At 57.5% G+C, this 53,985-nt stretch carries 62 protein-coding genes (2 of these 62 running past the window's edge); 33 read left to right on the top strand and 29 right to left on the bottom strand.

The genetic code is table 11. The annotated features are described in order from the left end of the window. Window positions 1-348: the start of a succinate dehydrogenase iron-sulfur subunit gene (locus AC2FFB_RS06345; RefSeq protein WP_496693580.1), read on the bottom strand. 432 nt of this gene lie to the left of the window's left edge; only the first 348 of its 780 coding nucleotides appear in the window; its start codon is at window positions 346-348; its stop codon lies beyond the left edge, outside the window. Between the two features lie 254 nt (window positions 349-602). Here AC2FFB_RS06345 and AC2FFB_RS06340 point away from each other — a divergent pair, with 254 nt between their 5' ends. Together AC2FFB_RS06340 and AC2FFB_RS06335 are read left to right on the top strand one after the other, a co-directional pair. Beyond that, entirely contained in the window at window positions 603-1,574 is a 972-nt protein-coding gene (locus AC2FFB_RS06340; protein WP_496693579.1) for a glycosyltransferase family 4 protein, read from the top strand. Beyond that, the gene (locus AC2FFB_RS06335; RefSeq protein WP_496693578.1) at window positions 1,567-2,433 is read left to right on the top strand and encodes an FkbM family methyltransferase; all 867 of its coding nucleotides are present in this window, start codon (window positions 1,567-1,569) and stop codon (window positions 2,431-2,433) included. Before AC2FFB_RS06340 ends, AC2FFB_RS06335 begins: the two co-directional genes overlap by 8 nt. Window positions 2,434-2,511: 78 nt before the next feature. Here the strand turns inward: AC2FFB_RS06335 and sdhA are convergent, their stop codons facing one another. The 8 genes from sdhA to AC2FFB_RS06295 form a co-directional block, all read right to left on the bottom strand. Then, window positions 2,512-4,320, bottom strand: a complete 1,809-nt coding sequence (gene sdhA, locus AC2FFB_RS06330) for a succinate dehydrogenase flavoprotein subunit (RefSeq protein ID WP_142635500.1) — start codon at window positions 4,318-4,320, stop codon at window positions 2,512-2,514. Between the two features lie 25 nt (window positions 4,321-4,345). Continuing rightward, window positions 4,346-4,717 (bottom strand): succinate dehydrogenase, hydrophobic membrane anchor protein, encoded by a 372-nt coding sequence (locus AC2FFB_RS06325; protein ID WP_142635498.1) that lies wholly within the window; start codon window positions 4,715-4,717, stop codon window positions 4,346-4,348. A gap of 11 nt (window positions 4,718-4,728) precedes the next feature. Then, window positions 4,729-5,112, bottom strand: a complete 384-nt coding sequence (gene sdhC / locus AC2FFB_RS06320; RefSeq protein WP_142635496.1) for a succinate dehydrogenase, cytochrome b556 subunit — start codon at window positions 5,110-5,112, stop codon at window positions 4,729-4,731. 199 nt (window positions 5,113-5,311) lie between these two features. After that, entirely contained in the window at window positions 5,312-5,974 is a 663-nt protein-coding gene (locus AC2FFB_RS06315; RefSeq protein ID WP_142635494.1) for a DUF1194 domain-containing protein, read from the bottom strand. A gap of 50 nt (window positions 5,975-6,024) precedes the next feature. After that, entirely contained in the window at window positions 6,025-7,053 is a 1,029-nt protein-coding gene (locus AC2FFB_RS06310) for a MaoC family dehydratase (RefSeq protein WP_142635492.1), read from the bottom strand. Then, entirely contained in the window at window positions 7,053-7,259 is a 207-nt protein-coding gene (locus AC2FFB_RS06305) for a DUF1737 domain-containing protein (protein ID WP_281972543.1), read from the bottom strand. The genes AC2FFB_RS06310 and AC2FFB_RS06305 overlap by 1 nt, the downstream gene beginning before the upstream one ends. A gap of 12 nt (window positions 7,260-7,271) precedes the next feature. After that, the gene (locus AC2FFB_RS06300; protein WP_496874671.1) at window positions 7,272-7,826 is read right to left on the bottom strand and encodes an NnrU family protein; all 555 of its coding nucleotides are present in this window, start codon (window positions 7,824-7,826) and stop codon (window positions 7,272-7,274) included. 6 nt (window positions 7,827-7,832) lie between these two features. Beyond that, window positions 7,833-8,690 (bottom strand): HpcH/HpaI aldolase/citrate lyase family protein, encoded by an 858-nt coding sequence (locus AC2FFB_RS06295; protein WP_496688979.1) that lies wholly within the window; start codon window positions 8,688-8,690, stop codon window positions 7,833-7,835. Between the two features lie 171 nt (window positions 8,691-8,861). Here AC2FFB_RS06295 and AC2FFB_RS06290 point away from each other — a divergent pair, with 171 nt between their 5' ends. After that, entirely contained in the window at window positions 8,862-9,161 is a 300-nt protein-coding gene (locus AC2FFB_RS06290) for a hypothetical protein (RefSeq protein WP_271948426.1), read from the top strand. Here the strand turns inward: AC2FFB_RS06290 and AC2FFB_RS06285 are convergent. Continuing rightward, window positions 9,158-9,913: a sulfite exporter TauE/SafE family protein gene (locus AC2FFB_RS06285; protein ID WP_271948427.1), complete on the bottom strand. Its 756-nt coding sequence runs from the start codon at window positions 9,911-9,913 to the stop codon at window positions 9,158-9,160. The two genes, AC2FFB_RS06290 and AC2FFB_RS06285, sit on opposite strands and share 4 nt — an antisense overlap. A 161-nt stretch (window positions 9,914-10,074) precedes the next feature. On the opposite strand from AC2FFB_RS06285, the gene mdh reads away from it, so the two are divergent. The 13 genes from mdh (at window position 10,075) to lpdA (ending at window position 23,201) form a co-directional block, all read left to right on the top strand. Then, window positions 10,075-11,037, top strand: coding sequence for a malate dehydrogenase (mdh, locus tag AC2FFB_RS06280; RefSeq protein WP_142635480.1), 963 nt, complete (start codon window positions 10,075-10,077; stop codon window positions 11,035-11,037). Between the two features lie 69 nt (window positions 11,038-11,106). After that, window positions 11,107-11,955 carry a putative nucleotide-diphospho-sugar transferase gene (locus AC2FFB_RS06275; RefSeq protein WP_496874670.1) on the top strand — a complete coding sequence of 283 codons (849 nt, stop codon included), beginning with the start codon at window positions 11,107-11,109 and terminating at the stop codon, window positions 11,953-11,955. Window positions 11,956-12,171: 216 nt separating this feature from the next. Beyond that, entirely contained in the window at window positions 12,172-13,365 is a 1,194-nt protein-coding gene (gene sucC, locus AC2FFB_RS06270; protein WP_496712150.1) for an ADP-forming succinate--CoA ligase subunit beta, read from the top strand. Between the two features lie 82 nt (window positions 13,366-13,447). Continuing rightward, window positions 13,448-13,849, top strand: a complete 402-nt coding sequence (locus AC2FFB_RS06265; protein WP_058281906.1) for a hypothetical protein — start codon at window positions 13,448-13,450, stop codon at window positions 13,847-13,849. A gap of 13 nt (window positions 13,850-13,862) precedes the next feature. Next, the gene (gene sucD, locus AC2FFB_RS06260; protein WP_108860757.1) at window positions 13,863-14,744 is read left to right on the top strand and encodes a succinate--CoA ligase subunit alpha; all 882 of its coding nucleotides are present in this window, start codon (window positions 13,863-13,865) and stop codon (window positions 14,742-14,744) included. A 204-nt stretch (window positions 14,745-14,948) separates the two neighbouring features. Then, entirely contained in the window at window positions 14,949-15,197 is a 249-nt protein-coding gene (locus tag AC2FFB_RS06255; RefSeq protein WP_142635470.1) for a hypothetical protein, read from the top strand. Window positions 15,198-15,224: 27 nt separating this feature from the next. Next, a complete protein-coding gene (locus AC2FFB_RS06250) occupies window positions 15,225-15,767 on the top strand; it encodes a DUF805 domain-containing protein (RefSeq protein WP_425596244.1) in 543 nt (180 codons plus the stop codon). A gap of 57 nt (window positions 15,768-15,824) precedes the next feature. Beyond that, on the top strand, window positions 15,825-16,523 hold the full coding sequence (locus tag AC2FFB_RS06245; RefSeq protein ID WP_496874669.1) for a sulfotransferase family 2 domain-containing protein: 699 nt from the start codon (window positions 15,825-15,827) through the stop codon (window positions 16,521-16,523). A gap of 37 nt (window positions 16,524-16,560) precedes the next feature. Beyond that, complete coding sequence (locus AC2FFB_RS06240; protein ID WP_271948442.1) at window positions 16,561-19,518, top strand: 2-oxoglutarate dehydrogenase E1 component; 2,958 nt, start codon at window positions 16,561-16,563, stop codon at window positions 19,516-19,518. Window positions 19,519-19,520: 2 nt separating this feature from the next. Then, complete coding sequence (gene odhB / locus AC2FFB_RS06235; protein ID WP_496874668.1) at window positions 19,521-21,023, top strand: 2-oxoglutarate dehydrogenase complex dihydrolipoyllysine-residue succinyltransferase; 1,503 nt, start codon at window positions 19,521-19,523, stop codon at window positions 21,021-21,023. Then, entirely contained in the window at window positions 21,020-21,295 is a 276-nt protein-coding gene (locus tag AC2FFB_RS06230) for a hypothetical protein (RefSeq protein WP_281972553.1), read from the top strand. The genes odhB and AC2FFB_RS06230 overlap by 4 nt, the downstream gene beginning before the upstream one ends. A gap of 43 nt (window positions 21,296-21,338) precedes the next feature. Further along, the gene (locus AC2FFB_RS06225) at window positions 21,339-21,728 is read left to right on the top strand and encodes an MAPEG family protein (protein ID WP_142635462.1); all 390 of its coding nucleotides are present in this window, start codon (window positions 21,339-21,341) and stop codon (window positions 21,726-21,728) included. Between the two features lie 84 nt (window positions 21,729-21,812). Further along, window positions 21,813-23,201, top strand: a complete 1,389-nt coding sequence (gene lpdA, locus AC2FFB_RS06220) for a dihydrolipoyl dehydrogenase (RefSeq protein ID WP_496691804.1) — start codon at window positions 21,813-21,815, stop codon at window positions 23,199-23,201. A 17-nt stretch (window positions 23,202-23,218) separates the two neighbouring features. Here lpdA and AC2FFB_RS06215 read toward each other — a convergent pair whose 3' ends face one another. Continuing rightward, window positions 23,219-23,797 (bottom strand): TetR/AcrR family transcriptional regulator, encoded by a 579-nt coding sequence (locus tag AC2FFB_RS06215; protein ID WP_142635458.1) that lies wholly within the window; start codon window positions 23,795-23,797, stop codon window positions 23,219-23,221. A gap of 99 nt (window positions 23,798-23,896) precedes the next feature. Between AC2FFB_RS06215 and AC2FFB_RS06210 the strand changes: the two genes are divergently transcribed. Beyond that, on the top strand, window positions 23,897-24,490 hold the full coding sequence (locus AC2FFB_RS06210) for an NAD(P)H-dependent oxidoreductase (RefSeq protein ID WP_142635456.1): 594 nt from the start codon (window positions 23,897-23,899) through the stop codon (window positions 24,488-24,490). Window positions 24,491-24,592: 102 nt separating this feature from the next. On the opposite strand, the gene AC2FFB_RS06205 is transcribed toward AC2FFB_RS06210, so the two are convergent. From AC2FFB_RS06205 to AC2FFB_RS06185, 5 genes are all read right to left on the bottom strand, one after another. After that, on the bottom strand, window positions 24,593-25,645 hold the full coding sequence (locus AC2FFB_RS06205; protein WP_496874667.1) for a sterol desaturase family protein: 1,053 nt from the start codon (window positions 25,643-25,645) through the stop codon (window positions 24,593-24,595). A gap of 91 nt (window positions 25,646-25,736) precedes the next feature. Further along, window positions 25,737-26,342 (bottom strand): pyridoxamine 5'-phosphate oxidase family protein, encoded by a 606-nt coding sequence (locus tag AC2FFB_RS06200; protein ID WP_496874666.1) that lies wholly within the window; start codon window positions 26,340-26,342, stop codon window positions 25,737-25,739. Then, window positions 26,329-27,069, bottom strand: coding sequence for a lysophospholipid acyltransferase family protein (locus AC2FFB_RS06195; protein WP_496874665.1), 741 nt, complete (start codon window positions 27,067-27,069; stop codon window positions 26,329-26,331). The genes AC2FFB_RS06200 and AC2FFB_RS06195 overlap by 14 nt, the downstream gene beginning before the upstream one ends. Continuing rightward, window positions 27,069-27,971, bottom strand: a complete 903-nt coding sequence (locus AC2FFB_RS06190) for a cell division protein FtsX (protein ID WP_281995228.1) — start codon at window positions 27,969-27,971, stop codon at window positions 27,069-27,071. The genes AC2FFB_RS06195 and AC2FFB_RS06190 overlap by 1 nt, the downstream gene beginning before the upstream one ends. Then, window positions 27,968-28,645: a cell division ATP-binding protein FtsE gene (locus tag AC2FFB_RS06185; protein ID WP_142635446.1), complete on the bottom strand. Its 678-nt coding sequence runs from the start codon at window positions 28,643-28,645 to the stop codon at window positions 27,968-27,970. Before AC2FFB_RS06185 ends, AC2FFB_RS06190 begins: the two co-directional genes overlap by 4 nt. Before the next feature lie 182 nt (window positions 28,646-28,827). Between AC2FFB_RS06185 and AC2FFB_RS06180 the strand changes: the two genes are divergently transcribed. Beyond that, window positions 28,828-29,562 carry a zinc-ribbon domain-containing protein gene (locus AC2FFB_RS06180; RefSeq protein ID WP_142635444.1) on the top strand — a complete coding sequence of 245 codons (735 nt, stop codon included), beginning with the start codon at window positions 28,828-28,830 and terminating at the stop codon, window positions 29,560-29,562. Here AC2FFB_RS06180 and AC2FFB_RS06175 read toward each other — a convergent pair whose 3' ends face one another. The 5 genes from AC2FFB_RS06175 to argH form a co-directional block, all read right to left on the bottom strand. Next, the gene (locus AC2FFB_RS06175; RefSeq protein WP_496874664.1) at window positions 29,563-32,100 is read right to left on the bottom strand and encodes a TIGR02302 family protein; all 2,538 of its coding nucleotides are present in this window, start codon (window positions 32,098-32,100) and stop codon (window positions 29,563-29,565) included. Between the two features lie 37 nt (window positions 32,101-32,137). Then, window positions 32,138-33,403 (bottom strand): diaminopimelate decarboxylase, encoded by a 1,266-nt coding sequence (gene lysA / locus AC2FFB_RS06170; protein ID WP_496871570.1) that lies wholly within the window; start codon window positions 33,401-33,403, stop codon window positions 32,138-32,140. Window positions 33,404-33,468: 65 nt separating this feature from the next. Further along, window positions 33,469-33,624 carry a hypothetical protein gene (locus AC2FFB_RS06165; RefSeq protein ID WP_185956656.1) on the bottom strand — a complete coding sequence of 52 codons (156 nt, stop codon included), beginning with the start codon at window positions 33,622-33,624 and terminating at the stop codon, window positions 33,469-33,471. A gap of 82 nt (window positions 33,625-33,706) precedes the next feature. Continuing rightward, window positions 33,707-33,889, bottom strand: coding sequence for an argininosuccinate lyase (locus AC2FFB_RS06160; protein WP_496691811.1), 183 nt, complete (start codon window positions 33,887-33,889; stop codon window positions 33,707-33,709). After that, a complete protein-coding gene (gene argH / locus AC2FFB_RS06155) occupies window positions 33,889-35,277 on the bottom strand; it encodes an argininosuccinate lyase (protein WP_496709210.1) in 1,389 nt (462 codons plus the stop codon). The genes AC2FFB_RS06160 and argH overlap by 1 nt, the downstream gene beginning before the upstream one ends. 21 nt (window positions 35,278-35,298) lie before the next feature. On the opposite strand from argH, the gene AC2FFB_RS06150 reads away from it, so the two are divergent. The 11 genes from AC2FFB_RS06150 to yddG all read left to right on the top strand — a co-directional run bounded on the left by AC2FFB_RS06150 (window position 35,299) and on the right by yddG (window position 43,662). Continuing rightward, complete coding sequence (locus AC2FFB_RS06150) at window positions 35,299-35,865, top strand: TlpA disulfide reductase family protein (protein ID WP_271948463.1); 567 nt, start codon at window positions 35,299-35,301, stop codon at window positions 35,863-35,865. Window positions 35,866-35,931: 66 nt separating this feature from the next. Then, on the top strand, window positions 35,932-36,297 hold the full coding sequence (locus AC2FFB_RS06145) for a hypothetical protein (protein ID WP_496874663.1): 366 nt from the start codon (window positions 35,932-35,934) through the stop codon (window positions 36,295-36,297). A gap of 117 nt (window positions 36,298-36,414) precedes the next feature. Further along, window positions 36,415-36,801 (top strand): hypothetical protein, encoded by a 387-nt coding sequence (locus AC2FFB_RS06140; RefSeq protein WP_281995234.1) that lies wholly within the window; start codon window positions 36,415-36,417, stop codon window positions 36,799-36,801. Further along, window positions 36,798-37,769 (top strand): sterol desaturase family protein, encoded by a 972-nt coding sequence (locus AC2FFB_RS06135; RefSeq protein ID WP_142635430.1) that lies wholly within the window; start codon window positions 36,798-36,800, stop codon window positions 37,767-37,769. Before AC2FFB_RS06140 ends, AC2FFB_RS06135 begins: the two co-directional genes overlap by 4 nt. An 88-nt stretch (window positions 37,770-37,857) precedes the next feature. Then, window positions 37,858-38,046, top strand: coding sequence for a hypothetical protein (locus AC2FFB_RS06130; RefSeq protein WP_281995235.1), 189 nt, complete (start codon window positions 37,858-37,860; stop codon window positions 38,044-38,046). 85 nt (window positions 38,047-38,131) lie between these two features. Beyond that, window positions 38,132-38,965 carry an EAL domain-containing protein gene (locus tag AC2FFB_RS06125; protein WP_281995236.1) on the top strand — a complete coding sequence of 278 codons (834 nt, stop codon included), beginning with the start codon at window positions 38,132-38,134 and terminating at the stop codon, window positions 38,963-38,965. A gap of 179 nt (window positions 38,966-39,144) precedes the next feature. Further along, a complete protein-coding gene (locus AC2FFB_RS06120; RefSeq protein WP_142635424.1) occupies window positions 39,145-40,320 on the top strand; it encodes an acetyl-CoA C-acetyltransferase in 1,176 nt (391 codons plus the stop codon). 7 nt (window positions 40,321-40,327) lie between these two features. After that, the gene (locus tag AC2FFB_RS06115) at window positions 40,328-40,714 is read left to right on the top strand and encodes a hypothetical protein (protein WP_496689016.1); all 387 of its coding nucleotides are present in this window, start codon (window positions 40,328-40,330) and stop codon (window positions 40,712-40,714) included. 113 nt (window positions 40,715-40,827) lie between these two features. Then, window positions 40,828-41,550, top strand: a complete 723-nt coding sequence (gene phbB, locus AC2FFB_RS06110; protein ID WP_271948478.1) for an acetoacetyl-CoA reductase — start codon at window positions 40,828-40,830, stop codon at window positions 41,548-41,550. Between the two features lie 301 nt (window positions 41,551-41,851). Continuing rightward, window positions 41,852-42,799 carry a transcriptional regulator GcvA gene (locus tag AC2FFB_RS06105; RefSeq protein ID WP_142635418.1) on the top strand — a complete coding sequence of 316 codons (948 nt, stop codon included), beginning with the start codon at window positions 41,852-41,854 and terminating at the stop codon, window positions 42,797-42,799. Beyond that, window positions 42,796-43,662: an aromatic amino acid exporter YddG gene (yddG, locus tag AC2FFB_RS06100; RefSeq protein WP_496712178.1), complete on the top strand. Its 867-nt coding sequence runs from the start codon at window positions 42,796-42,798 to the stop codon at window positions 43,660-43,662. The genes AC2FFB_RS06105 and yddG overlap by 4 nt, the downstream gene beginning before the upstream one ends. Here the strand turns inward: yddG and AC2FFB_RS06095 are convergent. From AC2FFB_RS06095 to AC2FFB_RS06085, 3 genes are all read right to left on the bottom strand, one after another. Beyond that, entirely contained in the window at window positions 43,659-43,823 is a 165-nt protein-coding gene (locus AC2FFB_RS06095) for a YdcH family protein (RefSeq protein ID WP_142635414.1), read from the bottom strand. The genes yddG and AC2FFB_RS06095 overlap by 4 nt on opposite strands. Window positions 43,824-43,944: 121 nt before the next feature. Then, on the bottom strand, window positions 43,945-44,718 hold the full coding sequence (locus AC2FFB_RS06090; protein ID WP_496689021.1) for a tRNA1(Val) (adenine(37)-N6)-methyltransferase: 774 nt from the start codon (window positions 44,716-44,718) through the stop codon (window positions 43,945-43,947). Then, window positions 44,715-44,930, bottom strand: a complete 216-nt coding sequence (locus AC2FFB_RS06085) for a putative signal transducing protein (protein WP_142635410.1) — start codon at window positions 44,928-44,930, stop codon at window positions 44,715-44,717. Before AC2FFB_RS06085 ends, AC2FFB_RS06090 begins: the two co-directional genes overlap by 4 nt. A gap of 56 nt (window positions 44,931-44,986) precedes the next feature. On the opposite strand from AC2FFB_RS06085, the gene AC2FFB_RS06080 reads away from it, so the two are divergent. Next, window positions 44,987-45,985, top strand: coding sequence for a polyprenyl synthetase family protein (locus tag AC2FFB_RS06080; protein ID WP_496693562.1), 999 nt, complete (start codon window positions 44,987-44,989; stop codon window positions 45,983-45,985). Here AC2FFB_RS06080 and AC2FFB_RS06075 read toward each other — a convergent pair. The 4 genes from AC2FFB_RS06075 to soxR all read right to left on the bottom strand — a co-directional run bounded on the left by AC2FFB_RS06075 (window position 45,978) and on the right by soxR (window position 50,843). Continuing rightward, complete coding sequence (locus AC2FFB_RS06075) at window positions 45,978-46,799, bottom strand: 4-(cytidine 5'-diphospho)-2-C-methyl-D-erythritol kinase (protein WP_496693561.1); 822 nt, start codon at window positions 46,797-46,799, stop codon at window positions 45,978-45,980. The two genes, AC2FFB_RS06080 and AC2FFB_RS06075, sit on opposite strands and share 8 nt — an antisense overlap. Next, entirely contained in the window at window positions 46,789-48,597 is a 1,809-nt protein-coding gene (locus tag AC2FFB_RS06070; RefSeq protein WP_496712182.1) for a tetratricopeptide repeat protein, read from the bottom strand. The genes AC2FFB_RS06075 and AC2FFB_RS06070 overlap by 11 nt, the downstream gene beginning before the upstream one ends. A gap of 7 nt (window positions 48,598-48,604) precedes the next feature. Beyond that, the gene (locus AC2FFB_RS06065) at window positions 48,605-50,251 is read right to left on the bottom strand and encodes an electron transfer flavoprotein-ubiquinone oxidoreductase (RefSeq protein ID WP_281972570.1); all 1,647 of its coding nucleotides are present in this window, start codon (window positions 50,249-50,251) and stop codon (window positions 48,605-48,607) included. A gap of 136 nt (window positions 50,252-50,387) precedes the next feature. After that, window positions 50,388-50,843, bottom strand: a complete 456-nt coding sequence (gene soxR, locus AC2FFB_RS06060) for a redox-sensitive transcriptional activator SoxR (protein WP_142635400.1) — start codon at window positions 50,841-50,843, stop codon at window positions 50,388-50,390. 86 nt (window positions 50,844-50,929) lie between these two features. Here soxR and AC2FFB_RS06055 point away from each other — a divergent pair, with 86 nt between their 5' ends. The 3 genes from AC2FFB_RS06055 (at window position 50,930) to AC2FFB_RS06045 (ending at window position 53,029) form a co-directional block, all read left to right on the top strand. Beyond that, window positions 50,930-51,310, top strand: a complete 381-nt coding sequence (locus AC2FFB_RS06055) for a VOC family protein (protein ID WP_142635398.1) — start codon at window positions 50,930-50,932, stop codon at window positions 51,308-51,310. A 238-nt stretch (window positions 51,311-51,548) separates the two neighbouring features. Continuing rightward, window positions 51,549-52,019: a transcription elongation factor GreA gene (greA, locus tag AC2FFB_RS06050; protein WP_142635396.1), complete on the top strand. Its 471-nt coding sequence runs from the start codon at window positions 51,549-51,551 to the stop codon at window positions 52,017-52,019. A gap of 17 nt (window positions 52,020-52,036) precedes the next feature. Beyond that, the gene (locus tag AC2FFB_RS06045; RefSeq protein ID WP_142635394.1) at window positions 52,037-53,029 is read left to right on the top strand and encodes a hypothetical protein; all 993 of its coding nucleotides are present in this window, start codon (window positions 52,037-52,039) and stop codon (window positions 53,027-53,029) included. On the opposite strand, the gene AC2FFB_RS06040 is transcribed toward AC2FFB_RS06045, so the two are convergent. After that, a protein-coding gene (locus AC2FFB_RS06040) for a molybdenum cofactor synthesis domain-containing protein (protein ID WP_496874662.1) crosses the window boundary here: on the bottom strand, window positions 53,026-53,985 show its 3' portion. The gene runs 306 nt beyond the window's last position; 960 of the gene's 1,266 nt are visible here — the last part of the coding sequence; its start codon lies beyond the right edge, outside the window; it ends in the stop codon at window positions 53,026-53,028. The genes AC2FFB_RS06045 and AC2FFB_RS06040 overlap by 4 nt on opposite strands.

Raw genomic sequence — 53,985 nt, 5'->3', positions numbered from 1 at the left:
CAAAGGATAGATTTTCACATCGCCCTTGATCTCATCCATGCCATAGATGCAGGCCAGCGTGTTGATCCCGTCGATATTCATCGCACAGGACCCACAAATGCCCTCGCGACAAGACCGGCGGAAGGTCAAGGTTGGGTCGATCTCATTCTTGATCTTGATCAGCGCATCCAAAATCATCGGACCGCAGCTGTCCATATCGACGAAATAGGTATCCACCCGGGGATTTTGACCGTCGTCAGGATTCCAGCGATAGATCTGGAACTTGCGCACATTCGTCGCGCCCTCTGGCTTGGGCCATGTCTTTCCGGTGGTAATCCGAGAATTTTTTGGCAGGGTGAGTTGTACCATTTCCGACCTCGCTAAATTCCCGTGTATAGATACACGCTGCAAGTGCGAAAGCCAACCATTTAGCCTTGAAAACAGTCAATAAAGATGGGTGATTTCACCTTTACATTGAGCTTATGTGCGTGGAGTCTGCACCCGAGAAAGCAAAAGCTGAGTGCCGTATGCAGACACGAGTATTGAATATTCCCTACGGCACCAAAAACCCCTACCAAAACATGATGTACAGCGCATGCGAGCCAGAGTTTTCTCTAGCTGCAATGAAACAGCTGAACTTTGCAGAGATTGCGAAACCAGAGTTTCAGACCGAACACGGAATCCTGCATATCCAATGGGATGACAGGCTGTTTCCGATCAAGGATGGTGAAGATCCCGCGAACAACGCTCTGTTTCAAGATGCCGTGTCGGGACTTGAGCTGTATAAATCAAACGGTGGTCGCGTCATCTGGACCATTCACAATCGCGCCGCGCATTCAGCGCGTGAGGGCAACGATGGGTTTCACGCGGCGCGACGCAAGTTGGCAGAGCTGGTCGATATGATCCATGTCCATACCCCAAACGCGCGACAACATATGATCGCCCAATATGACGCGGAACCGAATAAGATTTGCCTGATCCCTCACCCAAGCTATCTAGGCGTTTATGAAAGCGCTGAAATCACGCTTGCGCGCCTGATGCAACCACGCGATCAGACCCATTTTTTGACCTTTGGCGCGATGCGCGGAAACCGCGAGTTGGACCGGCTTCATTTCGCCATCCGGAAGCTAACCAACAGGGGTTTCGACTTTCATATGTCAGTGGTAGGCCGAGTCTTCCGGCCCAGTCGGCGATTGGTACGACGGCTGGACGCCATTTCAAACGTAACCGTGATAGGCGAACGCGTAGAAGATGAGGCTATTCCGAGTGTTTTTTCCCAAGCTCACGCCTATGTTTTGCCATCTACACAAACCTTCACCTCTGGAACCGCAATGCTTGCCATGACCTTCGGCTTGCCAGTTGTCGCTCCGGACATTGAACCCCACCGGCAGACGACCCCGGAATCCTGTCATGATCTACTGTATCCGGCACAAAACCCTCGAGGACTGATCCGCATGATGATGAAGGTGATGGAAATGTCCGATTCAGAACTCGCTGAAAAACGTAGGGCGTGCTTCGAATTCGCTCAGGAACGCGCGCCAGAGCGGATCAGCCGCAAGTTGGCCGAAGCGCTTACGGTTCTAAGAAATGGATAATCTTTTCAGCGCCCGCATTTCTGCTTTGTACGATCTTCTGGATTTGAGCAGTTTTGTACGCATTGCCGATATTGGCGCCAATCCAATGCGCCATGACGCCCCTTACCGTGATTTGCTAAAGAACGACCTCTGCAATGTCGTCGGTTTTGAACCTCAGGAAGACACGATGAAAGAGGTCGTCCGCAATAAAGGTGCAAATGAAGAGTATTTCAACTTTGCAGTCGGAGACGGCAAACCGGCCTTGTTGAATATCTACAAGGGCTCGGGCTTGACATCCTTGCTGAAAATAAGGGAAAAAACACTTCTTTACCTACGTGGCCTACGCAATGCTGCAAGGCAAATTGGCAGTATGGAGATGCAAACCCAGCGGCTGGATGATATCGCAGGTTTGGGTCCAGTGGATTTTCTGAAAATTGACATTCAGGGTGCCGAACTTTCGGTGTTTACCTCGGCGGAAAACACGCTGAAAAATGTCGCCGCCATACAGACCGAAGTATCGTTTTTTCCATTGTACGAGAATCAGCCAGGTTTTGGCGAGGTTGACACATTTCTCAGAAAATTGGGGTTTTTGCCCCATAGTTTTGCGCATATCGAGAACAGGCTGGTCGTATCGAAATGGTCGGGAGTTCTTTCGGACTTTGAATCGACACAAATGCTGGACGGGGACATTATCTATCTCAGGGACTTGTCTGATCCTGCAGAGCTGAACAGCCAGATACTAAAGCGACTGGCAATTCTAACCGAAGGTGTTTTTGGGTTCACAGATGTCAGCCTGAAAATTCTCGACATATTGGCACAGCGTCAGGAAATCTCTGAAGCCGATGTGAATCAGTACATTGAAACATTCATCTCGCCATAGCCGATTGGCTAAGTACAGATATTACTGACCCATAGAATTTGAGCAGTCCGGTGGTTGGTCGCGGACTGCCCAATCACATCAGAAAGTCCGCGCCTTGGGCGCGATTTTCTTCAGACTGATTCCGCCTTCTGCTTCGGTGCTCAGCGGATCGACGATCACCGGGCGATAGCTGAGGTTCACTTTATTACCATCCACGCGGGACACCGTGTGAACGCGCCAGTTTTTGTCGTCGCGTTCGCTGAAATCCTCATGCGCATGGGCACCACGGCTTTCCTTACGCGCTTCGGCACCGACGATGGTGGCCAGCGCACTTGGCATCAGGTTGGTCAGTTCCAGCGTTTCCATCAGATCGCTGTTCCAGACCAACGAGCGGTCGGTGACTTTCAGGTCGTCCATCTTGGCGGCAATCGCCGTCATCTTTTCAACACCTTCGGCCATGGTTTTGGCGGTGCGGAATACGGCCGCGTCAGCCTGCATGGTCTTTTGCATCTCAAGCCGCAGATCGGCGGTCGGGATCGCTCCGCTGGCGTTACGGACGGTGTCAAAGCGATCAAAGGCTTTGTCGACCGACCCCTGGTTCAGAACCGGGTTGGCGCTATCGGCATCCACAACCTTGCCGGCCCGGATCGCCGCCGCGCGGCCAAAGACCACCAGATCGATCAGCGAGTTTGAGCCCAAACGGTTCGCCCCATGGACCGAGGCGCAGCCAGCCTCACCCACAGCCATCAGGCCCGGGACCACGGCGGTTGGGTCCTTGGCGGTAGGGTTCAGAACCTCACCCCAATAGTTGGTCGGGATACCGCCCATGTTGTAGTGCACGGTCGGCAGAACCGGGATCGGCTCTTTGGTCACGTCCACACCGGCGAAGATCTTGGCGCTTTCGGAAATACCCGGCAGACGCTCGGCCAAAGCCTCGGCAGGCAAGTGGCTAAGGTTCAGGTGGATGTGGTCGCCCTCTGCACCCACACCGCGCCCTTCGCGGATTTCCATAGTCATTGAGCGCGAGACATAGTCGCGCGGTGCCAGGTCTTTGTACTGAGGCGCATAGCGCTCCATGAACCGTTCGCCTTCGGAATTGGTCAGGTACCCGCCCTCACCCCGCGCACCTTCGGTGATCAGACAGCCCGAGCCGTAGATGCCGGTCGGGTGAAATTGAACGAACTCCATATCCTGCAGCGCCAGACCCGCGCGGGCCACCATACCGCCACCGTCACCGGTGCAGGTATGGGCCGAAGTGGCGCTGAAATACGCCCGGCCATAGCCGCCGGTCGCCAGCACCACCATCTTGGCGTTGAAGACATGCATGGTGCCATCGTCCAGCTTCCAGCAGACGACACCCTGACACTGTCCGTCGTCGGACATGATCAGGTCGATGGCGAAATATTCGATGTAGAACTCAGCATTGTTTTTCAACGACTGACCATAGAGCGTGTGCAGGATTGCGTGGCCGGTCCGGTCAGCAGCGGCACAGGTCCGCTGAACCGCGGGGCCTTCACCAAATTCGGTGGTGTGGCCGCCAAAGGGACGCTGATAAATCTTGCCTTCCTCGGTCCGGCTGAAGGGCACACCGTAATGCTCTAGCTCATAGACCGCCTTGGGTGCCTCACGTGCGAGGTATTCCATCGCGTCGGTGTCGCCCAGCCAGTCCGAGCCCTTGACCGTGTCGTACATATGCCACTGCCAGTGGTCAGGACCCATATTCGACAGCGACGCCGCGATGCCGCCCTGCGCGGCAACCGTGTGTGAGCGGGTCGGGAACACCTTGGTCACGCATGCCGTACGCAGACCCTGTTCCGCCATACCCAGCGTTGCGCGAAGACCTGCACCACCTGCGCCTACGACAACGACGTCGTATTCGTGGGTTTCGTATTCATATGCTGCTGTCATTGTTCTTATTCCTTACCGCGCATCATCACAGGGCGAGTTTCACCAGGGCGAACAGCCCCGCAACCATCAGCGTGTAGCCAAACGCCCACATCGCAACCAGCGTCACTTTTTCGGCGACACCATGGATATAGTCTTCGATGGCCTCCTGCGCTTCGTACATCAGCTGCAACAGGGCAACGATCAGTGTCAGCGCGCATACGATCGCCGGGAAGGGGCGACTGAAATAAGCCAGAACCTCTTCGTAGGTTCCGCCCAGACCGGCACCAAATGTGAAGATGAAGAGAGGAATCAGAACGGTCAGGATCATGGCCCGGACCATTGTGTTCCAATGTGTTTGGGTTCCGGATTTGCCCGCTCCCAGACCCTCGGCGCGTTTACGGTCAGTCAGGTATCGCATCGAACGTCTCCTTAAACCACAAGAACGGTGATGATGGTCAGGATCGTGGCACCAACGAACATGCCCCATCCCAGCTTTTCAGAGAGATCAACATCCAGGCAGTAGCCGAAATCCCAAAAGACATGACGCAAGCGGCCCAATGTGTGGTACCACAAACCCCAGGCCGCTCCGGTCATGACAAGATCACCGAACCAGCTGCGCAGAAATCCGTCTATGCCTGCAAAGGCCGCCTCAGAGGTTGCCGCCGCCAACAGCCACCACACCACAAGTGCTGCGATTGCGAACACGGCCAATCCAGTCATCCGAACCATGATCGATGACAGAGACGTCATCTGTGGGCGGTAGATGCGGATATGCGGTGAGAGCGGGCGGTTGCCCCGATTTACATCGCTCATGGCGGCTCCTTTTCGGTTGGCTTCCGAAGGTTTTACTGGTTTTTGCGACACTGTCACGTGCTGCAGCTGCAAAAAAGCTCAGAATTCGCGCAAAATGACAGATTAAGCGATAAAGTGATCACACAAAATATTCTTGTGATCACAAATCAAATAAGACGAAACAGATGTTAGCGCCTGCAGCTCCGAATCCCTGCCACACTTATTTCAGACCGGCCGTTTGCTGGGTCACTTCCCGCAACAGTTTCTTTCGGATGCGGGCCGGATAATCCTCGAACCCGGCCGCCGAAACGACAAACGCTCCCTCACCTACAATGACGTTCTCAAAGAAATAGGCCGTCAAGTCGGGTTCGCTTTCCTCGATGGCGATGGCATTTACCGTGACACCTTTCCCACGCAACACATCGTGAATCTCGGACGGTTCAACCCCTTCGTTGGAAACCCCATCACCCGAAATATCAATCAGGTGCCGTTTGCATTCGGTTACCTCGCTGAAACTGGACATTGTGGTCTCAAGCGCCTCACCGATTGCAGTCGAAAAATTGCGCCAGACTCTGGCATCCGCAGCCACCTGTCTGGCGAAGCTATCTATGGCTTCAAAGCTATCCATATGTGTCCAGGGGATCGTCACCTTCTGACGAGAGGCTCCGGTCCATTGGACCAGCATCAACCGCGCATTCCCGCGCACCAGCGCCTCGGAGACGATGGGGTCACGCAATCCAGCGGCCAGGCCGTCCATTTGTATGCGGTATTCGTTCGAATCCACCGATCCCGAGACATCAACGGCCAGAGCCAAAGCAAGATCACACGCCTCGGCGGTCGGGGCCAGAAAGAAACAGGCGACGAAAGAGCGAAGCAGAGACATGGTTGCAGCCTAGCACGAATATTGCAGGCTGCGTTCAAATGAATGTGGGGTCAGACTGGCATCAAAGCCCAGTAGTCGAGGTCCAACAGAACGTTGGGCAGATATCGGCCATCGTCATTTTTCAACTCGAATGGCTCTCCACCCTTCGTGGCGACCAGCCGCAACCGGACCGCCCCAACGCCGGGGATGCCAGTTTCGGCTTTGTCCAGCACCTCAGACCAGGCCTTAATGGTATAGCCTGAGAAGCAAGGGTTGGCATGGGCGCCACCGTTCAACCCGACGATCATCTGCGCATTTGCCAATCCATTGAACGACAGGGTCCGCGCCATCGAGATCACGTGCCCGCCATAGATCAGACGGCCTTCGGGGCGGAAGGTCAGATCGAAATGAACCTTGGCAGTGTTCTGCCAAAGCCGCGTGGCCAGCATATGCTCGGCTTCTTCCACCGTGACGCCGTCCACATGATCAATCTTTTCACCAATCGCGTAATCGCCCCACCGATGCGCTTCACCGGCCTGAACAAATTCATAGGAGGAAAAGTTCAGCCCTTGTGGCACTACCAGATCCTGAGGCTCCAGCGCCTGTTTCAACTCGGGCACCACCGTGTCCGGGGCGGGCGCGTCAGGGTTCGATTTGCGCACCATCACCCAGCGGACATACTCAATAACCACCTCATCGCGCTGGTTCAGGCCACGGGTTCGCACCCACACCACACCGGTTTTTCCGTTCGAGTTCTGCTTGACCCCAATCACTTCGGATTCCGACCGCAGCGTATCGCCGGGATAAACCGGCTTCAGCCAACGCCCCTCAGCATAGCCCAGATTGGCCACTGCATTCAGCGATACATCAGGGACAGTCTTGCCAAACACCACGTGAAACGCCGCCAGATCATCAATCGGGCTTTGCGGCAGGCCACAATTCCGGGCGAACTCATCCGAGGAATACAGAGCATGACGCGCCGGATAGAGCGCATGATACAACGCCCGTTCGCCATCGGTCACGGTGCGAGGCACCGCGTGGTGCAGCACTTGCCCTACAGAATAATCCTCGAAGAAACGGCCCGGATTGGTCTTTGCCATTATTGCTGTCCCAGTTTCATTTCAGGGGAATAGTCGGCCGCAACCTCTTTGGTCACGGCCTGCGCACAACGCATCACGTTGTTTGCAGTGTCAAAGGCATAGGACGGGTCGCCATACAGCTCCCACCCTTTTGCCAGCGCGTCCGACACTTTGTGACAGAAGGCTGCGGTGTCTTCCTCGGTCAGCAGACGATAGAGTGTTGCCATGTTGTCAAACCTTTATGAACCAAACGGCGACGGGCCGACCAACCCGTGAATATAGCCGATAATGCCCAGCAGAACGATCGACGCGACAAAGAACATCGCATCCTTGCCGTAAGTGCCCGGCTCGCCCGGTGTCCAGTCCGGCTCGGATTTGTTGATCACGATCACTTCGACCACCGCCCAGGCCAGCAAGCCGCCGAACAGGACGATTGAGGCCAGATCACCATTGACCAGCAAATGCGCAAAGGCCCAGAGCTTCATGCCGCCCAGCATCGGGTGACGCAGCTTGTTCAGCAGACGACCCTTTTGGCCTGCGGGGCTCATCATATAGATAGCGATCAGCACCAGCTGGTTGTTGACGTGGATCAGAAAGGTCGGCGGCGACCATATTGGGATGAAATCGGTCATGCGATAACCGAAGATCATCAACAGGATTGACGCCAGCAGCGCCAGCGCCACCGCGCCCGCACCGCCTTTGCCCATCGCCGCGCGCTGGTCCGGCATCACGCGTTTGAACAGATGTGCGGCCCACCAGAGCGCCACACCAAGAATCAGAAGAACAAAGCCCATGCTGGCTTACCCCGCTTGCAAAGCTGAAATCGCCTCTGCTTTTGCCAGAGTTTCACGGGCGGTTGCAACGTGCAGGTTTTCCACGATCTTGCCATCGACGACCGCGACGCCCTGCCCTTGTGCTTCGGTCTCTTCAAAGGCGGTGATCTGGCGGCGGGCCAGATCGATTTCCTCATCCGATGGGGCGAAGGCGTCGTTGGTGACATCGACCTGTGCGGGATGGATAAGGGTCTTGCCGTCAAAGCCCATATCGCGGCCCTGCGCGCATTCGGCCGCCAGGCCTTCGCTGTCCTTGAAGGCGTTATAGACGCCATCTACGATGATCAGCCCCTCGGCCTTCGCGGCTAACAGGCACAGGCCCAGCGACGTCTGCAACGGCAGGCGGTCTGGGCGGAACCGTGTCTGCAATTCCTTAGCCAGATCGTTGGTGCCCATGACGAAGCCCGCCATCTGCGGATGCGCGGCAATTTCGGCGGCGTTCAGCATCCCGCGCGGCGTCTCCATCATGGCCCATATCGGCAGCTCACCGGTTATTGCGGCCAACGCATCCACATCTGCGGCAGAATTCACTTTGGGCAGCAGAACCACATCCACGTCCATGTCCCGCACGGCTAGGGCATCGGCCCGGCCCCATTCGGTATCTAGGCCATTGATTCGTACGATCTTGACCCGCGCCCCATAACCGCCAGCAGCCAAGGCAGCCCCCAGCGTTTCGCGCGCGTTGTTTTTTTCCTCCGCCGCGACCGCATCTTCGAGGTCAAAAATAACCGCATCAACAGGCAGGTTGCGGGCCTTGTCCAACGCCCGGTCTTTGGAACCGGGAATGTACAATACGGAACGGTAGGGTCGCTGACGGGAGTCCATTGGCTTCGGCCTCTTGAAATAATGTTGCGCAGAATGGGGCATTTTCTGCAGGAAAGTTCAAGCGTAAACTTGCCGCACCGCAGCATTAACGACGCAACGTGCGTTCCTTTAACCGTATTTCGGTCTGCACCGGTCACCGTCTTGGCAGATCGCAATCAAAAGGGTTCACCGATGAGCAAGACGCTGTTCAATATGACAATGGGGCTGGGTATCATGGTTCTGGCCGCCCAGCAGGTGCAGGCTCAAAGCTGCGCCCCCCGCGACGAGGTCATAACTCGACTGGCCGAGACTTATGGCGAAACGCGTAAGAGCATTGGCATCGCCCGACAAGGTGCGGTGATGGAAGTCTTTGCCTCTGATCAAAGCGGAAGCTGGACTATTACGGTGACATTACCGGATGGAATGACCTGCCTTGTGGCTTCGGGCCAGTCCTACGAAGATATGGCCGAAGCGCTGCCGCCCAATGTCTAGCTCAGGGCCTCCCAGATCAGTTTTGTTCCGGTCAGCATCAGCAAAACGTAGGCAATACCGAAGAACAGGCGTTCGGATATCATGAAATGCGCGCGCACACCTAGCCATGCACCAAGCACGGCAAATGGAGCCAGCAACAAGTCGGCCAGCGCAGTGTGCCATGTGAACAGACCCAGATAGGCATACGGAATGAATTTAGCGACATTGATGACCCAGAAGACCAGCACTGTGCTCGCCTGAAACTCGGTTTTAGACAGACGCTGCGAGATCAGATAGACGGCGGCGGGTGGGCCGCCCGCATGACTGACAAAGCTAGTGAATCCGGCGACCAACCCCGCAAGAATTCCCGCAAATGGCGGCAGGCGATTGGCAAAGCCGCGGATCCAGCCCTTTCTCTGGGCCACATGCCAGATCACGAACCCCACTGAAATCCCTCCGATCAGCAGGCGCAGAAGGTCGTCATTCGTGGCGCGATACAGCCAGGCGCCCACAGCCACACCCGGCACTGCCCCCACGATCAGCAGGCGTGAATCCGGCCAGCTCCAGCGTTTCCAATAGGGGCCCAGCGTAGCGACGTCGATTACCATCAGAATTGGCAACATCAGTGCAAGCGCCTGTCCCGGTGTCAGGATCAGTGCCAGAATCGATGACGCGGCAAACGCCACCCCCGAGCCGAACCCACCCTTCGAGATGCCGGCGAAGATCACAGCAGGGATCGCCACGGCAAAAAACATCAGGTCCATCTCGAACATGCGGCGTCCCGTAAATATGCATGAGTCACAGGCGGTTTAGCGCAATCGGTAGGAGACATGCAAACGGTATGCGGTGGCATGCCGCGCCGCAGAAGGCTTGCGCAGCGCCGGTTTTAGGACTAGCAAAACCGCGATTTCAATACCGACCGGAGATTTTCCAAATGGCCAGACCCAAGATCGCGCTGATCGGCGCAGGTCAGATCGGCGGCACGCTCGCCCACCTCGCAGCAATGAAGGAACTCGGTGACGTCGTGCTGTTCGACATCGCCGAGGGCACTCCGGAAGGCAAGGCGCTGGATATCGCAGAATCCGGCCCTTCCGAAGGGTTCGACGCCAAGCTAAAAGGCACCCAGTCCTATGAGGACATCGCAGGCGCCGACGTTTGCATCGTCACCGCAGGTGTCCCACGCAAGCCAGGCATGAGCCGTGATGACCTGCTGGGCATCAACCTGAAAGTCATGAAGTCGGTCGGTGAAGGCATCGCCGCCAACGCGCCCGATGCTTTTGTCATCTGCATCACCAACCCGCTGGACGCGATGGTCTGGGCTCTGCGTGAATTCTCGGGCATGCCGCACAACAAAGTCTGCGGCATGGCGGGCGTACTGGACTCGGGCCGTTTTGCCCACTTCTTGTCGGAAGAATTCAACGTGTCCATGCGCGACGTCACTGCCTTTGTTCTGGGTGGCCACGGCGACACCATGGTTCCTTCGGTTCGTTATTCTACCGTTGCGGGCATCCCGCTTCCCGATCTGGTCGAGATGGGCTGGACCACACAAGAGAAACTGGACGCAATCGTGCAGCGTACCCGAGACGGCGGGGCTGAAATCGTTGGCCTGCTGAAAACAGGTTCGGCTTTCTATGCGCCTGCCACATCGGCAATCGAAATGGCCGAAGCCTATCTGAAAGACCAGAAACGCGTCCTGCCCTGCGCCGCTTATTGCGACGGAGAGCTGGGTGTCGAAGGCATGTATGTCGGCGTCCCCACCGTGATCGGCGCAGGCGGTATCGAGCGTATCGTCAACATCAAGCTCAACGAAGAAGAGCAGGCCGGTTTCGACAATTCGGTCAACGCCGTGAAGGGCCTGATCGAAGCATGCAAAGGCATCGACAGCTCTCTGGCCTGATCCGTCTTATACGGTTAAACAGAACCCGGCTCACCCATGGTGGGCCGGGTCATTTTTTGGAAGATTGCCATGTCGTCTCAGGGATTTGTCATTGCCGCAAGCGGTAAGGATTACATCGAAACAGCGGTGGCAGCGGCTCGGTCGTTAAAGGTCGCCATGCCGGATGTACCGGTCGACCTGTTCACCGACCTCGAAAACATCCCGGGAACAGAAGTGTTTGACCAAATCCACATGCTGGACAAAAGCTGGTTCCGACCCAAGTTCGAAAGCCTTGTGCGGTCCCGGTTCGAAAAGACGGTCTATTTGGATGCCGATGTGCGCTGTCTGGCAGATATGTCGGATATCTTCACCGTCCTAGAGCAGTTTGATATCGCGATGGTCCATGACCCTTTGCGCAACTCGGCCCATGCGCAACGTGTTTGGAAAACTCCGCTGCCCAACGCATTTCCCCATCTCAATGGCGGGCTGGTTGGAATTCGCACTTCGGACGCAGTGCTGGATTTCCTGCAAGATGTACAAGAGACTATCATCTCGGAAAACCTGACCTCAGATCAGGCGCTGATCCGCGAAAAGCTGTTTGCCAGCGCGTTGCGACTGGCAGTTCTGCCACCCGAGTACAACTTCCTCGATTATCGTCAGGCCGAGATGTTCGGTTTTCTGCACAGCGCCCCGCGCCTGCTGCATCACTACAAATTTCACAGCCGTCATGACAAGCGGCTGGACAGCGCTAGAACTGTCGCCGGTTTGGTAGGGCCCGATCTCGAACGTCATATCAACAGCCTTATCGAAGCCGACGCACAGCTCACGCCCGGCGCGTCGAAAAAAGTCCGACCACTGGCCGACAAAGGCTTGTTGGGCAAACTGCGCAAACTGGTGATGTCAGTGAAAAAGGGTATCGTCCGCCTCAGACGCGGATAGGTTAGCGCTAGCTTGAAAACGTCATATTCTATTGGGTGAATTTCCTGCCGAATCAACGCTCAATACCAGCTCAAGTTTTGTGATCACACCCTGAAAAGCTGTGATCACAAATAATGAAAATCTTCGTGAAAAACCTCCTTTACGTCAAAAAAGCCTTTAAACTTACCCCTTAGACACGCCTATATCGGTCAATCGTAGTCAGACGGGACAGTTTCGATGAACATTCACGAATATCAGGCCAAAGCGCTTCTTCGCAGCTATGGCGCCCCGGTTTCCGACGGTCGCGCGGTCCTGCGCGCCGAGGAAGCTAAAACCGCAGCCGGTGAACTGGACGGACCTCTTTGGGTCGTCAAAGCGCAAATCCACGCGGGTGGCCGTGGCAAGGGCTCTTTCAAAGAGGCCGATGCCGGTGAAAAGGGCGGTGTCCGTCTGACCAAGTCGGTGGAAGAAGCCTCTGAAGAAGCAAAAAAGATGCTAGGCCGCACACTGGTCACGCATCAGACCGGTCCTGCGGGCAAACAGGTCAACCGCATCTATATCGAGGCCGGTTCCGGCATCGAACGCGAACTGTACCTGGCCCTGCTGGTAGACCGCCAGACCAGCCGCATCTCATTCGTCTGCTCGACCGAAGGCGGCATGGATATCGAAGAGGTGGCCGCAGCCACGCCTGAGAAAATCTTGTCCTTCTCGGTTGACCCAGCCACAGGCTATCAGCCCTATCATGGCCGCCGCATCGCCTTCTCGCTGGGCCTGGAGGGCGCGCAGGTCAAACAGTGCGTCAAACTGATGAGCCAGCTCTATGCCGCCTTCGTCGAGAAGGACATGGAAATGCTGGAGATTAACCCGCTGATCGTCTCCGACAGCGGCGACCTGAAAGTGTTGGACGCCAAAGTCAGCTTTGACGGCAACGCGATGTACCGCCACCCTGATATCGCCGAGCTGCGCGACACGACCGAAGAAGATTCCAAGGAACTGGAAGCCTCGAAATACGACCTGAACTACATCGCACTGGATGGTGAGATCGGCTGCATGGTCAACGGTGCCGGTCTGGCGATGGCGACGATGGACATCATCAAGCTCTATGGGGCTGAGCCTGCCAACTTCCTCGACGTCGGCGGCGGTGCGACCAAAGAGAAAGTCACCGAGGCGTTCAAGATCATCACCAGCGACCCGCAGGTCAAAGGCATTCTGGTCAACATCTTCGGCGGCATCATGCGCTGTGACGTCATTGCCGAGGGCGTGGTCGCCGCAGTGAAAGAGGTCGGCCTGCAGGTTCCGCTTGTTGTGCGTCTGGAAGGCACAAATGTTGAGAAAGGCAAAGAGATCATCAACACCTCGGGCCTGGACGTGATCGCGGCAGACAACCTGAAAGACGGTGCCGAGAAGATCGTGAAGGCGGTTAAGGGGTGAGGGCCAATCCGGGGCTTTTGCCCCGGCAAACGCTCCAGCGGTGCGTTTGAGGCACGAACGGGCGGAGCCCCGGGGGTATGTGATGCAATATGTAGAAGCCTTCAATTCACTTGGGTACGAAGTTCCAAATCCACGTCAGGATTGGAGCGCCGAGAAAGATGATGGAGTCTGCATCACACTCTGGAAATCCGAAGTTCAATGGACCCCTGTACCTCCGCGTCTTGATCTTTGGACACGGGGGACGCCTGGCTCAACTGATTGGGAAAACCAACCCGGACACAAAAAACGCGCAAATCACGTTGAGCGTGCAGTTTCGGAGTTCGATGGTTGGGTAGATGTGATCGTAGTCAATGGTGTTCCCGGACAAGGATATGGCGCTGCTGATCCTTGGTTGCCCGCGCAGCGCGCAAACCATGGTTGGCGCATCCAAGAATTCGATAAGGCGACGGGCTTCTTTTCTGTCGCCGCAGAGAAACTGAAATAGGAGACTCCTAAAAATGGCAGTCCTCATCGACGAAAATACCAAAGTGATCTGTCAGGGCTTTACCGGCTCGCAGGGCACATTCCACTCTGAACAGGCCATTGCGTATGGCACCAAGATGGTCGGCGGCGTGACCCCCGGCAAAGGCGGGATGACACATCTTGACCTGCCCGTGTTCAACTCGGTCCACGAGGCCAAGCATGTGACCGAGGCCAATGCATCGGTGATCTATGTGCCGCCGCCCTTCGCGGCGGACTCGATCCTTGAGGCGATTGATGCCGAGATGGAAGTGATCGTCTGCATCACCGAAGGCATCCCGGTTCTGGACATGATGAAGGTCAAGCGCGCGCTGGAAGGTTCGAACTCGCGCCTGATCGGCCCGAACTGCCCCGGTGTCATCACGCCCGACGCCTGCAAGATCGGCATCATGCCCGGCCACATTCACAAGCGCGGCTCGGTCGGCGTTGTGTCCCGCTCGGGCACTCTGACCTATGAGGCCGTCAAGCAGACCACCGATGTGGGTCTGGGTCAGTCCACCTGCGTCGGCATCGGCGGCGACCCGATCAAAGGGACCGAGCATATCGACGTGCTGGAATGGTTCCTGGCCGATGACGAGACCCACTCGATCATCATGATCGGTGAGATCGGTGGCTCGGCCGAAGAAGAAGCCGCGCAGTTCCTGGCGGATGAGGCCAAGAAGGGTCGCTCCAAGCCGACCGCCGGTTTCATCGCAGGCCGCACGGCCCCTCCGGGCCGCCGCATGGGCCACGCGGGCGCGATTGTCGCCGGTGGCAAGGGCGGTGCCGAGGACAAGATCGAAGCCATGCGCTCGGCCGGTATCGTCGTGGCCGAAAGCCCGGCGCAGCTGGGTGAGGCTGTGCTGGAAGCGATTGGGTGAGCTGTGACTCCCTGTTGCCCATATGAGCTGAGGGCGGCGCCCAACTGCGGGTGGGTGCGAAGCACCTGCCCGTCAATTCTTTGGTTTGCCTTCGGCAAAACGGGGTGGACGGACGCTGCCCGGCGATGCCGCTGGGCAGGACTCGTTGTAGCGGTCGCCTGCTTAGGTAACCTAGCCAGCGCCGACGCATCTAGTGAAGCACCGATGGATCAATTCATCGTTCGCGCCATTCCTGGCGTCACAGGTGGCTCGACAAAAACATTGGGCGATGACCGCATCTCATTTACTTATTTGAGCATTCGTGTCGACGATGAAGAGTTGCAAGCAGCTGCCGATTTTTGGTGCTCGCAATTTGAAGGATCCGCTAGACTTGTTTCCGATACTTCGGTCGGCAGCTCACTTCTGCTATTTGAACGCCGCCAGTCAGTTTTCGACTGCCCGGTCCAAAATTAGGGGCAAGGCATGAGCCAAACAACAACCATGACCTTCTCTGACGCCATCCGCACCTGTTTCGCCAAGTTCTTCACCTTCTCAGGGAGGGCCTCGAGGCCCGAATACTGGTTCTTTTTCCTGTTCATCCTGATCTGGAGCATTATTGCCGGGATCATAGACGCGCAGTTCTTCACGCAAGTCGCTGTGACTGAGACCGAGACGTCCAGATCCGTGTCCGTCACGTCTTCGCAGCCTGTGCAGGGCATTGTTGGTCTAATCGTGTTCTTCCCGCATCTGGCCGTCGCATGGCGGCGGATGCATGATACCGGGCGCAGCGGGCTGTATGCGCTGCTGCCAATCCTGCTGTTCTTTGGCGCCGGGGCCGTACTGGTCTTTGGCATCGGCCTCGCCTCGCATTTCCAGCATGGCGGCAATCTGGACATCCTGTTCACCCGCGCCACGCTGCTGATCGTCATTCCGACGCTTCTGATCCTGTTTGTGTCGCCCCTCCTGGTCCTATGGTGGCTGACCCGCCCCAGCCAGCCAGGCACCAACCAATACGGTCCCAATCCTTCAGAGGTCCCTCAATGAACCTGCTGAGCGTAAACTCTATACAAGCGGCCCCTGTGGCCAGAAAGGCCATCTGACATGGTTTTGGTTTGCCATGAGCACAAATTCATCTATCTCAAGACGACGAAGACTGCGGGAACCTCTACCGAGATAGCGCTTCAGCCTTTATGCGAAGAACCCGGTCTTCCGCGGCTTGAAAATGGGCAAATCCGCGTATCGAAATACGGTATTGTCGGTGCTCGTGGGAAAACTGCAGGTTTGGTCCGGCCAAAATGGCAGTTTTGGCGCAAATACGCATGGCGCAACCATATGCCTGCGAAACAGGTTCGAGCCAATCTTGGGTCAAAGACCTTTGATTCCTATACAAAGATCGCCAACGTACGAAATCCGTTCGATCGTGCTGTATCCGACTACCACTTTCAGAAGCATCAGCAAGGATTGCCCTCGGAAGACCCGCAGACCGAAATTGCTCAGTTCAAAGAGTTCATCCGGTCAAAGGCCTGGGGCAATAACTGGGAGATAGTCTCGATCAACAACAAGCTGATCGTGGACAAGTTCGTCCGCAAGGAAAACCTGCAGTCAGATCTGAAAGAGATTTATCGCTCCTTTGGGCTGCCGGAAGACAGCTTTGAATTGCCGCACGAAAAGTCGATGGCCGAACGACGAAAAGGCATTCCAGTGCCCGATTATTTCGACGCAGATACGATAGACATCGTTCGACGAAGAATGACCTGGGTATTCGAGGCCGGAAACTACCCCGAAGATCCGCAAGACTAAATCCTACCAAATCCGAAATCGCATTTGAGGTCCTACAATGACCGAACATTCGCCCAACTCTGCCTTCCACGCCTCAAGCTTTATGCAGGGGCATAATGCCGAATATCTGGAGCAGCTCTACGCCCAGTATACCAAGAACCCCGGCGCGGTGGATGCCGCCTGGGCCGAGTTCTTCAAGGCCATGGGCGACGCCTCGCCTGATGTCCAGCGCGAGGCCGAGGGACCTTCGTGGGCGCGGTCCGACTGGCCGCCGATGCCGACGGATGATCTGACCGGTGCGTTGACTGGCGAATGGGCCGAGATCGACGCCAAGGCGGCGGGCAAGAAGATCAAGGAAAAAGCCGCCGACAAAGGTGTTGCCGTCAGCGAAGACCAGATTAAACGCGCAGTTTTGGACAGTCTGCGGGCGCTGATGCTGATCCGGGCCTATCGTATTCGGGGTCATCTGGCCGCCGATCTGGACCCGTTGGGCATGCGGGCTGCCAGCACGCATCCGGAATTGGACCCCAAGACTTATGGGTTTACCGATGCCGATATGGATCGCCCGATCTTTATCGACAACGTGCTGGGCCTGCAGATGGCCAGCATGCGCCAGATCGTCGAGATCGTGAAACGCACCTATTGCGGCACCTTCGCGCTGCAATACATGCATATTTCGAACCCGGAAGAGGCTGCCTGGCTGAAGGAACGGATCGAAGGCTATGGCAAGGAAATCGCGTTCACCAAAGAGGGCCGCAAGGCCATCCTGAACAAGATGGTCGAGGCCGAAGGGTTCGAAAAGTTCCTGCACGTGAAATACATGGGCACCAAGCGCTTTGGTCTGGACGGCGGCGAAGCATTGATCCCCGCGATGGAACAGATCATCAAACGCGGCGGGGCCCTAGGCCTAAGCGATATTGTCATCGGCATGCCACACCGCGGACGTCTGAACATTCTAGCGAATGTAATGGCCAAGCCATACCGCGCCATCTTTAACGAATTCCAGGGGGGCAGCTTCAAGCCTGAGGACGTGGATGGCTCGGGCGATGTAAAATACCACCTAGGCGCCTCAAGCGACCGCGAATTTGACGGCAACAGCGTACACCTGTCATTGACCGCTAACCCAAGCCACCTTGAGGCGGTGAACCCTGTTGTTCTGGGCAAGGTCCGCGCCAAGCAGGATCAGTTGAACGACACCGACCGGACCAGAGTCATGGCCATTCTACTGCATGGCGATGCGGCCTTTGCCGGTCAGGGTGTCGTTGCCGAAGGATTCGGCCTGTCCGGCCTGCGCGGTCACAGGACCGGCGGCACCATGCATATCGTGGTGAACAACCAGATCGGCTTTACAACCGCACCGCATTTCTCGCGCTCCAGCCCTTATCCCACGGATATCGCACTGATGGTTGAAGCCCCGATCTTCCACGTGAATGGCGACGACCCCGAGGCGGTGGTACACGCAGCCAAGGTTGCGACCGAGTTTCGCCAGAAGTTCCACAAGGACGTGGTTCTGGATATATTCTGCTATCGCCGGTTCGGGCATAACGAGGGCGACGAGCCCATGTTCACCAACCCGATCATGTACAAGAAGATCAAGACCCATAAGACCACGCTGTCACTATACACGGAACGGCTGGTCAAGGACGGGTTGATCCCCGAAGGCGAGATCGAAGATATGAAAGCCGCCTTCCAGGCCCATCTGAATGATGAGTTCGAAGCCGGCAAAGACTATAAGCCCAACAAGGCCGACTGGCTGGACGGGCGTTGGGCGCATCTGGATAAGAACAAAGACGAATATGTTCGCGGCGATACTGCGATTGCACCAGAAACCCTGGCCGAAGTTGGCGCATCGCTAACCCGGGCCCCTGAGGGATTTGCACTCCATAAAACTGTCGGCCGCCTGCTGGACCACAAAAAGCAAATGTTCGAAACCGGCAAAGGCTTTGACTGGGCCACGGGTGAGGCGCTTGCCTTTGGATCATTGCTGACCGAAGGCTATCCAGTTCGCCTGTCGGGACAGGACGCGACGCGCGGTACGTTCAGCCAGCGCCATTCCGGCTTTATCAATCAGGAAACCGAAGAGCGGTACTATCCACTGAACAACATCCGAGCTGGTCAATCACAATATGAGGTGATCGACTCGATGCTATCGGAATACGCGGTTCTGGGCTTTGAATACGGCTTTTCCTTGGCTGAACCCAACGCTCTGACCCTGTGGGAGGCGCAGTTCGGCGATTTCGCCAACGGTGCGCAGATCATGTTCGATCAGTTCATCAGCTCGGGCGAAAGCAAATGGCTGCGCATGTCCGGTCTGGTGACCCTGCTGCCGCACGGGTTCGAAGGGCAAGGGCCTGAACACTCGTCCTCGCGTCTGGAACGCTTTCTGCAGATGTGTGGTCAGGACAACTGGATCGTGGCCAACTGCACGACGCCTGCGAACTACTTCCACATCCTGCGCCGTCAGCTGCACAGAACCTTCCGCAAGCCGCTGATCCTGGTGACACCGAAATCGCTGTTGCGCCACAAGCTGGCGATCAGCACGGCCGAGGATTTCACCACCGGCTCCAGCTTCCACCGGGTGCTGTGGGACGACGCGCAAAAGGGTAACTCGGACACAACCCTGGTCAAGGATGACAAAATCAAACGGGTCGTGATGTGTTCCGGCAAGGTCTATTTCGACCTGCTGGAAGAGCGTGACGCGCGCGGCATCGACGATGTCTATCTGATGCGGATCGAACAGTACTATCCGTTCCCCGCGCATTCGCTGATCAATGAACTGGAACGGTTCAAGGGAGCCGAAATCATCTGGTGTCAGGAAGAGCCCAAGAACCAGGGGGCGTGGTCCTTTATCGAACCCAATATCGAATGGGTCCTGACCCGGATCGGCGCCAAGAATACCCGCCCGGTCTATGTCGGCCGCGCCACCTCGGCCTCGCCTGCAACGGGTCTGGCCAGCCAACATAAAGCCCAACAAGAAGCGCTGGTGAACGAAGCGCTGAGCATTGAAGGAAAGTAATGATGTCCATTGAAGTTCGTGTTCCCACGCTGGGCGAATCCGTTACCGAAGCCACCGTTGCCACCTGGTTCAAGAAACCCGGTGATGCAGTCGCGGTCGATGAAATGCTGTGCGAGCTTGAAACCGACAAGGTCACGGTCGAGGTCCCCTCGCCCGCCGCTGGCGTGATGGGTGAGGTTGTCGCCGCCGAAGGCGAAACCGTAGGCGTCAATGCCCTGTTGGCAACAATCGTCGCCGGAGAAGGTGCCGCCCCGGCCCCAGCCGCCGCACCTGCGCCTGCCGCAGCACCGGCAGCCTCGGGCGGCAGCGTTGATGTGATGGTGCCCACGCTGGGCGAATCCGTGACCGAAGCGACGGTCTCGACCTGGTTCAAACAGGTCGGTGACAGCGTCGCACAGGACGAGATGCTGTGTGAGCTGGAAACCGACAAGGTCTCGGTCGAGGTTCCCGCCCCTGCGGCGGGTGTTCTGGCAGAAATCGTTGCCCCTGAAGGCGCAACTGTAGACGCCGCAGCCAAGCTGGCGGTGATCTCGGGTTCAGCAGCAGGGGCAGTAGCCGCTCCGGTCGTAGCCGCTCCGGCGAGCGGCGGGGATTCCGTTGGTGGCAAGGACGTCGCCAATGCGCCTTCGGCCCAAAAAGCCATGGCCGAGGCTGGCCTGTCCGCTGATCAGGTCACCGGCACCGGTCGCGACGGTCGTATCATGAAAGAAGACGTAGCCAAGGCAGTCGCCGCCCCGGCGGCCGCAGCGGCGGCACCTGCACCAGCGGCCCAAGCACCACGCGCACCCGTTGCCGCACAGGATGCCAGCCGCGAGGAACGCGTGCGCATGACCCGTCTGCGCCAGACCATCGCCAAGCGCCTGAAAGACAGCCAGAACACCGCCGCCATGCTGACCACCTATAACGAGGTGGACATGACAGAGGTGATGGCCCTGCGTAACCAGTACAAGGACCAGTTCGAGAAGAAGCACGGCGTCCGTCTGGGCTTTATGTCCTTCTTCACCAAGGCCTGCTGTCATGCACTGAAAGAAGTGCCCGAAGTGAATGCCGAGATTGATGGCACCGACATTGTCTATAAGAACTTTGTGCATATGGGTGTCGCCGCGGGCACGCCGACCGGTCTTGTTGTTCCGGTCATCCGTGATGCGGATTCGATGTCATTTGCCGCGATCGAAAAGGCCATCGCCGAAAAGGGCAGGCGCGCCCGTGACGGCAAGCTGAGCATGGAAGAGATGCAGGGCGGCACCTTCACCATCTCGAACGGCGGCGTCTATGGCTCGCTGATGTCCTCGCCGATTCTGAACCCGCCGCAGTCGGGTATTCTTGGTATGCACAAGATTCAGGACCGTCCGATGGCCATCAACGGTGAGGTCAAGATCCGCCCGATGATGTATCTGGCTCTGTCCTATGACCACCGGATCGTGGACGGCAAAGGTGCTGTGACCTTCCTAGTGCGCGTGAAAGAGGCACTGGAAGATCCACGCCGCTTGCTGATGGATCTATGACCATGGCAACTCATGTTCTCTGGCAGGCTGACGTTGCCGATTTTGATGTCTGGCTGAAAGTGTTTCGCGAAGACAAGCCAATGCGGGAGGCCGCGGGTATCCGCGACCTCCACATCTGGAAAGACCCCGATCAGCGTGATCATGCCGTTGCAATGTTTGAGGTGGTTGATCTTGAAAAGGCCCTGAGTTTCTTTGATTCCGAGGAATTGGCCATGCATCACGAACGTGGCGGGATCGCGCATATTCAGGTGAAGCTTCTGACGCCAGTTTAAACCGATTTATCGCATCCGTTCCTAGTGCGAGGAAACAAACTGAATGACCACGGAATTGACCGTCTTGTCGCTGGCAGCCCTTCTTTGGGTCGCTCAATTTGTCGCCTATTTGATCTCTGGCCACGGTAAGGTCGATGTGCTGCACGCGTTGGGACCTCGTGATACCCCGTTTGACAAACCTGCTGCAATGGGACGTCTGCACCGTGCACTTAGCAACCATTCCGAAGGGTTGGTTTTGTTCTCTATCGCATCTTTGGTCATTACGACCTCGGGGCAATCCAGCGCTTTTACTGCCGCCTGTAGTTGGGTCTACCTGATCGCACGCGCTTCCTATGTTCCGGCCTATGCATTTGGCTGGACACCATGGCGTACGGTGATCTGGATGATCGGGCTGCTGGCGACCACTGCAATGCTGTTGGCAGCTGTGTTTTGATTCGAGCTGCCGCATAGATTATTCAATGGGGGTGCATTGCGCGGACAAGCGCATCCGACCCCACCAAATACAAGGACCGGACAAATGGCAAACTATGACGTCATCGTAATCGGAGCAGGCCCCGGCGGCTATGTCTGCGCCATCCGCTGCGCGCAGCTGGGGTTGAAAACCGCCGTGGTCGAAGGGCGTGAGACGCTGGGCGGCACTTGCCTCAACGTGGGCTGCATTCCGTCCAAGGCGCTGTTGCATGCCAGCCATCAGCTGCACGAGGCCGAACATAACTTTGCCAAGATGGGCCTCAAGGGCAAAAGCCCTTCGGTCGATTGGAAGCAGATGCAGGCCTATAAGGACGAAGTCATTGACGGGAACACCAAGGGCATCGAATTCCTGTTCAAGAAGAACAAGATCGACTGGCTGAAAGGCTGGGGTTCAATCCCGGCCGCTGGGCAGGTCAAGGTGGGTGACGAGGTGCATGAAGCCAAGAACATCATCATCGCGTCCGGGTCCGAGCCATCCGCACTGCCTGGTGTCGAAGTGGACGAAAAGGTTGTCGTGACCTCGACCGGTGCGTTGGCGCTGGGAAAAATCCCGAAAAAGATGGTCGTCATCGGCGCAGGTGTGATCGGGCTTGAACTGGGCTCGGTCTACAGCCGTCTGGGTTCCGAAGTCACGGTGATCGAATTCCTCAAGGAAATCACCCCGGGCATGGACCCTGAGGTTCAGAAAACCTTCCAGCGCATCCTCAAGAAACAGGGCCTGAACTTTGTCATGGGTGCTGCGGTGCAAAAGACCGAAGCCACCAAGACCAAGGCCAAGGTGACTTATAAGCTGCTGAAGGATGACAGCGAGCATGTGATTGACGCCGATACCGTCCTTGTCGCTACTGGGCGCAAACCGTTCTCGGATGGTTTGGGGCTGGACGCTTTGGGTGTTGAAATGACACCCCGCGGTCAGATCAAGGTAGGCGCCGATTGGCAGACTAACGTGCCGGGCGTCTATGCCATCGGCGACGTGACTGAAGGCCCGATGCTGGCGCATAAGGCCGAAGACGAGGGCATGGCCGCCGCCGAACAGGTTGCGGGCAAGCATGGGCATGTGAACTATGGCGTCATTCCGGGCGTGATCTACACCTGGCCCGAGGTCGCCAATGTCGGCGAGACCGAGGCGACACTCAAAGAACAGGGCCGTGCCTATAAGGTCGGAAAGTTCATGTTCATGGGCAATGGCCGCGCCAAGGCGAACTTTGCCTCGGATGGATTCGTCAAGATTCTGGCAGACAAGGAAACCGACCGCATTCTGGGCGCGCATATCATTGGCCCGGCTGCGGGTGATTTGATTCACGAAGTCTGCGTGGCGATGGAATTCGGCGCCTCGGCCGAAGATCTGGCGCTGACCTGTCACGCGCATCCGACATATTCCGAAGCGGTGCGTGAGGCGGCCCTGGCCTGTGGTGACGGGCCAATTCACAGCTAACAAAAGGACCCCGGTGACTAGGTCGCCGGGGTCAACCATGCATCCAGATAGACCCTCAACCGGTCGGTAAAACCGGTCGAGGCGTGCAAGGCGCAGAACTTCAGGGACATGGCCTGAATGGCAAAGGCCTGAACACCTTCGGCCAACAGCTCGGTCGGAATGTCCTGTCGGACATCCGCAGCGTCAAGCCACATCATCACCACACGAAAGTAGCGCTCAAAGCAATATGCGATCGGTCCGATATCGGCGATAGCCGTCGCCCCCGAATATCTTATCAACAAGTCAAAGACATACCGTTCGGATGTCATGAAGCTGTGAACCGGTTGCAGGGCGGTCATGATATCATTCACCGATTTGGGCGCGGTCCCAGCCTCGGCCTGATCGAGGCAGGCATTCAGCCGATCTGCGATCAGAAGCTCCATCAAGGCATCCTTGTCGCGAAAATGCGCGAAGAACGTCCCTTTGGCGACCCCAGCGCTCTGGACGACCTCTTCTACCCTCAGCGCTTCGTATCCGCTGTTTTCAATGAGTGCCTCGGCAGCCGCCAAAAGCCGGGCCCGAGTTTTGAGAGTTCGTTTCTGGGGTGGTTTTTGCATATGGTTAGCTCGCATGTTTTTTGACCATGGTCAAATTTTTATTGACCGTGGTCACTTTTCGATTCTATAAGTGACCACGGTCATTTTCAGGAGAGCCCCATGCAACCGAAGAAAATACTTGTCCTCGACGGACACCCCGCCGATAGCAGCCTGTCGCGGACCTTTGCCGAAACTTATGCCGACGCCGCCCGAGGCAAGGGACATGACGTGCGTCTGGTCCATCTAAGCGAGATGCAATTCGACTTTGATTTTGGTCAGGGCAACTATCACGATTTCAAACCGCTAGAACCGGTTCTTGAGCAGGTATTGCAAGATTTCGAATGGAGCGAGCACCTGGTCTTGACCACGCCAATGTGGTGGGGCGGATTGCCCGCAAAGCTCAAAGGTCTGATCGACCGGATGTTCATCCCCGGACGCACCTTTGACACGCGAAACACCACGAAGATTGGATTGCCCGCCCCGATGCTGAGCGGACGCACCGCGCGCGTCATTCTGACATCAGATACGCCGGGTTGGTTCATGCGCCTGATCTATCGCCAGGCCCTGATCCGCCAGGTACGCGATCAGATATTGGGATTTGTTGGCTTCAAGCCGACCCGGTTCACCTATTTTGCCGGGGCAAGTTATCCCAAACCGGGTCACGTGGACCGCTGGGTCAGCAAGATCGCCAAGATCGGAGCCGCCGCAGCTTGAGGGCGTTTGCGTCACTATGCCCAGCCGAAACCACCGCCAAGGCGTTGCCGGGCACAGGCGATCAGCGGATCACGTCAGGCCGGCAACCACCGCAGATGCTCGCTATTTGACCGAATGGCGACTGGCGGCATCTGCATCGGGCGCTTGGTAAGACGATGGCCGCCGTTTCTTGTTCAGAATACGCCACGCATCTCTGAACGGCAGGAAATAGAGCTTCATGCAGGTGTCCATCTCGTGACCCTTGTCCTTCTCGGTCACGCCGAATTTCACGTCCCTGTTATCCTCGGGCATGATGTAGGTGCCGAACAACACATCCCAGAACGGAAACATGAAGGCGAAGTTTTTGTCCAGATGGTCCGGGTGGCAACTGTGATGCACGTGGTGATGCGCAGGCGAGGGAAAAACTTTCGACCACACACCCGGCCAACGCAACCAGATATGGGAATGTCGCAGATTATAGCCTCCGACATTGAACAAGAACATCAGCACCGGCACGCCCAGCAATGCCGGCATGTTCGGCTGGTACCCTAACAGTCGAAACGCAAACCCGGTTACTGCGCCGGCACCAAACCCAATCGCAACATTGTAGAGGATATTGTCTATCGGATGTTCGCGAAAATTCGACAACGGGTGCATCACCTCGGCGCTGTGATGAACTTTGTGAAATTGCCACAACAGCGGGACCTTATGCTGCAGGTAATGGGCTGCGTAGCCGATGAAATCCATAATCAGGAATAGAATGAGCATGTAGGTGAAGGTAGCCAAAGCCCCCAACCAGCCAACCAAGGGCTCTGCCCGGGGTGAGTTATTGGGGTCAAGCCCACCGCTTGCCCATTGATAGGACAAGGCGGCTGATCCGGCCAGCAGACCCAATATCAGGAAATGCCCGATCAGTTTGTGGAAAAAGAAATAGCGGATATCGAGCCATGCAGAAGGATGGTTCCAGACCTTGCGGGGAAACAGGAACCCCAGAAAGCTGCTCTCTCCGTCTACATGTGACGCGTTTCTGCGCTTCACGGCATAGATGGCGAAGGCAATCAGCAGAGAACTGCCGACATAGACATAGAAAATCCGGTTCGTGGGATCCAAAGGAGACGTAAACACATAGCGGGCGTGGTTCAGGAAAGAATCCCAAACTGAACTAAGCTGCTCCATTGACGGCTCCTGTATTCTGTATTTGCCTCACGGTTATCTACTTACTTACCCGTGTGACGATTCTTTGACCAAACCTTGATAAGTAAACAGGCTACCACATCGTTTTTGCGGCGCGTTGCCCCCAGGCCTCATCATATTGCGTGCCACCTTCCTCGCCGTCTGACGCTTCGGCCAGGATTTCACCCATTGTCGGCAATATGGCGGCTTCGTCCCCGCTGCTCCAAGTCCGCGCACGCATCAGCGCACGGGCACACTGAGTGTAGACCTCTGTAATGTCGATGACGATCACGGTGGCCGGAAGCCTGCCTTGTTTTTCGAACCGGGTTCGAAGGTCTTGGTCCGCTGTCAGTCGGGCCGACCCGTTGACGCGCACAACATTGTTCGACCCTGGGACCATGAACATCAATGACACACGCGGATCGCGCACGATATTGCGCAAGCTGTCCAGCCGGTTGTTCCCGCGCCAGTCGGGCATCGCCAATGTCTTTGGATCCAGTTCCAGAATCACCGGACCATCATCGCCACGTGGGCTGCCATCGACCCCTTCGGGCCCAACCGTACTGAGTACGCATAGCCGCGAAGCCATGACCCATTGCCGGTACAGAGGCGTCAACCGGTGCGCTACTTTACGCAATGATGGGGCGCCCGGTGCGCCGTAATGTCTCTCGAGCGTTTCGATATCGTCAAAGAACTGCATCAGGATCAAACCCCACTTCTGTCATCAAAGCGTTCGAGCGCGTCTCGATCACATCTTCCAATCGGTCCAGAAAGCGCACACGTTCGACGCCGGGTTCGATCGGATCAAGGAAGTCGACGATCGCAAGGCCGGGTTTGCGCATCACGCCGCTGCGGGGCCAGAACACTCCGGCATTTGTTGCAACAGGTACGCAAGGGATTCCCAAGCCTTCGTACAGGACGGCAGTTCCAACCTTATACGGTTTGTGAACGCCGGGCGCGACACGGGTGCCTTGCGGATAGATCACCAACTGGCCAGGTTCTGTAAATTCCTTCGCCACATCCTGGACCATCTTGGCCACAGCGGCGCCCTTCTTGCCGCGATTGACCGGGATGCACCCTAGGCGGCTTGCGTAAAGCCCAATGACTGGCGTCCACAGCAATTCGCGCTTCATAATGAACTTGCCATGAGGAATCGCGCTAAAGATCATGATGATATCGAGGAAAGACTGGTGTTTGGCCCCGATAACCACCTCGTCCACTGGCACAGTCCCGCGAATTTCGCATCGAATACCAACCATCCAACGCGCCAGCCACATGGTTGTGTGCGCATAGGTCTTGCATGCATGCAGCGCTCCGCGCTTTGCAAACATGGCGTAAGGAGCAAACACGAGGCCAAGGACCAGCATCCACATGTAGATCACGATCATGAAGACCAGTGAGCGGATCCATTGAATTGGAGTGGCCATTACGAAAGCTCCTTCAATTTGCGGTTTGCCGCAGTCCATGTGGCTAGAAAGGCCACCGCAGCACCCAGTACCGGGATGAGGGCTGGCAACAGCCACCCTGCCCCCTGAAAGCCCAGGCCCGTCAGAAAGCCGCCCTCGTCCGACGATGCCTCGGGCAGCAACAACACACCTGTCATTCCGAACAGCACACCAACCATCGCGCCAAAAAATGCGCGGTAGGTGAAGCGGCGAACAAACGCATTGGCAATAAATCGATCCCGGGCCCCGACAAGACGCAGCACTTCGATAATCTGCGCGTTGGCTGCCAGCGACGCATTGGCCGCCAATGTGATCATGGCGGCGGTCGCTCCGCCAATCAGAAGGATTGAGACCCAGCCAAGCCTCCGGAGCGAGCGGGCCGCATCAACCAAAGGTTCGCGCCAGCGCGAGTGGTCGTCCAGAACGGCTCCGGGCACCTCGGCTCCAAGACGCAGGCGCAATCCTGCTGCATCCAGACCTGGCTCACCTTCGACAATTTCGATCAACTGCGGCACGGGCAGCGTGTCCAGTGGCAAGTCCGGGCCAAACCAGGGCGACAACAGCGCAATCTGCTCCTCGATGGTCAACGCCCGGGCAGAGGCGACACCGGGTGTTTGCGACAACACCGTCAGCGCGGTTTCAGTCTGGGCGGCCATCTGGTCGGCCGGGGCATTGATCCGCACCGTGGCAGCGCCGGCAAGTTCGCTTGCCCAGCGGTCTGCCACTCGCCCCGACGCCAATGACAGAGCCAGCGCGAACACCGCAAGAAAGCCCATCGCACCGGACACGAACAGTGTGAGATGTGCAGTATAGCCAGTGGGCGGAACAACCCGGTCGGCACGACCATCACGTTTCAACAGGTTGCGGAAAGTTTCCACGTTCATAGATCCGCCCCCGCCAGTTGAATTTGGCGCTGCGAGATGCGCAAAACACGCGCCTGCACCTGGCTTTTCGCCGCACGGATCAGGCTAAGATCATGGGTCGCAATCAAGACTGTCTTGCCCATCTTGTTCAACTCGACCAGCAGGCGCAAAAGTCGCTGAGACATTTCCCAATCCACATTGCCCGTCGGCTCATCGGCCAGCACGACATCGGGCGACAGCATCACCGCACGGGCCAGCGCCGCACGCTGGCGTTCACCGCCTGACAGCTCTGGTGGCAGCGCGTCAAGACGCGCACCCAGCCCGACCCAGTTTAACAGATCTGACAGATCTGTTTGCTCGGCAATTTCCGCCTTACCGGATACCATCAACGGCAAAGCGACATTCTCGGCCAAAGTCATGTGATCCAGAAACCGGCAATCCTGATGCACCACACCTATCCGGCGGCGCATCAGGGCCATCTGATCGCGGTTAAGGCGGGCGATATCCTGATCGAACACGCTCAGCCTTCCCGATGTGGGCAGCAATGCGCCATAGCAGAGCTTTAACAGGGTTGTTTTGCCAGCACCGGACGGCCCGGTCAGGAAATGAAACGACCCCGGTTGAAGCTTAAGCGATACGTCGCTCAGCAATTCACCTCCACCATAGGTGTAGCTGACATGGTCCAGCTCGATCACGGGGGCCCCCAATTTTTGTGCCGCTCTTCTTGCCCCAGCGCGGTTCAGGTTTCAATGCCCGTACCGGGTCCAAATGGTGACACTTGGCCCGCGAAACCGAAAACGCGCTTTGCTGTTTGGTTCTAACGGAATATCATTCTTAAAAAAACTATTATCAGGCCAACCCCCGGCCCGGAGGCAGCATGCGTCTTACTTGTCCCAACTGCAGTGCCCAATACGAGGTGCCAGACGAGGTCATTCCAGAGGAAGGCCGCGATGTTCAGTGTTCGAATTGCGAGAAAACGTGGTTCCAGGCCAAACATCCGGCGGATCCAGCCGTTGAGCAACCTGCAGATGAAACGACTGCCGAGGATAAGGCTGTTCCACCGGCGGAGTCAGAAACCGCCGACCAGACCGAGCCCGAGCCCGAAACCCCACCAAAGGATGGTGCGCCGGTCAGCAATGTGGATCCTTCGGTCGCCGATATTCTGAAGGAAGAAGCCGCACGTGAAGCCGAATTGCGGGCCCAGGAAGGTAGCAGTCTTGAAAGCCAGCCTGATCTTGCTCTTGATCCACCTTCCGAGCCGGAACCAGACCCCGAACAGGCGGTCAAGGAACTGACAGCTACAGAAACCGCTAAAGATTCCGGGCAAGGTGACGCCCTGCCCGATGTCGAGACGATCAATTCTGGATTCCGCGGCGACGCCTCTGCAGATGCGCCCGAGGTATCAGCGCCTGCGCCCCGCAAATCCGGTGGCTTTCTGCGTGGGTTCGCTCTGATCTTGATACTTGGTGTGATCCTGTTCCTGATCTACGGCAATGCTCCGCAAATCAGTGAGGCTGTTCCTCAGGCGGATGCAGTTCTCAAACCTTATGTGTCTTTGGTGGATCAAGCCCGGCTTTGGCTGGATACCCAGGCTGGCGCTTCTCAGAACTGATCAGAACCGTTCAAGCAGGCGCTTGAGATATTCCAATTCAATCTCGGGACGTTCGGATTCACCGGTCCGGCGGCGAATTTCGTCCAGCAACTCGCGGGCACGGCGATAAACGTCCTCACCCTGCAGCAGGCTCTCATCGGTTGACATCGACCCGTTTGCCCCAGGGTTGCGGCCCAGCGGATCGCGGTTGTTGGCTTGCATATCACCTTCCTGGCTGCCTTGACCTGGTTGATTCTGCTGGTTCTGGGCCAAGGCCTCACCTAACGAGCGCATCCCTTCCCGCAGCGCATCCATCGCTTCGGACTGGTTGTCGATAGCATCAGCCAGCTCGTCATTCCGCAGAGCCTGCTCAGCCTCATCCATGGCGCGGCCAGCGCGCCCAAGCGCATCACGGGCGGCTTCGCCTTCCGGGGTACCGGCACCGGGCAGGTTTTGTTGCTGGCGGCCCAGCTCATCGCGCAGGGCCTGTTGACGATCGGCCAGCGAACCCTGACCCTGCTGACCTTCATCAGCCTGGTCCGAACCCTGCCCCTGTCCGCCCTGGCCTTCGTGGCTCTGCCCACGGCCCTGACCGCCATTGCGGCCCTGATTGCCCTGGTTTTCACCAGTCTGCGCACCGGGATTGAACTGCTCTTGCAGATCGCGGAAAGCCTGATCGCTCAGCCCCTGTTGATCGCGCAATGTCTCTGCCAAACCCTCCATCGCCTGTTGGCCTTCGGATTGCTGACCTTGACCCTGACCTTGCGTGACGCGCATGTTCTCCATCATCTGCTGGAATTCCTCCAGCGCCTGCTGCGCCTCGGCCATACGGCCCTGCTCCATCAGATCCTGAATTCGATCCATCATCCGTTGCAGATCATCCTGCGTCATTTGCAAGGATTCACCGTCTTGCCCCTGCTGACCTTCTTCGCCGTTCTGCTCTGCCAACCGCTGTAACTGTTGCAGATAGTCCTGGGTGGCCTCGCGCAAATCTTGCATCAGCTCAGCGATCTCTTCGTCGCTTGCCCCGTTCTGCATCGCCTCCGTCAGGCGCTCCTGCGCCCGGCGCATCCGCTCAAGAGCGTCGGCAAGCGTACCGTCCTCGATCAATACGGCCAGCTTCCATAGTGAGGCCGCGATTTCTTCCTGCTGCGTCGGCTTCAACCCGTATTCGGTAAATGTCTCAAGCCGCCGAAGTGTCACCCGCAGGCGTAAATAGGCCGTATCCGAGCGGAACAGGTCCTCGGGCAGATACGATACCGCCCGCAGAATCTGAGATACCCGTTTCGCGTTGTCCCGTGACCACAGCAGATCGCGCCGCTGTTCAACGATTGCAGCCGCCAGCGGATCAAAGAACCGACGCGCCGGAAGCGCTGTTGTATAGGGTTCAGACTGCCCTTGCTGATCGGCAGCATCACGCGCCATCAAAGTGATCTTTACTGGCAGATGCGCCCAGGGATGTTGTGAGAAATCCTCGATCAGATTCTCGGTGAAATCGGCCCGTTCGCCTGTAATGGGCATCGGTAACTCAACCTCGATCACCTCACGCGGTTCTGGAATCGTCATCAGACCATAGCGCCGATCAACTGCATCCAGATCCAGTTCGATCAGGGCAGAGCCTGCTATCACACCGTAATCATCTTTGGCCGCAAAGGGCAATTTCATCTGGCCGCCCGCTTCGGATCTGGCAACGTCCGACACGGTGATCTGCGGAGACATATCTGCGATCACTTCCAACGCCCAATCGCGCCCGGAAGGCCCGTCTATCGTCATTCGGCCCGAACGTTCGACGACAAATTCCTGTTCAGGGTCGGTGACCGCTTCCGTGCCCAGCGGTGTCGAGGTTTCGGTCAAGCTGTGCGCACCGACCTCGCCGTAGAATCGCAATGTGATGCGGCTGCCTTGCGGGACCGAAAGTGCCGGGTCGGATTGATCTGCCAGATAAAGCGTTGGCAAGCCGGTATAGCGTGGCGGCTCGACCCAGCCTTCCCAACTTGGTCCCTGCCCGGCAACAGCTGCACCCGGTGTCATCTCTGTCACGGATCCTATGCGCCAAAATGAGCCGAAAAGCACGGCAATCACCAGCGCCAGCAAAGCTATGAACCGCAGAGCATAGGGGTCGCGGTCGGCCAGTCGGAGATCGGGCTTTACCGGCGCAGCCTGCGCGGCACGTTCAGCCATACGCGCCTGATGAGCCCGCCACAGGGCCACAGAATCAGCATCCATCGCGCCGATGGCCTGTTCATCCATCAGAGCCTGGATAGGACGCCCTGGCAGGGTCTCATCCATCCGGATCAACGCTTCGTTTCGTGTTGGGAAACGGAACCGCCGCACGCCGTGGATCAGTGCAACCAACAGCCCAATCAATGCCGCCGACCCCGCGGCCCAAACGGTTTCTACCCCGACATGGTCCTGTAGTCCGAGCATCAGCGCGGCCAACAGCGCCATGGAAATTGAGAAAAACGGCCAGAAAGACCGCCAAACCTGCTCGCTTAGCATCCCCACCTGCGTTAGCAGCAAAGACAATCTGGGGATCGGCAAGGTTTCTCTTGCGGTCAAGTCGGGCCTCCGTTCACCGGCCCGCGCGCCTATTGCGTCAGAGCCACTCGGGTATGGTATCGCGGTTTATGATTTCGTCAAAGCTCGGACGTTCACGAATTACGGCAAATTGATCTCCGTGCACCAGAACTTCGGGTATCAGGGGTCGCGTGTTGTATTCGCTGGACATGACCGCGCCATAGGCCCCTGCGCTGCGAAAAGCGACCAGATCACCAGCACCCAGTGGCGGCATCTGCCGTTGCTTGGCAAATGTATCGCCGCTTTCGCAAACCGGACCGACGATATCATAGGGTTGCTGTTCCGTGCCCGGCACGGGTTCGATCACCGGTACGATATCGTGATAGGCTTCGTACATGGCCGGGCGGATCAAGTCGTTCATGGCACCGTCGAGGATCAGGAAATCCCGGCCCTCGCCGGATTTCACATAGATCACTTTGCTGACCATCAAACCAGCATTACCGGCAATCAGGCGGCCCGGCTCTATTTCGATTTCGCATCCCAGATGACCCAGAGTGTCTTTGATCAGCGCACCGTATTCCAAAGGCAGCGGCGGCGCTTCGTTCGAGCGCGCATAAGGAATGCCCAATCCCCCACCCAGATCAAGGCGGCGAATATTGTGGCCCTCACTGCGCAGCGTCTCGGTCAGCTCAGCAACCTTCTGATAGGCCAATGCAAAAGGCTCCAGCTCGGTCAGTTGCGAGCCGATATGGACGTCGATGCCAATGACCTTCAGCCCGGGCAGGCTGGCAGCGTGGGCATAGACTTCTGACGCACGGGCGATCGGAATGCCGAATTTATTCTCGGATTTTCCGGTGGCTATTTTGGCGTGGGTCTTGGCGTCCACATCCGGATTTACTCTAACGGTGATCGGAGCAACGACGCCCAAATCAAGCGCAACGGCGTTGATCACCTCCATCTCGGGTTCGGATTCCACGTTGAACTGACGAATGCCACCGGTCAGAGCAGTGCGAATTTCTTCGGCTGTTTTGCCAACGCCCGAAAACACGATCTTATCGCCGGGCACTCCGGCAGCTTTGGCCCGCAGGTATTCCCCACCCGAAACAACGTCCATCCCCGCGCCTGCCTCGGCCAGCGTCTTCAGGATCGCCTGATTGCTGGCGGCCTTCATCGCATAACATACGAGGTGGTCGGTCCCGTCCAACGCCTCATCGAACAGCTGGAAATGACGCAGCAGCGTCGCCGTCGAATAGACGTAAAAGGGTGTCCCAACCGCAGCTGCGATTTCGGAGATCGGGACATCCTCGGCGTAAAGCGCGCCGTCGCGGTAAAGAAAGTGATCCATAAAGACGCGCTTAGACCAGAATGCCCCAGCGGATCAATGGATTCTACGCAAACAGGGGTGTCGCGTCATTCAATATGCGAAACGCCGACCCGCCCATAACCGGATATCGAAATTCCAGATCCGCCGGATTGGGGTTCGGGATCGGGTCGCGGTTTATAGGATGGGTCGCAAGCCGCAAGAATGGCGAGGCCAAAGAACAGGCCTAAAATCTTCATATTCATTTCTTTTTCCAAGGTTTACGGCCGAGCGCCATTGATCGGCCTGAAATGGGAACTGAGTGCTGAAACTGCAACTCGGGAAACACTACCGTCCGAGAAAAACGCTCAGGGGGCCGCGTTGCAGGCCAACGCCGCCCCCGACATAGGCGCCGCTGGTGCCGACGCCGATATTGGCGCTCATCGTTGGTTGGATCGGTTCGCCATCCGCACCGCATCCGGCCAGGGTTACCCCTGCCAGCACCAACAGAGCCGCAGTCAGAATTCGCATTACACCAACGCCTTCCATCGCTTGACCTGAGCCCGCACCTGATCCGGTGCCGTGCCGCCGTAAGACTGGCGCGAGTTTACCGAATTTTGCACCGTAAGGACAGAAAAGACGTCATCGGTGATCTCCGCATGCACTGTTTGCATATCTGCAAGCGTCAGGTCCGGCAGATCGCAGCCCTTGCTCTCGGCCATCGCAACCAGCGATCCGGTGACGTGATGGGCATCGCGGAACGGCAGGCCCAGAACGCGCACCAGCCAGTCGGCCAGATCAGTCGCGGTCGAAAAACCCGACCCTGCAGCCGCAGCCAGGCTTTCGCGGTTGGCGGTCATATCCTTGACCATGCCTTCCATCGCTGCCAGCGCCAGCATCCAGTTATCGGCAGCGTCAAAAACCTGTTCCTTGTCTTCCTGCATGTCCTTGGAATAGGCCAGCGGCAAGCCCTTCATCACCATCATCAGCGCGGTGTTGGCGCCATAAATGCGCCCGACCTTGGCACGGATCAGTTCTGCCGCATCCGGGTTCTTCTTTTGCGGCATGATAGACGAGCCAGTCGAAAAACGGTCAGACAGGGTGACAAAGCGGAACTGGGCAGAAGACCAGATCACCAGTTCTTCGGCAAAGCGCGACAGGTGCATTGCACAGATCGAAGCAGTTGACAGAAATTCCAGCGCAAAATCGCGGTCACTGACGGCGTCCAGCGAATTGGCAGCGGGACGGTCAAAGCCCAGCGCCTCGGCGGTCATGACCCGATCAATAGGGAACGAGGTTCCAGCCAGCGCGGCAGCCCCCAGTGGGGATTCGTTCATCCGCGCGCGGGCATCGCGGACGCGGGACAGATCACGCCCGAACATTTCGACATAAGCCATCATGTGATGCCCCCAGGTCACAGGCTGGGCGGTTTGCAGATGGGTAAAGCCCGGCATGACCCAGTCCGCCCCGGCCTCTGCCTGCGCCAAAAGCGCGCGGATTAGGGCCAGCAGACCGGCATCGGCGGCATCGAACTGATCACGCACCCACAATTTGAAATCGGTCGCCACCTGGTCATTGCGCGACCGGCCTGTGTGCAAACGGCCCGCAGGTTCGCCAATGATCTCTTTCAGGCGCGCCTCGACGTTCATGTGGATGTCTTCCAGAGCTGTCGAGAACTGAAACGCGCCGTTCTGGATTTCTGACAATACGGTGAGCAGCCCTTCCCGAATAGCTTCAGCATCACTATCAGTTATAACGCCTGTGGCAGCCAACATGGCGGCATGGGCGCGCGAGCCTGCAATGTCCTGGGCTGCCATCCGCTGATCGAACCCGATCGAGGCATTGATTGCCTCCATGATCGCGTCTGGACCGGCGGCAAAGCGGCCGCCCCACATCTGGTTCGAAGATTGATCGGTCATGTAAGAAAACCCGGAGTTGATATGCGCCTATTTCGTCTGATCCCCCTTTATATGGCCCTTGCGCTAGGTGCAAACGCGGCTTTGGCCACAGATGCGGAAACACTGGGTCCGCTGCGCGAAGGCACCCTGAAGCGGTTGATCCTGCACAAAGAGCCCAAACCGCACACCTTGGTCGAATTTCAGTTGGAAGATGACGGTGGCACCGCAACGCTTGCCGACTATCAGGGCAAATACGTCCTGCTGAACTTTTGGGCCACATGGTGCGCACCGTGCCGCAAGGAAATGCCTCAGATCGCCGAGTTGCAGGCGGAATTCGGGGGTGACAAATTCGAAGTCCTGACATTGGCCACCGGGCGCAACTCACCCGCGGGGATCAAGAAGTTTTTCGAGGAAAACAACATCGAGAACCTGCCGCGCCATCAAGATCCGGGCTCGGCCGTGGCACGTGAGTTCGGTGTCATTGCCCTGCCAATCACGGTCATTCTTGACCCCGATGGCAATGAAGTCGCCCGCCTGATCGGGGATGCCGAGTGGAATTCAGACAGTGCCAAGGCGATTATTGCGGCACTGGTCGCGGAAGAAAGCTAAGGTCGTTTTCCTGAAGTCCTGAATTTATGATAGCCTCCCCGTCGTTGTAACGAGGAGGCTTTCTTTATGAAGAACGTATTCACTCTGGCCATTGCTGCCTGTCTGGTTTTGGGCTCGGCATTGGTTGCCGAGGCCAAAGACATCAAGAAAGAACAAGATTTTCTGAATGCTGTCGCCGGTAAGAAACTGGTGGATGGCGGCACCTGGGTGCTTATTTCACCCGACGGGAAGATTTCCGGGCAAACCAGCGACAAGGTCAAATTCTCGGGCGCATGGGCCTGGAACAAAAGGTTTTGGTGCCGAACGCTTGTTGTTGGCGGAAATCAGATCCCGCAGGATTGCCAGAAAGTAACGATAGAAGGGAACCAGGTGACCTTTACCCGCAACAAGGGCAAGGGTGATCCCGGGGGGACCTATACGATTACCAACTGACCTCTTTGCACGGGTACCGTGATCCCCAACCGGTGCTTCAGGTCGAATTTCAGCTTACGCGACGCCACCTTTGACAGCCAAGCCTCCGCTTTGCAGTTTGTGGGTCAGGAGGAAGTCATGCCGCTGGAGATATTGTTAGTTCTGGTCATCGGGGGGATAGGCGGAATTACTATTCTGCTGCATCTGACTGGCCGTTCGCGGCAGTTTGCCCTGACACTTGATCTGGCGCGCGCGCAATGGTCGCGCCATTTCCCAGATGACGTGATCGCAGATGTAACCGTAGCGCATGACCAACGTTCCGCGCTGATCCGAACCACAACCGGTTCGGGCCTTTTGTGGTCGTTCGGCGCGGATACCGTGGCCCGCCACCTGCAGGATTATGACTGGATCGAGCATCCGGACGGATTCGAAGTTCAGTTTCATGATTTCGGAACCCCCTCAACCCGCATCCACCTCGATGACATCGAACGCGCCCACTGGCGACACCTGATGGAGCCCGCATGACCGACCAGATTTCCTTTCCCGATGCCGTGCAATGGGCAGTCCCGTTCTTTATTGCCGCAATTCTGGCCGAGTTCGTCTGGATCGCTTTCAAAGGCCGGGGCGGGCGCTATGAAACGCGGGATGCGGTCACCTCGCTGATCATGGGCGCGGGCAATATTGCCTCGGGGTTTCTGCTCGGTTTCATCGCCTACGGGTTCTTTATGTGGTTGTGGCAGATTACTCCGCTGAACCTGGGCACCTCGATCCCGGTGATTGTCCTGTGCTTTTTGCTGGACGATTTGCGTTACTATTGGGTGCATCGGTTCGGGCATCGCATCCGTTGGGTCTGGGCCAGCCATGTGAACCATCATAGCTCTCAGCATTACAACCTGACCACAGCGTTGCGTCAGACCTGGACTTATACATTCACCTTCATGATGGTCGTGCGCGCGCCGCTGATCCTGCTGGGGTTTCATCCGGCAATGGTTCTGTTTGTCGGCGGTCTGAACCTGATCTATCAGTTCTGGATTCACACCGAGGCCATCGGCAAGATGCCCCGCTGGTTCGAGGCGGTTATGAACACCCCCAGCCACCACCGCGCCCATCATGGCCGCAACGCGCGCTATCTGGATTGCAACTATGCTGGCGTGTTCATCATCTGGGACAAGATGTTCGGCACCTTTGTGCCAGAGCAGGTCGATGACAAGGTCGACTATGGGTTGGTTCACAATATCGGAACCTTCAACCCGTTGCGCGTCGCTTTTCACGAATGGGTCGGAATCTGGCAGGATGCCACGCAATCGGGGCTAACTTTGCGCCAGCGGTTGGCCTATTGCTTTGCCCCACCCGGTTACAGCCATGACGGCAGCCGGGATAGCTCGGAGCAGATCAAAGCCAAGCATATCTCGCGCAACCCCAGGGATCGAGGGACGCCTGGATTTGAGCATTTTGAGACCGAAACGCACAAATCCGAAGCAAAACAAGCTTGAATCCGCCGGTCATGTGCTGATTTTGTTGAAAATTAGCTTAGCCTGCACATATCCAAACGATGTGCATTACGAGTGACCGGAGATTATCATGACCCGTTGGACAACATTTTCCACAGTTTTAGGACTGATAGGCCTGCTTGTCGCAATGCTGACAGCGCTGGCCGCCGGGACCGCAACGCTGATCGCGTTTGGACTGGCCATGATGGTGCTGGGTTTTACGGGTGCAGTTATTGGTGCCGCGAGATCTCTGGGACGTGTTCTGGACGCAGCCCGCTGACATTTTCATTTCCATTAACCGCAGATTCACATCTTTGCCCTGAAATTGGATCCTGACCGACGACGGTAGGGAAGCGATTTCGATCATGCGGGACAGGAAACTGGCAGATTTACCCGAAGGATCAGACAGCCCGTTAAACGCGGCTGTGCTGTCGCGCGACAACTCAACGATCCAGATGGCTACGGATGCTGTCAAACACAAACAGTGCAAACTGGCCTTTCAACCGGTCATGCAGGCTAACGCGCCACATGGTATCGCCTTCTACGAGGGCTTCATCCGGGTGCTGGACGAAACCGGTCGTGTCATCCCGGCACGCGAGTTTATGCCTCAGCTTGAAAACACCCCGATTGGCCGCGAATTGGACTGCATCGCGCTTGAAATGGGCCTGCGCACATTGGCACGCACCCCGGACATCCGCATGTCGATCAATATGTCCGCACGGTCGATCGGATATGGACGTTGGTCGCGTGTTCTTGACCGGTTCATGAAAAAAGATGCCAGTATCGGTGAAAGGCTGATCCTTGAAATTTCCGAAAGTTCGGCCATGACCGTGCCGGAACTCGTGGTCGATTTCATGGACCGGTTGCAACCACGTGGCGTTGCATTTGCGCTGGATGATTTTGGGGCCAGCAATTTCTGCTTCCGCCATTTCCGCGAGTTTCTTTTTGATGCCGCCAAGATTGATGGCCAGTTCATCCGCGGCATCAGTGAAAACCCGGATAATCAGGCGCTGGTTCGTGCCCTGATCGCAGTTGCAAGGGAATTTGAGATTCTGGTCACGGCCGAATCGGTCGAAACCAAGGCGGATGCTGAGTTTTTGGCGGCCAATGGCGTCGATTGTCTGCAAGGATTTCTGTTCGGCGCACCTACGGTTTCTGCGCCCTGGAAAACGGAAAACGAACAGAAATCGGCGGGTTAACCCCAAAAAACTAGGGACCTTGGGTCCTGAGACAAGCTGCCCGTTGCTGCAAATGCAGCATTGCGCTATTGCAGTGATACTTGAGCGGGGGATTACGGGGCGCTCTTGTTGCGGGGGGAACCTCTCGACCTGCGCCGTCAGACATTCCGCCGGACCATGACGGTAAAGGACTGATCATAATGACCAATGTAGTTATCGCATCCGCCGCACGTACAGGCGTCGGCAGCTTTGGTGGTTCGTTTGCGAACACCGCAGCCCATGATTTGGGCACAGCCGTTCTTGAAGCCGTTGTAGAACGCGCCGGAATCGAAAAAGGCGAAGTCAGCGAGACAATTTTGGGTCAGGTTCTGACCGCAGCCCAGGGTCAGAACCCGGCGCGTCAGGCACATATCAACGCCGGTCTGCCGCAAGAAAGCGCGGCCTGGGGCATCAACCAGGTCTGCGGATCCGGCCTGCGCGCCGTGGCACTGGGCGCACAGCATATCCAACTGGGCGATGCTGATATCGTCGCTGCCGGCGGACAAGAGAACATGACCCTGTCGCCCCATGCCGCCGCTCTGCGCGCCGGACAAAAGATGGGCGACATGAAGTATATCGACACAATGATCCGCGATGGACTGTGGGATGCGTTCAACGGGTATCACATGGGTCAAACCGCCGAAAACGTTGCTGAAAAGTGGCAGATCAGCCGCGATATGCAGGATGAATTCGCCGTCGCAAGTCAGAACAAGGCCGAAGCTGCGCAGAAGGCAGGCAAATTCGCCGATGAGATCACGCCCTTTACCATCAAGACCCGCAAGGGTGACATCGTGATGGACAAGGACGAATACATCCGCCACGGCGCAACCATGGAAGCCATGGCCAAACTGCGCCCGGCTTTTGCTAAGGACGGATCGGTCACCGCCGCCAATGCCTCGGGCCTGAACGACGGCGCGGCTGCGACCCTGCTGATGTCGGCGGCAAATGCCGAAAAGCGCGGGATTGAGCCTCTGGCGCGGATTGCATCTTATGCTACCGCTGGTCTGGACCCGTCGATTATGGGCGTCGGCCCGATCTATGCCTCGCGCAAGGCGCTGGAAAAGGCGGGCTGGTCGGTTGACGATCTGGATCTGATCGAAGCCAACGAAGCCTTTGCAGCACAAGCTTGTGCAGTGAACAAAGACATGGGCTGGGACCCGTCCATCGTGAACGTCAATGGCGGCGCCATTGCTATCGGTCACCCGATCGGCGCCTCGGGCTGCCGCGTTCTGAACACTCTGTTGTTCGAAATGAAGCGGCGGGACGCGAAAAAAGGTCTGGCGACTCTGTGCATCGGTGGCGGCATGGGCGTCGCCCTATGTGTCGAGCGCGACTGATCTAACAATGCCTTCTCGGCCCACTCTTATTTCGGCCCTTGTGATTTGCTTTGCAGGGGCCGCAGACGCACAGAACCGTCAACCGCTTTCGACCAGCCTGACGGAGTGCAGCGTCATCTTTACAGAGCTGGCCGAGCTGAGAGCACGCCGGAACAAGGACCAAACAACCACAGACGCCGCGCTTGCCAGCGCGGCGTTATTCGTTGTGGAAGCTCGTGATCAGGCCGCAATGGAAGGCATTAAGAACCCCTACAAACACATCCAGTCCGCGCAGGTTCGATTGTCCGAGACATGGCACGTTCGCTTTGGCAATTTGGCTCTGCTGAAGGAAAATAGGGACTGGATCGACTATTGCCGTGCATTGGGTAAAGATCGTGGCCTCACACTACCCTGAGGCGAAACCAAAAACCCCAGCGCTGCGGCAACTTGCCTGCGCAATATTGTTGCGCTGGCTGGTTCGGAATAGTAACAGCATTACCAAGACGACATAAATTGGAGGATTCCTAAATGGCACGAACAGCACTCGTCACCGGCGGTTCCCGCGGCATTGGCGCAGCAATTTCCAAGGCGCTTAAGGCCGAAGGGTACAATGTTGCAGCCACCTACGCGGGGAACGACGAAGCCGCCGCGAATTTCACCGACGAGACCGGAATCGCCACCTACAAATGGAACGTTGCGGATTATGACGAATCCAAAGCGGGCATCGAAAAGGTCGAAGCCGAGATTGGCCCGATCGACATCGTTGTTGCCAATGCCGGCATCACCAAGGACGCCCCATTCCACAAAATGACACCCGAGCAGTGGCATCAGGTGATCGACACCAACCTAACCGGCGTATTCAACACCGTTCACCCGGTTTGGCCTGGCATGCGTGAGCGCAAGTTTGGCCGTGTCATCGTCATCAGCTCGATCAACGGTCAAAAGGGTCAGTTCGCTCAGGTGAACTATGCCGCAACCAAGGCGGGTGACCTGGGAATCGTGAAGTCGCTGGCGCAGGAAGGCGCGCGCGCGGGCATCACCGCCAACGCTATCTGCCCTGGCTATATCGCAACCGAAATGGTCATGGCTGTCCCCGAGAAGGTTCGTGATTCCATTATCAGCCAGATTCCGGCGGGCCGACTGGGCGAACCGGAAGAGATCGCACGCTGCGTTGCTTTCCTGGCCTCTGAAGACTCGCAATTCATCAACGGATCGACCATCTCGGCCAATGGTGCTCAGTTCTTCGCCTAAGTTGGCTGTCAAAATGCAAGCGGGCCGGTTCTTAGCAGAACCGGCCCTTCTTTTATCCCGTAAGACCGCGCGCGCTGCGATCAGCGGGAACCGAAAATCCACTTCAACACATTCAGAACCGCTTTGCCCCGCGCCTCATGCGCGCGCAGAATCGCCGATTGTGCAGCTGGATTTGTTGTCATCTCAATCATGGCAGCCTCTCAGTTCAAAACAGTTTTCCTTGACTTATGAGCAATATGAACTCTAGTTGGCAAAGCCGCAAACGAGCTTTTTTGAACATTCAGTTAAGAATTTCTATACTATGAGCGACTACCTGCCGCCCTTGACCGCTTTGCGTGCCTTTGATGCCGCCGCCCGGCACATGTCTTTTGCCAAAGCCGCGGCAGAGCTGCATGTAACGCCTGCGGCCCTGTCCTTTCAGATCAAATCCCTTGAGGAGCATTTGGGCCGCCCTCTGTTTCACCGCCTGAACCGCGCGGTGGAGCTGACAGAGGCTGGGCGCACCCTGGCCCCGGGCGCCGCGGATGGATTTGCCACGTTACAAGCCGCATGGCGCGCCGTGAGCAGACAGGGTGACGACACTAGCCTGACCGTCACAGCGGGCCCTGCCCTGACGGCCAAATGGCTGGCGCCCCGCCTGTACGAATTTGCCCGCGCACATCCCGAAATAGATCTGAAATTCTCGGCCACGTTACGCATCATCGACCTTGAACGGGATGATGTGGATGTGGCCATCCGATTTGGCGAAGGTGCGGATAAGGGGCTGTATTCCGTGCCAGTGCGCCGGGAATGGCTGACGCCGGTCATGACGCCCGAGCTCGCCCGCCAGTTCACCACGCCGGAAAGCCTGCGGGATGCACCGTTGATCCATGACGCCTCGATCCGCTTTCTGACCCCACCCAGTGATTGGCCCGCCTGGTTCAGGGCCGTGGGCATCGCACATACCCCGACCCATGGTGCCGAGTTTTCGAACGCCGATCACGCAATTGACGCGGCTGTTGCGGGCGTTGGCGTCGCGCTTGGCCGCCGGGCCATGATCCTGAAAGATCTGACCGAAGGCACGCTGGTCGCACCTTTCAAGACCGCCATCGAAACAAAGGGGCGCTTTCGCTTCCTGTGCCTCTCGGGGGCCGAGAACCGCCCTCAGATTGCGGCGTTTCGGGATTGGTTTCTGGCCGAGATTGAAAAGACCGCACATATATCCGATGAGTTCGACATCATTCCAGTCGAGGACCTGTCAGCCGCATGACCCGAAACCGCGCCACTACTATCGGTTTTGTCGCCGTTTTACTCTGGTCCCTTCTGGCCCTGTTCACCGTCGGCTCAGCCCCCGTTCCTGCGCTTTTGCTGAATACGATCTGTTTCTCGATCGGGGGGACGCTGGGGCTGATCTGGACCTGGGCCAATGGCGGGCTGGGGCAGCTGCGGACCGTGCGTTGGACCACCTATCTGTTTGGCACCATCGGGTTGTTTGGCTATCACGCACTCTACTTCTCGGCCCTGCGCATGGCCCCTGCAGCCGAGGCCGGGCTGATTGCCTATCTCTGGCCCCTGTTGATTGTGCTGTTCTCAGGCTTGCTACCGGGCGAGCATCTGCGTGCAGGGCACCTGATCGGAGCCTGCCTGGGCTTTGCTGGGGCCGCTGTGATCATCGCCGGGGGTGGTGGCGCAGGATTTCAGGCCAGCCACCTACCCGGTTACGGGCTGGCGCTGCTGTGTGCTCTGACCTGGTCGGGCTATTCCGTTATGTCCCGTCGTCTTGGGGATACGCCCACAAGCTCTGTCGCTGTGTTCTGCATCTTTACCGCCATCGCCTCGGGTGGTCTGCATCTAGCCATCGAAGAAACCGTTTGGCCGGACACGGCCTTTGGCTGGGCCTCGATCGCGGCACTTGGGCTGGGGCCTGTTGGTCTGGCGTTCTATGTCTGGGATATCGGGGTCAAACAAGGCGACATTCAGATTCTTGGCACCGCGTCTTATGCAGCGCCCCTGTTGTCTACCGTCGTTTTGGTGGTTGCCGGGATCGCAGCCCCATCCTGGGGCCTGGCAATCGCAGCCGTCCTGGTCACCGGCGGCGCGGCCATCGCCGCGCGCGCCAGCCTTAAAAGTTAACTGGAAAGTCGCTCTATCTCTTCCTTAAGCCTTAGCTTCTGTTTCTTGAGTTGAGCGATATGGAGATCGTCGATGCCTGGCGCGCGCTGGGCTTGTTCTACTTCGAGACCGAGAGTTTCGTGCTTCTTCTTCAGTTCCGTCAGATGTGCGCTCACGCTCATGGCGATACTCCTTCATTGGTGTCTCTGAATAACGTAGGAAGTTGAGCACATCGTTTCCAGCCTGTCACGCTGCAGACGCACAGATTCTATAATAAATCTGACAAATTCGGCTGGTTGGCGCCTATTGATCCGAAAACCCGTTCAGCGCAGCACCGTCGCGCAAAACGGACGATATCTGAGAGGTATAGCTTTCGCCGTCTTTTTCGTGGCGCACACCCTTGTGCAAAATCAGCGGGGCATGCAGTTGAAACGCAGCCCGACCGCCTTTTCTGGCCCTAATGATCACCAATTCAGCCTTCCGACCTGCCCGCGCGGCCAGAGGCAGAACCTCGACTGAGCCAAGCCGCCCCGCACAGGCTGACAGCATGTCGGGTAACCGATCGGCCTTTTGGATCATGTGCAGATAGCCCCGCGGTGCAAGGCGCTTTGCCGCACAATCGAACCAATCGCGCAACGGTGTATCCTCGCCCAAGGCAATTCCGCGACCCGAGTCCGCCGCAGGGCTGTGGGCACCGGCCAAGTAATAGGGCGGATTCGCAATCACATGATCGAACTGCTGTTGTTTCAGTTCAGCGGGCAGTTTGCTCAGATCGGCCTGCACCACTGTCAGCGCCTGCGCATTCTGATCCGCGTTGCGGGTGGCCAGATCGGCATAGGGCGATTGCAGCTCAACACCCGTGGCGTTCAATCCCGGCACGCGCGCCATCAGGCACAAGATGGCGGCACCAGCGCCACATCCCAGCTCCAGCACGGATTGCCCAGCCTTGGCCGGTACCGCTGCCGCCAGCAAGACAGGATCGACCCCGGCGCGATAGCCGGACAGGGGCTGCCAAAGCCGAACGCGCCCATTCAGAAAGTCGTTCAAACTTAGCTCTGGGTCAGTGAATTGCGTCATCGGCCCAGCGGGATCTCGTTGTCGCGCATCACCCGTTCAGCGCGGGTCAAATCATCGGTCCGCACCATAAGGCGCCGGGGGAAAATACCAATGCCGCCTTCTAGGATGCTCATATTTACGTCCATCTGAAAGCAGTCTATATCCTCGCCCTGAAGAAGGGCGGATGCAAAGGCTAGGATCGTCGGATCGGTGCTGCGCAAAAGTTCTTTCATGGGGATGGATGTAAGGGCAAGGTGAGGCGGAAGTCGAGCCTTGTATCAGGAGTGTGATGAACATCAGCACAGTCTCAAAACCGCATGAGCGGCTGGCCGAGATTCTTTCGGGTGAAATGGACGCGGTCAATGACCTGATACGCACGCGCATGGCCTCAGAACACGCGCCTCGCATTCCCGAAGTCACCGCACATTTGGTCGAAGCGGGTGGCAAGCGCCTGCGTCCGATGCTGACACTGGCCGCGGCGCGGCTGTTCGACTATGCTGGCGACCATCATTTGCGTCTGGCGGCAACGGTTGAGTTCATCCACACCGCGACCCTGTTGCATGACGATGTTGTCGACGAAAGCGCACAAAGGCGCGGACGGCCAACAGCGAATCTGCTTTGGGATAACAAATCCAGCGTTCTGGTTGGGGATTACCTGTTCTCACGCAGCTTCCAGCTTATGGTCGAGACCGGGTCTCTTAGGGTTCTGGACATCCTTGCCAATGCGTCTGCCACGATCGCCGAGGGCGAAGTGCTTCAGATGACTGCTGCAACCGATCTGGGCACGGATGAGGCCATCTATCTTCAGGTTGTGCGCGGCAAGACCGCAGCCTTGTTCTCAGCCGCAACCGAGGTGGGCGGGGTCATCGCCCAAGCGTCAGAAGCCCAGGTCAAGGCGCTCTTCGATTATGGCGATGCGCTGGGGATTGCCTTCCAGATCGCTGATGACCTGCTGGATTATCAGGGCGACAGCAAAGCGACCGGCAAGAATGTCGGCGACGACTTCCGCGAGCGTAAGCTGACGCTGCCGGTGATCAAGGCCGTGGCGCAGGCCACGCCTGAAGAACGCGCGTTTTGGCAGCGCACCATAGGTAAGGGTCGTCAGGAAAGCGGTGATCTCGAAACCGCTCTTGGTCTTATGGGCAAATACGGTACGCTTGCTGCGACGCGCAAAGATGCGCTTGGCTGGGCCAATAAGGCCAAGGCGTCGCTGACCATCCTGCCCGAACATGAGATCCGCACCCTGCTGAGCGATTTGGCAGACTTCGTTGTCGCGCGCCTTAGTTAAGCTGAACCGCACGGCACCACCAGTCGGGATGGGCTGCTCCAATCTCATAGGCGGCGAAATGGGCAGCTTTCATCGTCGGATACAGCGCGAAACAGGTCGATCCTGACCCCGACATGCGCGCCAACAACGCCGCTTTTGTATCGCTCAGCGCATCCAGCACCTGCGCGACTTCGGGGGCCAGCAATGTGGTTGGATCTTCCAGGTCGTTTCGCTGTTTCCCCAGCCATTCGGCACAATCCTGAGGCCCCTCAAATACCGGGATATCCTCTGCCATGGGCGGGTTTTCCCTGCATTGCAAAGCCGCGAAAATAGCAGGGGTTGGAACCTCTACGCCCGGGTTGACCAACAAGGCCGGTAGATGCGGGAGCGTGACTGGGTCCAAACGTTCTCCGATGCCGCGCATACGGCTGGGACTGGCCGCCGTGCAAACAGGAACATCCGCCCCTAGGCGCAGCGCAGTTCCCGGCGGGACGTGCCCACCCTGGCCCTCGATCATCCGCAAAGTTGCGGCGGCATCGGAAGAACCGCCACCGATCCCGCCTCCATGCGGCAGCACTTTGTTCAGGTCAATATGCCCAGTCCAGCCTGCAGCCTCGGCGGCTTTCCACACCAGATTGCGACTATCGCTTGGCACACCCGCCGTATGTTCGCCGGTGACAGAGATCGACAGCGCCTCACCTGCGGTGAAATGCAGCGTATCGCCCAGATCGGCGAACACCACGAGCGAATCCAACAGGTGATAGCCGTCCACGCGCTGGCCGGTGACGTGCAAGGTAAGGTTGATCTTGGCGGGCGCGAAAGCCTTAGCCTTCATTGGCGACCTTCAGCGGCGCGGCACCTTCTTCGATCAGAACCTCGTCCAGCCCGACCTCGATCTTGCGGCGAATACGCTCGGGGTCGGCCTCACCATCGGCGTCTTCGAGGTCAATGAAAGACAATGCCCGCTTCCACTGGAACTCGGCTTCGCGTGCGCGGCCCACGGCCCAGTAAACGTCACCCAGGTGATCATTCACCACTGGGTCTACCGGCATCAGCTCGACGGCACGCTCCATATGCTCGACCGCCTCTTCATAGCGGCCCAGTCGAAACAGAACCCATCCCAAGCTGTCGACGATATAGCCGCTACCAGGGCGTGCGGCGACGGCGCGTTCGATCATGCCAAGCGCTTCGTCCAGATTTTCGCGCCGTTCTACAAGCGAATAACCCAGATAATTCAGGACCTGCGGTTGGTCGGGGTTAAGTTCTAGCGCACGGCGGAAATCGGCCTCAGCATTGTCCCACTGCTTTAGTCGCTCGTACGAGATACCACGGGCGTAGTGCAGGAACCAGTTGCCGCCACCATCAGCATCAATCAATTCAATCGCTGTGCTATAGGTTTCGACAGCCGCTGCATAGTTTTCTTCACGTCTTTGCAAATCAGCCAGCGCCACGTGAACACTTGGCAGATCCGGTCTCTGCGTCGCAAGGGTCTGCAAGACTTCTTCCGCCGCATCGGTTTTGCCTGCCGTGACAAGCACCTCGGCTCGGCCCAGTTCAGCAGCGTGATAGTCACTGCTGCTCGCGTGCACTTTGCGATAGGCCTCGACGGCAAGATCGTATTGCTCCAACTCGTCCAAAAGTTCGGCACTCAACAAGATTGCGTCCACGTGATCCGGGCGCAGAAAGGCTGCGACCTGCGCATAAAGCAGGACGTAATTCTCAGCCGCCTCACTGCTGAGCGCGGCTCCCACGGAAAAGAACACTTCTGCGATACCGTCCTGCGATGTGCGGACATGAGTAAAGGGCAGCGTTTCGCCAGCGCTCAGACGCGATTCGTACCCTTCAATCGAGGGATCAGAGCCGGACTCGAACACGTCATCCAGAAACTGCAGCGCATCCTCATTGCGGTCCAGCTGCGACAGAACCTCGGTCCGTGCCAGCGCTGCGCGGCGGGTAAATCGCGCCACAACACCGTTATCGGCCGCAAAGACTGCCTCGGCGCCTTCAAAGTCTCCGACCGAGGCCAGTGCCAAAGCTTTGTGGTAAAGCGCGAACTCGCGCAGACCTTCCTGCGCAGCAACTTGGTCAAACTGCTCCAGCGCGCTGGTCATCGCGCCCTGGCCCATATGGGCCCAGCCCAATATTAACCCGTCAACCAGCGGCCCGACACCTTGCGTTTCGGGGTCGCGGGCCAGCAGTTCATCCAGCTTGCCTTCAGCCACCAGATTAGCGGCAATCGCCATTTTCGCGGGCTGGTTGGGCAGGCCCAACTCTTCGATGGTTTGGGCAATCGGCAAAGCGCGCTTAACCTCGCCCAGCGACAAGCGCGCAACGACGACATTCTCCAGCAACCGGTCGTTTTGAGGATCTGCGCGCAATGCTTGCGCAAAGTATTTCTCAGCCGCCGTATAGTCGTCCTGAAAAATCGCCTGACGCCCGGCAAGATACGCACCGAACCCAGTGTCGGCATAAGCCGGAATGGCGAATGACGTGGTAAACAGCACAGCCAACGCTGTGCGACGAATGAGAAAAGTCACCAAATTCCTGCCTTGCGATTGTCGGTTGCGCAATAAGCTAGGGCTTTGACCAGAAAGAGGCAATGGCAGAGCCTTCACGACGCCGCCATTGCCCATTTTTCGCTTACATATTGGGATAGTTCGGGCCATCCCCTCCCTGCGGCGTGGTCCAGGTGATATTCTGGCTGGGATCTTTGATGTCGCAGGTCTTGCAGTGAACGCAATTCTGAAAGTTGATCACGAATCGCGGACCATTTTCATCCTCGACCATCTCATACACCCCCGCCGGGCAATAGCGCTGCGCAGGTTCGTCGAATTCGGGCAGATTGACACTGACCGGAATCGCCGGGTCCGAGAGTTTTAGATGGCAAGGCTGACTTTCCTCGTGGTTCGTCATCGCGAACGAGACGTTGGTCAGGCGGTCGAAGGACAGCGTGCCATCCGGCTTTGGATAGTCGATCGGTTTATGTTTACTGGCTTCTTCAGTCGATTCCGCGTCGTTCTTACCGTGGCCCAGAGTGCCAAACAGCGAAAAGCCCAGAGTGTTTGTCCACATGTCCAAACCGCCCAGCGCCAGCGAGGGCATCAGACCCCACTTTGACCACATCGGTTTGACGTTGCGCACTTTCTTGAGGTCTTTGCCGATGGCACCTTCGCGAACATCTGCTTCATAGACATTCAATTCATCGCCCGAACGCTCGGCTTTGATGGCATCAAATGCCGCCTCGGCCGCAGCTTTGCCAGACAGCATCGCGTTGTGGTTGCCCTTGATGCGCGGCACATTGACCATGCCCGCCGAACAGCCCAGCAGCGCCACGCCTGGCGCGACCAGCTTGGGCATCGATTGATATCCACCCTCAGTAATCGCACGAGCGCCATAAGCCACGCGCTTGCCGCCTTTCAGCAGCTCGGCCACCATCGGATGATGCTTAAAGCGCTGGAACTCCATATAGGGGTACAGGTGCGGGTTCTTGTAATTCAGGTGAACCACAAACCCGACATAGACCTGATTGTTTTCCAGGTGATAGATGAACGACCCGCCGCCCGCGTTGCTGCCCAGGGGCCAGCCCATCGTATGGGTGACGGTGCCTTCCTTGTGCTTGGCCGGGTCGATCTCCCAGATCTCTTTCATGCCGACGCCGTATTTCTGGACTTCTTTTCCGGCTTGCAGATCGTATTTCGCGATCACTTCCTTGGACAGCGACCCGCGCACACCTTCGGACAAGAAGACATATTTGCCGTGCAGCTCCATGCCCGGCTCGGTGTTCGGGCCGTAGGAGCCATCGGCCTCAAGGCCGAAGACACCGGCAACAACGCCTTTGACTTCACCATTGTCGCCATAGACCAACTCGGAACAGGCCATGCCAGGGAAGATTTCCACGCCCAGCTCTTCGGCCTGTTCAGCCATCCAGCGGCAGACATTGCCCATCGACACGATATAGTTGCCGTGGTTGTTCATCAGCGGCGGCATCGGGAAGTTCGGAATGCGGATTTTTCCGGCCTCACCCAGCATATAGAAGTTATCTTCGGTAACCGGCGTGTTCAGCGGCGCACCTTTTTCCTTCCAGTCCGGTATCAGCGCATCCAGGCCGCACGGGTCCAGCACCGCACCTGACAAGATATGCGCACCCACCTCCGAGCCCTTTTCCAGAACGACGACGTTCAAATCGGCATCCAGCTGTTTCAGACGGATGGCCGCCGACAGTCCCGCGGGGCCGGCGCCCACGATCACCACGTCATATTCCATCGCTTCGCGTTCAATCTCGGCCATTGCGGGCTCCTTCGCTAACTTTCCGAATTGGCGCATCTAACGCACGGTCGGCGCAATTTTGTTTCACGGCTGATTACATGCTGGGAAAGCCACAGGTCAATCGAAACACGGCGTAACTATGCCGCTATGCGGCAGATCACGTGTCCGGAGTGTCACCCATCAGGTATCTGGGGCCACTTCCCTTGGATTTGGCACGGTCATCAGGATTGTAAAGAGCACATTTGGGCAAACTAAGGCACCCACAGCCAATGCATCCGTCCAGATTGTCACGCAGGCGCATCAACGTATCGATTCGCTGATCCAAATGCGACCGCAGATCCTTGCTGATGTTTTTCCAATCCTGCGGCGTTGGTGTACGATTTCCGGGCAAGCCGGACAGGACTTCTCGGATTTCGGGCAGGGTTAATCCGAATTGCTGCGCTATCATCACAAAACTCAACCGTCTTATGTCGGCGCGCTGATATCGCCGCTGCCCACCCGCGTTGCGCCATGGGGCGATCAGACCCTGCGCCTCGTAATATCGGATCGCTGAAACCGCCAGCCCGGTGCGCTGGGCCAAAGCGCCTATTGCCAGCCCCTCTGAAATCGCCATCTCGCCCTCAAAAAATTCCTTGACCTAAAGTTAGGTTTAGAAATTACGGTGAGTCGGGACAAGCCTCAAATTGAATAGGAGATCCCATGATGGCGACACTTGAACACACCAATTTCACTGTCCGCGACCCGCAGGCTTCGGCAAAATGGATGCAGGACGTCTTCGGTTGGAAAACCCGCTGGGAAGGCCCTGCAATCGCGGGTGGCTATACCGTGCATGTCGGTAGCGCACATACCTACCTGGCGCTTTATGCACCCAGCGATCCCAAACCCTCGGGTGAAAGCAGCTATGACATCATCGGGGGGCTGAATCATGTCGGCGTTCTGGTCGAAGACATCGACGCAACCGAAGACAAGGTGGTCAAAGCAGGTTTCACCCCCAAGTCGCATGCAGATTACGAGCCCGGCAGGCGGTTCTATTTCGATGATGAGAACGGCATCGAGTTTGAGGTGGTGCAATATGCTTGAAACACTCTGGATGGCCTCAACCACCTGGAAATGGCAGCGCGGTCAGCTGTTTGGACAGCGTAACAGGTGCCCACGGCGCACAATCCAACGGCGTTAAGTCGCAAATCCAGCTTGCTGTCTTCTTTGACCTCTTGCATTTCACGCATCATTTGGGTCAGGTATTTGCCAACCCATCAAATCGCCCCGACGCTGGTTCCATGCGGCGGGGCGTTACAATTTCAGCGTGGACGACAAGAATATGGAAAAAATTCCCATGACGCCTGCGGGCAATGCTGCGCTTCAGGCCGAACTCAAGAACCTAAAATCCGTCGAGCGGCCAGCTATTATCGAAGCCATCGCCTCGGCCAGGGAACTGGGTGACCTGAAAGAAAACGCCGAATATCATTCGGCCCGGGAAAAGCAGGGTTTTATCGAAGGCCGCATCAAAGAGTTGGAAGGCATCCTTTCACTGACCGATGTGATCGACCCTGCCAAACTGTCCGGTGCTATCAAATTTGGCGCCAAGGTCACGCTTGTTGACGAAGACACTGACGAGGAAAAGACCTGGCAGATTGTAGGGGAATATGAGGCCAATATCGAAGCCGGCCTGCTGAACATCAAATCCCCTATTGCCCGCGCCCTGATTGGAAAGGACGAAGGCGACAGTGTCGAAGTACGCACACCTGGCGGTGTACGTTCTTATGAAGTCCTGAGTATCACTTACGCCTGAGCCCCGGAGCGTTCCCAATGTCCGAGCCCACGCCAGAGCAGGAAGCCAATCGGCCAACCTCACTGGGCATATATGATAGGCCAACCAAGCCTTCGATAACCGAGATCGAAATTGCAGCCGTCGCCCTCAGCGTGATCTGGCTGATCGTCTCGGTTGTTTTTCTGGTGCTGCCCGACGAGGTCGACGGCGGAGGCTTTGTCGTGACCTTGCTGGCGGTCTTCATGCCGGTAGCGATGATCTGGGTCGCGGCAATGGCCATGCGCGCCAGCCGGATCATGCGCGAGGAAAGCGCACGACTACAAACCTCGATTGACGCCATCCGAAACGCATATATCGCTCAGCAACAGCGATCTTCCAGCACCTATGAGCCAGCCGTATCCAAAAAGCTGGATCAGATCGCGGAAACGGCCAAGAAAGCCGAAAGCGCGCTGGCCACGTTTTCAACCAAGCGCAGGGAACCCGCACAGCAACCGACAGCCGTGGGGAACGGCGATCAGACTTCGCTGGAACTGGGTACACAAGCTGGGGATATCGTGCCCCCGCTTGGCACCGACATCTTTATCCGTGCGCTGAATTTTCCGGAAACACAGGAAGATACCGAAGGCTTTGATGCCCTACGGCTGGCGCTCAAGGACCGCAAGACAGCCAAGCTTGTACAGGCCTCTCAGGACGTGCTGACCCTGCTCAGCCAAGAGGGCATCTATATGGATGACCTGCGCCCTGACATGGCCCGCCCCGAGATCTGGCGGCAATTTGCGCAGGGTGGGCGCGGACGGGCTGTCGCGGCCTTGGGCGGCATTCGCGACCGCTCCTCGCTGGCGCTGACTTCGGCCCGGATGAAGCAGGATCCCATTTTCCGGGACGCCGCCCATCACTTTCTGCGCCGGTTCGATCACATGATCATCGAGTTTGAACCCCGTGCCAGCGATGCAGAGCTGACCGCTTTGGGTGATACAAGAACCGCGCGGGCCTTCATGTTGCTGGGGCGTGTGGCTGGAACCTTCGACTAGATTCCGAAACTTCCATAGGGGATGAACCGGACAAGATCACCCGGTTGGATGTGGCGCGCGCCGTCTTCGATCTCGACCAGCCCTTCGGCCCAGCTTAGCCCGCTGATCCGCCCGGACCCTTCCGAGTTGAAAACTTCGGCTTTTCCGTCTCGGATACGGGCCCGCAGATATTCCCGCCGCCCGGGTTTCTTGCGCTTATCAAAGGCGGCTGGCAGATCGAACCCCTGCGGGTCCTGCCAGCCCTCGCCAGCCATCAGGCCCAGCGCCGGGCGGGCAAAGATTAGGGTGCAGACCAATGCCGCTACTGGATTGCCGGGCAGTCCGAAAACCGGCACTCCGTCCCAAATCCCCAAAGCCAGAGGTCGCCCCGGTTTCAGGGCAATACGCCATTCCTGCATCGCTCCGGCCTGCCGCAACAGCGCGGAGACATGGTCTTCGTCCCCTGCCGACGCGCCGCCGCTAGTCAGAACAACATCCGCCTCTTTCGCAGCTTCGTTCAGCCGCTCGCGCAGGGTTTCACGATCATCGGCAACGCGGCCCATATCCAGTGGCTGGAATCCCATTCGCTGGATCAGAGCCAGCAACATTGGGCGATTGGCATCGTAGATTTGCCCTGGCTCAGCAACCTCACCCGCCTCGACTAGCTCATCCCCCGTTGACAGGACGGCCACCCGCAGAGCTTTGCGAACCAGCAGATCACCAGCACCCGTCGCCGAGAGAAGGGCCAGATCGGCAGGTGTCAACCGGCGTCCAGCGGGCAAAGCCAGATCACCTCCAACCACATCTTCGCCCGCATTGCGGGTATTGGCACCCTGTTTCAGGGGGCCGCGAAAGGCGATATACCCATCCTGAACTGTCACGTCCTCTTCCAGAATAACGGTGTCCACCCCATCGGGCAGGGCCGCACCAGTCAGAATCCGTATGGCGTGGCCGGGCGCAAGCTGACCATCAAAGGG

This window comes from Ruegeria sp. YTSA219 (assembly GCF_059609985.1).
This window is presented reverse-complemented; position numbering and strand designations above follow the sequence as displayed.

What these genes read in the sequence shown, in the direction of transcription:
- AC2FFB_RS06210 (WP_142635456.1), top strand. Translation starts at nt 23,897, where the DNA reads ATGCAACCGAAGAAAATACTTGTCCTCGACGGACACCCCGCCGATAGC.
- AC2FFB_RS06165 (WP_185956656.1), bottom strand. Translation starts at nt 33,624, where the DNA reads ATGAATATGAAGATTTTAGGCCTGTTCTTTGGCCTCGCCATTCTTGCG.
- AC2FFB_RS06130 (WP_281995235.1), top strand. Translation starts at nt 37,858, where the DNA reads ATGACCCGTTGGACAACATTTTCCACAGTTTTAGGACTGATAGGCCTG.
- AC2FFB_RS06335 (WP_496693578.1), top strand. Translation starts at nt 1,567, where the DNA reads ATGGATAATCTTTTCAGCGCCCGCATTTCTGCTTTGTACGATCTTCTG.
- soxR (WP_142635400.1), bottom strand. Translation starts at nt 50,843, where the DNA reads ATGGCGATTTCAGAGGGGCTGGCAATAGGCGCTTTGGCCCAGCGCACC.
- AC2FFB_RS06095 (WP_142635414.1), bottom strand. Translation starts at nt 43,823, where the DNA reads ATGAGCGTGAGCGCACATCTGACGGAACTGAAGAAGAAGCACGAAACT.
- AC2FFB_RS06290 (WP_271948426.1), top strand. Translation starts at nt 8,862, where the DNA reads ATGAGCAAGACGCTGTTCAATATGACAATGGGGCTGGGTATCATGGTT.
- AC2FFB_RS06265 (WP_058281906.1), top strand. Translation starts at nt 13,448, where the DNA reads ATGCAATATGTAGAAGCCTTCAATTCACTTGGGTACGAAGTTCCAAAT.
- AC2FFB_RS06080 (WP_496693562.1), top strand. Translation starts at nt 44,987, where the DNA reads ATGAACATCAGCACAGTCTCAAAACCGCATGAGCGGCTGGCCGAGATT.
- AC2FFB_RS06125 (WP_281995236.1), top strand. Translation starts at nt 38,132, where the DNA reads ATGCGGGACAGGAAACTGGCAGATTTACCCGAAGGATCAGACAGCCCG.
- AC2FFB_RS06295 (WP_496688979.1), bottom strand. Translation starts at nt 8,690, where the DNA reads ATGGACTCCCGTCAGCGACCCTACCGTTCCGTATTGTACATTCCCGGT.
- AC2FFB_RS06085 (WP_142635410.1), bottom strand. Translation starts at nt 44,930, where the DNA reads ATGAAAGAACTTTTGCGCAGCACCGATCCGACGATCCTAGCCTTTGCA.
- AC2FFB_RS06310 (WP_142635492.1), bottom strand. Translation starts at nt 7,053, where the DNA reads ATGGCAAAGACCAATCCGGGCCGTTTCTTCGAGGATTATTCTGTAGGG.
- AC2FFB_RS06305 (WP_281972543.1), bottom strand. Translation starts at nt 7,259, where the DNA reads ATGGCAACACTCTATCGTCTGCTGACCGAGGAAGACACCGCAGCCTTC.
- AC2FFB_RS06070 (WP_496712182.1), bottom strand. Translation starts at nt 48,597, where the DNA reads ATGGGCAATGGCGGCGTCGTGAAGGCTCTGCCATTGCCTCTTTCTGGT.
- AC2FFB_RS06285 (WP_271948427.1), bottom strand. Translation starts at nt 9,913, where the DNA reads ATGTTCGAGATGGACCTGATGTTTTTTGCCGTGGCGATCCCTGCTGTG.
- lpdA (WP_496691804.1), top strand. Translation starts at nt 21,813, where the DNA reads ATGGCAAACTATGACGTCATCGTAATCGGAGCAGGCCCCGGCGGCTAT.
- AC2FFB_RS06190 (WP_281995228.1), bottom strand. Translation starts at nt 27,971, where the DNA reads ATGAACGTGGAAACTTTCCGCAACCTGTTGAAACGTGATGGTCGTGCC.
- AC2FFB_RS06105 (WP_142635418.1), top strand. Translation starts at nt 41,852, where the DNA reads ATGAGCGACTACCTGCCGCCCTTGACCGCTTTGCGTGCCTTTGATGCC.
- AC2FFB_RS06205 (WP_496874667.1), bottom strand. Translation starts at nt 25,645, where the DNA reads ATGGAGCAGCTTAGTTCAGTTTGGGATTCTTTCCTGAACCACGCCCGC.
- sucD (WP_108860757.1), top strand. Translation starts at nt 13,863, where the DNA reads ATGGCAGTCCTCATCGACGAAAATACCAAAGTGATCTGTCAGGGCTTT.
- AC2FFB_RS06200 (WP_496874666.1), bottom strand. Translation starts at nt 26,342, where the DNA reads ATGCAGTTCTTTGACGATATCGAAACGCTCGAGAGACATTACGGCGCA.
- AC2FFB_RS06145 (WP_496874663.1), top strand. Translation starts at nt 35,932, where the DNA reads ATGAAGAACGTATTCACTCTGGCCATTGCTGCCTGTCTGGTTTTGGGC.
- AC2FFB_RS06135 (WP_142635430.1), top strand. Translation starts at nt 36,798, where the DNA reads ATGACCGACCAGATTTCCTTTCCCGATGCCGTGCAATGGGCAGTCCCG.
- AC2FFB_RS06045 (WP_142635394.1), top strand. Translation starts at nt 52,037, where the DNA reads ATGTCCGAGCCCACGCCAGAGCAGGAAGCCAATCGGCCAACCTCACTG.
- phbB (WP_271948478.1), top strand. Translation starts at nt 40,828, where the DNA reads ATGGCACGAACAGCACTCGTCACCGGCGGTTCCCGCGGCATTGGCGCA.
- AC2FFB_RS06090 (WP_496689021.1), bottom strand. Translation starts at nt 44,718, where the DNA reads ATGACGCAATTCACTGACCCAGAGCTAAGTTTGAACGACTTTCTGAAT.
- argH (WP_496709210.1), bottom strand. Translation starts at nt 35,277, where the DNA reads ATGACCGATCAATCTTCGAACCAGATGTGGGGCGGCCGCTTTGCCGCC.
- yddG (WP_496712178.1), top strand. Translation starts at nt 42,796, where the DNA reads ATGACCCGAAACCGCGCCACTACTATCGGTTTTGTCGCCGTTTTACTC.
- AC2FFB_RS06255 (WP_142635470.1), top strand. Translation starts at nt 14,949, where the DNA reads ATGGATCAATTCATCGTTCGCGCCATTCCTGGCGTCACAGGTGGCTCG.
- AC2FFB_RS06300 (WP_496874671.1), bottom strand. Translation starts at nt 7,826, where the DNA reads ATGGGCTTTGTTCTTCTGATTCTTGGTGTGGCGCTCTGGTGGGCCGCA.
- odhB (WP_496874668.1), top strand. Translation starts at nt 19,521, where the DNA reads ATGTCCATTGAAGTTCGTGTTCCCACGCTGGGCGAATCCGTTACCGAA.
- AC2FFB_RS06240 (WP_271948442.1), top strand. Translation starts at nt 16,561, where the DNA reads ATGACCGAACATTCGCCCAACTCTGCCTTCCACGCCTCAAGCTTTATG.
- AC2FFB_RS06250 (WP_425596244.1), top strand. Translation starts at nt 15,225, where the DNA reads ATGACCTTCTCTGACGCCATCCGCACCTGTTTCGCCAAGTTCTTCACC.
- AC2FFB_RS06150 (WP_271948463.1), top strand. Translation starts at nt 35,299, where the DNA reads ATGCGCCTATTTCGTCTGATCCCCCTTTATATGGCCCTTGCGCTAGGT.
- sdhA (WP_142635500.1), bottom strand. Translation starts at nt 4,320, where the DNA reads ATGACAGCAGCATATGAATACGAAACCCACGAATACGACGTCGTTGTC.
- AC2FFB_RS06055 (WP_142635398.1), top strand. Translation starts at nt 50,930, where the DNA reads ATGATGGCGACACTTGAACACACCAATTTCACTGTCCGCGACCCGCAG.
- AC2FFB_RS06180 (WP_142635444.1), top strand. Translation starts at nt 28,828, where the DNA reads ATGCGTCTTACTTGTCCCAACTGCAGTGCCCAATACGAGGTGCCAGAC.
- AC2FFB_RS06120 (WP_142635424.1), top strand. Translation starts at nt 39,145, where the DNA reads ATGACCAATGTAGTTATCGCATCCGCCGCACGTACAGGCGTCGGCAGC.
- AC2FFB_RS06230 (WP_281972553.1), top strand. Translation starts at nt 21,020, where the DNA reads ATGACCATGGCAACTCATGTTCTCTGGCAGGCTGACGTTGCCGATTTT.
- AC2FFB_RS06275 (WP_496874670.1), top strand. Translation starts at nt 11,107, where the DNA reads ATGTCGTCTCAGGGATTTGTCATTGCCGCAAGCGGTAAGGATTACATC.
- AC2FFB_RS06315 (WP_142635494.1), bottom strand. Translation starts at nt 5,974, where the DNA reads ATGTCTCTGCTTCGCTCTTTCGTCGCCTGTTTCTTTCTGGCCCCGACC.
- AC2FFB_RS06160 (WP_496691811.1), bottom strand. Translation starts at nt 33,889, where the DNA reads ATGCGAATTCTGACTGCGGCTCTGTTGGTGCTGGCAGGGGTAACCCTG.
- greA (WP_142635396.1), top strand. Translation starts at nt 51,549, where the DNA reads ATGGAAAAAATTCCCATGACGCCTGCGGGCAATGCTGCGCTTCAGGCC.
- AC2FFB_RS06195 (WP_496874665.1), bottom strand. Translation starts at nt 27,069, where the DNA reads ATGGCCACTCCAATTCAATGGATCCGCTCACTGGTCTTCATGATCGTG.
- lysA (WP_496871570.1), bottom strand. Translation starts at nt 33,403, where the DNA reads ATGGATCACTTTCTTTACCGCGACGGCGCGCTTTACGCCGAGGATGTC.
- sdhC (WP_142635496.1), bottom strand. Translation starts at nt 5,112, where the DNA reads ATGAGCGATGTAAATCGGGGCAACCGCCCGCTCTCACCGCATATCCGC.
- AC2FFB_RS06115 (WP_496689016.1), top strand. Translation starts at nt 40,328, where the DNA reads ATGCCTTCTCGGCCCACTCTTATTTCGGCCCTTGTGATTTGCTTTGCA.
- AC2FFB_RS06340 (WP_496693579.1), top strand. Translation starts at nt 603, where the DNA reads ATGAAACAGCTGAACTTTGCAGAGATTGCGAAACCAGAGTTTCAGACC.
- AC2FFB_RS06065 (WP_281972570.1), bottom strand. Translation starts at nt 50,251, where the DNA reads ATGGCCGAGATTGAACGCGAAGCGATGGAATATGACGTGGTGATCGTG.
- sucC (WP_496712150.1), top strand. Translation starts at nt 12,172, where the DNA reads ATGAACATTCACGAATATCAGGCCAAAGCGCTTCTTCGCAGCTATGGC.
- AC2FFB_RS06215 (WP_142635458.1), bottom strand. Translation starts at nt 23,797, where the DNA reads ATGCAAAAACCACCCCAGAAACGAACTCTCAAAACTCGGGCCCGGCTT.
- AC2FFB_RS06225 (WP_142635462.1), top strand. Translation starts at nt 21,339, where the DNA reads ATGACCACGGAATTGACCGTCTTGTCGCTGGCAGCCCTTCTTTGGGTC.
- AC2FFB_RS06140 (WP_281995234.1), top strand. Translation starts at nt 36,415, where the DNA reads ATGCCGCTGGAGATATTGTTAGTTCTGGTCATCGGGGGGATAGGCGGA.
- AC2FFB_RS06075 (WP_496693561.1), bottom strand. Translation starts at nt 46,799, where the DNA reads ATGAAGGCTAAGGCTTTCGCGCCCGCCAAGATCAACCTTACCTTGCAC.
- AC2FFB_RS06325 (WP_142635498.1), bottom strand. Translation starts at nt 4,717, where the DNA reads ATGCGATACCTGACTGACCGTAAACGCGCCGAGGGTCTGGGAGCGGGC.
- AC2FFB_RS06245 (WP_496874669.1), top strand. Translation starts at nt 15,825, where the DNA reads ATGGTTTTGGTTTGCCATGAGCACAAATTCATCTATCTCAAGACGACG.
- mdh (WP_142635480.1), top strand. Translation starts at nt 10,075, where the DNA reads ATGGCCAGACCCAAGATCGCGCTGATCGGCGCAGGTCAGATCGGCGGC.